General features: G+C 71.1%; 45 protein-coding genes and 1 pseudogene (2 of these 46 only partly in view). 24 read left to right on the top strand and 22 right to left on the bottom strand.

The window, feature by feature from the left end; all coding sequences use genetic code 11:
* Positions 1–651 carry the 5' portion of an alpha/beta fold hydrolase gene (locus tag WME89_RS35630; protein ID WP_438004100.1) on the bottom strand. The gene continues 81 nt to the left of window position 1, outside the view, so 651 of the gene's 732 nt are visible here — the first part of the coding sequence; the start codon lies at positions 649–651; the stop codon falls past the left edge of the window.
* An 86-nt stretch (positions 652–737) separates the two neighbouring features.
* Between WME89_RS35630 and pgm the strand changes: the two genes are divergently transcribed.
* Positions 738–2384: a phosphoglucomutase (alpha-D-glucose-1,6-bisphosphate-dependent) gene (gene pgm / locus WME89_RS35625; protein WP_438004099.1), complete on the top strand. Its 1647-nt coding sequence runs from the start codon at positions 738–740 to the stop codon at positions 2382–2384.
* A gap of 86 nt (positions 2385–2470) precedes the next feature.
* On the opposite strand, the gene WME89_RS35620 is transcribed toward pgm, so the two are convergent.
* From WME89_RS35620 to WME89_RS35600, 5 genes are all read right to left on the bottom strand, one after another.
* Positions 2471–4075, bottom strand: a complete 1605-nt coding sequence (locus WME89_RS35620) for a caspase family protein (RefSeq protein WP_438004098.1) — start codon at positions 4073–4075, stop codon at positions 2471–2473.
* Positions 4072–4887 carry an anti-sigma factor family protein gene (locus WME89_RS35615; protein WP_438004097.1) on the bottom strand — a complete coding sequence of 272 codons (816 nt, stop codon included), beginning with the start codon at positions 4885–4887 and terminating at the stop codon, positions 4072–4074. The genes WME89_RS35620 and WME89_RS35615 overlap by 4 nt, the downstream gene beginning before the upstream one ends.
* Complete coding sequence (locus WME89_RS35610; RefSeq protein ID WP_436622233.1) at positions 4884–5384, bottom strand: RNA polymerase sigma factor; 501 nt, start codon at positions 5382–5384, stop codon at positions 4884–4886. The genes WME89_RS35615 and WME89_RS35610 overlap by 4 nt, the downstream gene beginning before the upstream one ends.
* A 39-nt stretch (positions 5385–5423) precedes the next feature.
* Positions 5424–6125 (bottom strand): hypothetical protein, encoded by a 702-nt coding sequence (locus WME89_RS35605; protein ID WP_438004096.1) that lies wholly within the window; start codon positions 6123–6125, stop codon positions 5424–5426.
* A 154-nt stretch (positions 6126–6279) separates the two neighbouring features.
* The gene (locus WME89_RS35600; RefSeq protein ID WP_438004095.1) at positions 6280–8616 is read right to left on the bottom strand and encodes a DNA polymerase II; all 2337 of its coding nucleotides are present in this window, start codon (positions 8614–8616) and stop codon (positions 6280–6282) included.
* A 383-nt stretch (positions 8617–8999) separates the two neighbouring features.
* Between WME89_RS35600 and WME89_RS35595 the strand changes: the two genes are divergently transcribed.
* On the top strand, positions 9000–9779 hold the full coding sequence (locus WME89_RS35595; protein ID WP_438012013.1) for a DUF4142 domain-containing protein: 780 nt from the start codon (positions 9000–9002) through the stop codon (positions 9777–9779).
* Between the two features lie 142 nt (positions 9780–9921).
* On the opposite strand, the gene WME89_RS35590 is transcribed toward WME89_RS35595, so the two are convergent.
* Positions 9922–11091, bottom strand: coding sequence for a zinc-dependent alcohol dehydrogenase (locus WME89_RS35590; RefSeq protein ID WP_438004094.1), 1170 nt, complete (start codon positions 11089–11091; stop codon positions 9922–9924).
* A 2-nt stretch (positions 11092–11093) separates the two neighbouring features.
* Positions 11094–11831, bottom strand: a complete 738-nt coding sequence (locus WME89_RS35585; protein WP_438004093.1) for a hypothetical protein — start codon at positions 11829–11831, stop codon at positions 11094–11096.
* Positions 11832–12152: 321 nt separating this feature from the next.
* Here WME89_RS35585 and WME89_RS35580 point away from each other — a divergent pair, with 321 nt between their 5' ends.
* The 3 genes from WME89_RS35580 to WME89_RS35570 all read left to right on the top strand — a co-directional run bounded on the left by WME89_RS35580 (position 12153) and on the right by WME89_RS35570 (position 15827).
* Entirely contained in the window at positions 12153–13019 is an 867-nt protein-coding gene (locus WME89_RS35580) for a hypothetical protein (protein WP_438004092.1), read from the top strand.
* 187 nt (positions 13020–13206) lie between these two features.
* On the top strand, positions 13207–14730 hold the full coding sequence (locus WME89_RS35575; RefSeq protein WP_438004091.1) for a sugar ABC transporter ATP-binding protein: 1524 nt from the start codon (positions 13207–13209) through the stop codon (positions 14728–14730).
* The gene (locus WME89_RS35570; protein WP_438004090.1) at positions 14727–15827 is read left to right on the top strand and encodes a sugar ABC transporter permease; all 1101 of its coding nucleotides are present in this window, start codon (positions 14727–14729) and stop codon (positions 15825–15827) included. Before WME89_RS35575 ends, WME89_RS35570 begins: the two co-directional genes overlap by 4 nt.
* Before the next feature lie 265 nt (positions 15828–16092).
* On the opposite strand, the gene WME89_RS35565 is transcribed toward WME89_RS35570, so the two are convergent.
* Positions 16093–16707 carry an NAD(P)H-dependent oxidoreductase gene (locus tag WME89_RS35565; protein WP_438004089.1) on the bottom strand — a complete coding sequence of 205 codons (615 nt, stop codon included), beginning with the start codon at positions 16705–16707 and terminating at the stop codon, positions 16093–16095.
* A 285-nt stretch (positions 16708–16992) separates the two neighbouring features.
* On the opposite strand from WME89_RS35565, the gene WME89_RS35560 reads away from it, so the two are divergent.
* Together WME89_RS35560 and gap are read left to right on the top strand one after the other, a co-directional pair.
* On the top strand, positions 16993–17508 hold the full coding sequence (locus WME89_RS35560; RefSeq protein WP_438004088.1) for a MarR family winged helix-turn-helix transcriptional regulator: 516 nt from the start codon (positions 16993–16995) through the stop codon (positions 17506–17508).
* The gene (gap, locus tag WME89_RS35555; RefSeq protein ID WP_438004087.1) at positions 17505–18521 is read left to right on the top strand and encodes a type I glyceraldehyde-3-phosphate dehydrogenase; all 1017 of its coding nucleotides are present in this window, start codon (positions 17505–17507) and stop codon (positions 18519–18521) included. The genes WME89_RS35560 and gap overlap by 4 nt, the downstream gene beginning before the upstream one ends.
* Positions 18522–18678: 157 nt before the next feature.
* Here the strand turns inward: gap and WME89_RS35550 are convergent, their stop codons facing one another.
* Positions 18679–20274, bottom strand: coding sequence for a PAS domain-containing protein (locus tag WME89_RS35550; protein ID WP_438004086.1), 1596 nt, complete (start codon positions 20272–20274; stop codon positions 18679–18681).
* Between the two features lie 374 nt (positions 20275–20648).
* Here WME89_RS35550 and WME89_RS35545 point away from each other — a divergent pair, with 374 nt between their 5' ends.
* Together WME89_RS35545 and WME89_RS35540 are read left to right on the top strand one after the other, a co-directional pair.
* Positions 20649–21638, top strand: coding sequence for an AraC family transcriptional regulator ligand-binding domain-containing protein (locus WME89_RS35545; protein ID WP_438004085.1), 990 nt, complete (start codon positions 20649–20651; stop codon positions 21636–21638).
* 31 nt (positions 21639–21669) lie between these two features.
* Entirely contained in the window at positions 21670–22572 is a 903-nt protein-coding gene (locus tag WME89_RS35540) for an oxidoreductase (protein ID WP_438004084.1), read from the top strand.
* A gap of 103 nt (positions 22573–22675) precedes the next feature.
* Here WME89_RS35540 and WME89_RS35535 read toward each other — a convergent pair whose 3' ends face one another.
* Positions 22676–23098: a DUF1810 domain-containing protein gene (locus WME89_RS35535; protein WP_438004083.1), complete on the bottom strand. Its 423-nt coding sequence runs from the start codon at positions 23096–23098 to the stop codon at positions 22676–22678.
* Between the two features lie 221 nt (positions 23099–23319).
* Here WME89_RS35535 and WME89_RS35530 point away from each other — a divergent pair, with 221 nt between their 5' ends.
* Positions 23320–25491: a catalase gene (locus WME89_RS35530; RefSeq protein ID WP_438004082.1), complete on the top strand. Its 2172-nt coding sequence runs from the start codon at positions 23320–23322 to the stop codon at positions 25489–25491.
* 235 nt (positions 25492–25726) lie between these two features.
* On the opposite strand, the pseudogene WME89_RS35525 reads toward WME89_RS35530, so the two are convergent.
* The 3 genes and pseudogenes from WME89_RS35525 to WME89_RS35515 form a co-directional block, all read right to left on the bottom strand.
* Positions 25727–25804: pseudogene (locus tag WME89_RS35525) on the bottom strand (hypothetical protein); the annotation flags it as partial.
* Between the two features lie 31 nt (positions 25805–25835).
* Positions 25836–27764 (bottom strand): ABC-F family ATP-binding cassette domain-containing protein, encoded by a 1929-nt coding sequence (locus WME89_RS35520; protein WP_438004081.1) that lies wholly within the window; start codon positions 27762–27764, stop codon positions 25836–25838.
* A 131-nt stretch (positions 27765–27895) separates the two neighbouring features.
* A complete protein-coding gene (locus WME89_RS35515) occupies positions 27896–31102 on the bottom strand; it encodes a CARDB domain-containing protein (RefSeq protein ID WP_438004080.1) in 3207 nt (1068 codons plus the stop codon).
* A 427-nt stretch (positions 31103–31529) separates the two neighbouring features.
* On the opposite strand from WME89_RS35515, the gene WME89_RS35510 reads away from it, so the two are divergent.
* Complete coding sequence (locus tag WME89_RS35510; RefSeq protein WP_438004079.1) at positions 31530–31862, top strand: DUF433 domain-containing protein; 333 nt, start codon at positions 31530–31532, stop codon at positions 31860–31862.
* Between the two features lie 3 nt (positions 31863–31865).
* The gene (locus WME89_RS35505) at positions 31866–32210 is read left to right on the top strand and encodes a DUF5615 family PIN-like protein (protein ID WP_437500003.1); all 345 of its coding nucleotides are present in this window, start codon (positions 31866–31868) and stop codon (positions 32208–32210) included.
* 69 nt (positions 32211–32279) lie between these two features.
* Here WME89_RS35505 and WME89_RS35500 read toward each other — a convergent pair whose 3' ends face one another.
* A complete protein-coding gene (locus WME89_RS35500; protein ID WP_437619033.1) occupies positions 32280–33107 on the bottom strand; it encodes an ABC transporter ATP-binding protein in 828 nt (275 codons plus the stop codon).
* Positions 33108–33170: 63 nt separating this feature from the next.
* Positions 33171–34949: an SUMF1/EgtB/PvdO family nonheme iron enzyme gene (locus tag WME89_RS35495; RefSeq protein ID WP_438004078.1), complete on the bottom strand. Its 1779-nt coding sequence runs from the start codon at positions 34947–34949 to the stop codon at positions 33171–33173.
* 175 nt (positions 34950–35124) lie between these two features.
* On the opposite strand from WME89_RS35495, the gene WME89_RS35490 reads away from it, so the two are divergent.
* From WME89_RS35490 to WME89_RS35480, 3 genes are read left to right on the top strand one after another with little or no spacing between them, the layout of a single operon-like run.
* Entirely contained in the window at positions 35125–36048 is a 924-nt protein-coding gene (locus tag WME89_RS35490) for a GNAT family N-acetyltransferase (protein ID WP_438004077.1), read from the top strand.
* Between the two features lie 20 nt (positions 36049–36068).
* On the top strand, positions 36069–36854 hold the full coding sequence (locus WME89_RS35485) for an aldo/keto reductase (RefSeq protein ID WP_438004076.1): 786 nt from the start codon (positions 36069–36071) through the stop codon (positions 36852–36854).
* An 11-nt stretch (positions 36855–36865) separates the two neighbouring features.
* On the top strand, positions 36866–37837 hold the full coding sequence (locus WME89_RS35480; RefSeq protein WP_438004075.1) for a D-2-hydroxyacid dehydrogenase: 972 nt from the start codon (positions 36866–36868) through the stop codon (positions 37835–37837).
* Positions 37838–37999: 162 nt separating this feature from the next.
* Here the strand turns inward: WME89_RS35480 and WME89_RS35475 are convergent, their stop codons facing one another.
* On the bottom strand, positions 38000–38545 hold the full coding sequence (locus tag WME89_RS35475; protein ID WP_438004074.1) for a hypothetical protein: 546 nt from the start codon (positions 38543–38545) through the stop codon (positions 38000–38002).
* A 772-nt stretch (positions 38546–39317) separates the two neighbouring features.
* Here WME89_RS35475 and WME89_RS35470 point away from each other — a divergent pair.
* On the top strand, positions 39318–41744 hold the full coding sequence (locus WME89_RS35470; protein WP_438004073.1) for an FG-GAP-like repeat-containing protein: 2427 nt from the start codon (positions 39318–39320) through the stop codon (positions 41742–41744).
* A 193-nt stretch (positions 41745–41937) separates the two neighbouring features.
* Here WME89_RS35470 and WME89_RS35465 read toward each other — a convergent pair whose 3' ends face one another.
* Together WME89_RS35465 and WME89_RS35460 are read right to left on the bottom strand one after the other, a co-directional pair.
* Positions 41938–42423: a hypothetical protein gene (locus WME89_RS35465; protein ID WP_438004072.1), complete on the bottom strand. Its 486-nt coding sequence runs from the start codon at positions 42421–42423 to the stop codon at positions 41938–41940.
* 150 nt (positions 42424–42573) lie between these two features.
* On the bottom strand, positions 42574–43080 hold the full coding sequence (locus WME89_RS35460; protein ID WP_438004071.1) for a hypothetical protein: 507 nt from the start codon (positions 43078–43080) through the stop codon (positions 42574–42576).
* A 1016-nt stretch (positions 43081–44096) separates the two neighbouring features.
* Here WME89_RS35460 and WME89_RS35455 point away from each other — a divergent pair.
* Positions 44097–45620 (top strand): choice-of-anchor L domain-containing protein, encoded by a 1524-nt coding sequence (locus WME89_RS35455; RefSeq protein WP_438004070.1) that lies wholly within the window; start codon positions 44097–44099, stop codon positions 45618–45620.
* 397 nt (positions 45621–46017) lie between these two features.
* Positions 46018–47679, top strand: coding sequence for a hypothetical protein (locus WME89_RS35450; RefSeq protein ID WP_438004069.1), 1662 nt, complete (start codon positions 46018–46020; stop codon positions 47677–47679).
* 376 nt (positions 47680–48055) lie between these two features.
* On the opposite strand, the gene WME89_RS35445 is transcribed toward WME89_RS35450, so the two are convergent.
* Both WME89_RS35445 and WME89_RS35440 read right to left on the bottom strand, forming a co-directional pair.
* A complete protein-coding gene (locus tag WME89_RS35445; protein ID WP_438004068.1) occupies positions 48056–48799 on the bottom strand; it encodes a hypothetical protein in 744 nt (247 codons plus the stop codon).
* A 114-nt stretch (positions 48800–48913) separates the two neighbouring features.
* Positions 48914–50131 (bottom strand): RNA polymerase sigma factor, encoded by a 1218-nt coding sequence (locus WME89_RS35440; protein ID WP_438004067.1) that lies wholly within the window; start codon positions 50129–50131, stop codon positions 48914–48916.
* A 300-nt stretch (positions 50132–50431) separates the two neighbouring features.
* Between WME89_RS35440 and WME89_RS35435 the strand changes: the two genes are divergently transcribed.
* The 5 genes from WME89_RS35435 to WME89_RS35415 all read left to right on the top strand — a co-directional run bounded on the left by WME89_RS35435 (position 50432) and on the right by WME89_RS35415 (position 56844).
* Positions 50432–51475: a hypothetical protein gene (locus tag WME89_RS35435; protein ID WP_438004066.1), complete on the top strand. Its 1044-nt coding sequence runs from the start codon at positions 50432–50434 to the stop codon at positions 51473–51475.
* Positions 51476–51540: 65 nt separating this feature from the next.
* Positions 51541–52635, top strand: coding sequence for a hypothetical protein (locus WME89_RS35430; protein ID WP_438004065.1), 1095 nt, complete (start codon positions 51541–51543; stop codon positions 52633–52635).
* Positions 52636–52735: 100 nt separating this feature from the next.
* Positions 52736–53839, top strand: a complete 1104-nt coding sequence (locus WME89_RS35425) for a hypothetical protein (RefSeq protein WP_438004064.1) — start codon at positions 52736–52738, stop codon at positions 53837–53839.
* A gap of 93 nt (positions 53840–53932) precedes the next feature.
* A complete protein-coding gene (locus WME89_RS35420; protein ID WP_438004063.1) occupies positions 53933–54724 on the top strand; it encodes an RNA polymerase sigma factor in 792 nt (263 codons plus the stop codon).
* A 71-nt stretch (positions 54725–54795) separates the two neighbouring features.
* Entirely contained in the window at positions 54796–56844 is a 2049-nt protein-coding gene (locus tag WME89_RS35415; RefSeq protein WP_438004062.1) for a serine/threonine protein kinase, read from the top strand.
* Positions 56845–56875: 31 nt separating this feature from the next.
* On the opposite strand, the gene WME89_RS35410 is transcribed toward WME89_RS35415, so the two are convergent.
* Positions 56876–57307: a hypothetical protein gene (locus tag WME89_RS35410; protein WP_438004061.1), complete on the bottom strand. Its 432-nt coding sequence runs from the start codon at positions 57305–57307 to the stop codon at positions 56876–56878.
* A gap of 196 nt (positions 57308–57503) precedes the next feature.
* Between WME89_RS35410 and WME89_RS35405 the strand changes: the two genes are divergently transcribed.
* A protein-coding gene (locus WME89_RS35405; protein WP_438004060.1) for a TIGR04222 domain-containing membrane protein crosses the window boundary here: on the top strand, positions 57504–57671 show its start. It continues 1368 nt past the right edge of the window; only the first 168 of its 1536 coding nucleotides appear in the window; its start codon is at positions 57504–57506; its stop codon lies beyond the right edge, outside the window.

Raw genomic sequence — 57671 nt, 5'->3', positions numbered from 1 at the left:
GAGGTGCGGGGCGTCCACCGTGACGCACTCGAGATCGGGCCGCAGGCGCCGCAGCTCGCGGAGCACGCGCGGCGGCACCAGCGCGTCGCCCGCGGCGCCGAGGTAGAGCAGGGGCGCGGCGCAGCGCTGGAGCAGCGCGCGCGCGTCCACCGTGAGCACCTCGCGCACGCGCGCCGCCATCACCGCGGGGTCGACGGTCTCCACGTTCGCGGCCACGCGCTCGAGCCACTCGGCGGACGCGCGCGCGCCGACCAGGTAGCGGCGCGAGACGAGCTCCGGCGCGCGGCGGCGGAAGAGCCACGGGCCGACGAGGTGCCGCGCGAGCGACGGGACGAGCCACACCGGGTTCGTGACGAAGGTGGCCACGAGGACGACGCCGACGAGCCCGCCGGGGCGCCGGCAGGCCAGGCGCAGCGCGAGCGGCCCCGAGAACGACTCGCCGAGCAGCGCGTAGGGCCCGGCCGCGGGGATGCGCTCCGCGACGAGCGCCTCGAGCGCGTCGTAGTCGAGCGCCCGGTCCGCGGGGTAGGAGATCACCTCCGGCGCGATGTCGCCGGACAGCGCCTCGAGGAACGGCGCGAAGAGCGCGCCGGTGCCGTCGAGGCCCGGGAGGAGCAGCAGCCGGAGCGGCGCGGTCACGGGCGCGAGCATCCCCGAGCGCCACCCGCGCGGCAATCCGGCCGCGGCGCCGCGCGGAGGGCTTTGCTCGTCTCGCGCGCTCGGCTATGCGGAGGCTCATGCCGCTCCACCCCCTCGCAGGCCGTAAAGCCCCGCCCGACGTGCTGATCGATCCGGACAAGCTGCGCGCGCAGTACTACAGCGAGAGCCCCGACCCGGGCGACCCGCAGCAGCGCGTCGCCTTCGGAACCTCCGGCCACCGCGGGTCGGCGGCGCGGCGCAGCTTCAACGAGGCGCACGTCCTCGCCGTCGCCCAGGCCATCTGCGAGTACCGCGCGAAGCAGGGCACGACCGGCTCCCTCTACCTCGGCATGGACACGCACGCGCTCTCCGAGCCGGCGCAGCGCACCGTCATCGAGGTCTTCGCCGCCAACGGCGTCGACGTGATCTTCGCCGAGCACAACGGCGTCACGCCGACGCCGGTCATCTCGCACGCGATCCTCACCCAGAACCGCGGGCGCACCCAGCGGCTCGCGGACGGCGTCGTGATCACGCCCTCGCACAACCCCCCCGACGACGGCGGCATCAAGTACAACCCGCCGAACGGCGGCCCCGCGGACACCGCCGTCACCGGCTGGATCGAGGACCGCGCCAACGAGCTGCTCCGCGGCGGCAACGCGGGCGTGAAGCGCACCCCGTACGAGGCCGCGCTGCACGCGCAGACGACGCACCCGTACGATTTCATCGGCTCCTACGTCGCCGACCTCGGCAACGTCGTGGATCTGGAGGCCGTGCGCGGCGCCAAGCTGCGCCTCGGCGTCGACCCGCTCGGCGGCTCGAACATCGCGTACTGGGGGCCGATCGCCGAGAAATTCGGGCTGGATCTGACGGTCGTGAACAAGGCCGTCGACCCCACCTTCAGCTTCATGCCCCTCGATCACGACGGCAAGATCCGCATGGACTGCTCGTCGCCGTACGCGATGGCGAACCTCATCGCGCTCAAGGACGACTACGACCTCGCGTTCGGCAACGACGCCGACTCGGACCGCCACGGCATCGTCACGCGCAGCGCCGGGCTGATGAACCCGAACCACTACCTTGCGGTCGCGATCTCCTATCTGTACCAGAACCGTCCGCACTGGCGGCCTGACGCCGCGGTGGGCAAGACGCTCGTCTCGAGCAGCATGATCGACCGGGTGGCGAAGGACCTCGGCCGGCCGCTCCGCGAGGTGCCGGTCGGCTTCAAGTGGTTCGTGGACGGGCTGCTCGACGGCTCGCTCGGCTTCGGCGGCGAGGAGAGCGCGGGGGCCTCGTTCCTGCGGCGCAACGGGCAGGTGTGGTCGACGGACAAGGACGGCATCATCCTCGATCTGCTCGCCGCCGAGATCCTCGCCCGCACGGGCCGCGACCCCGCCGAGCACTACCGCGACCTGACCGCGCGCTTCGGCGCGCCGCTCTACACGCGCATCGACGCGCCGGCGACGCCGCAGGAGAAGAGCGTGCTCAAGAAGCTCTCCCCCGAGGCGGTGCGCGCCACGAGCCTCGCGGGCGAGCCCATCACCGCGAAGCTCACGCGCGCGCCCGGCAACGGCGGCGAGATCGGCGGGCTCAAGGTCGTCGCGGAGAACGGCTGGTTCGCCGCGCGGCCCTCGGGCACCGAGGACGTCTACAAGATCTACGCGGAGAGCTTCAAGGACCAGGCGCACCTCGATCGCGTGCTCGACGAGGCGCGCGCGATGGTCGCCGACGCCCTGTCGGCGAAGTGAGCCCGGCGCGGCGGCGCGGCGCCACGCCGCGCCCGCCGCGCTCGGAAGCGCTCGCCGAGCCCGGCGAGCGGCAGCGCCCGCCCTGCTCAGAAGCGCTTGCCGAGCCCGGCGAGCGGCCGCACCGCGAACTCGGCGCTGATCGGCGCGCTCCCCTCGGCCCCGCGCTTCGCCTGCTGGAAGAAGTAGGTCTGCGCGTCGACCTGGCCGAGCAGGTAGAACCCCGAGGGCAGGTCGACCATCAGGCCGACCCCGGTGCCGAGGAAGCCGACGAAGCTCGTCCGCGGCGCCGCCACGCCCCGCGTCTCGAACGCCTGTTGAAGCACCCCTGCGCCCGCGCTCACGCCCAGGTCCAGCGTCACCCGGGGGAAGTCCCACGCGTGCGCGACCCGCACCTCGAGGTCGAGCTGGTCGACGCTCGCCCGCAGCGTGTCGTTCTCGAACCCGCCGCGGCAGGCGCCCAGGCGCGGCATGACGCTGAGCTGGCGGAGCTCCAGCGTGTAGCCCGCAAACGCGCCCTGGCAGGGCGACTCGCCCGCGTGGAACGCCGTGCGCAGCCGGTAGCCTGCCTGCGCGCCGTGCGACGCTTCCACGCCCTCGTGGCCCTTGCGCACGAGGCGCGCGTACTCCGCCCTGGAGAGCATCCCGTCCGCCACCGCGAGCGTCCTCCCTGCCTCGACCGTGATCTCGCCCTCGAGCAGGAAGTCCTTGCCGCGGCCTCGCACGAAGTAGCGCCCCGGCTTCACGCTGAGCCGGCGCGAGGCGTCCGTCGCCGCGACCTCGGCGACGATCGGCCCCTGGCTGCCGCCCTCCAGGAGCAGGTACGTCCTGCCCGCGGGCAGCTCGACCGTGCCGCGGTGCGCGGCGCGCGCGGGCAGCACCGTGAGGGCGAGCTTGCCCTGGCCGCGCAGCTCGTACCGGAACGTCGGGTGCTGCGTCCCGGCCAGCGTCTGGCTCGTCGCACGGATGGTGGCCTCGGAGACGTGCCGATAGGCCTCGTCCAGCGTGACGACATCGTTCCTGTCGTCGTCGGCCGCGCCCATGAGCCCCGACGTGAGATAGTGGGTGAAGAACGAGCCTCCCAGCGCGTCGGACTCCTGCGCATCCTCGTTGGCCGAGCTCGCCGTCAAGAACACGACCCCTTCGCCCGCGAGGCGCGCCTCCGTCCTGATCGTCAGGGGCGGCGCGGCCGTGCCGCCCTTGACGCGCGTCAGGGCGCCCGAGCGGCAGGCGTCGACGATGAGGAGCCGGAAGTGCGCCGCCGAGCCGCGCGCGAGCTGCTCTATCTCGGGCAGCTCCATGAGCGTGTTGCCCAGGTGGAGGGCGCGGGCGTCCCCGTGGCCCGAGTAGTAGATGACCAGCACCGCCTCGACCCCGCCGCCGGTGATGTCCTGGCGGATGCGGCTGTTCATGGAGATCAGCGCGCGGCGCATCGCCTCGGCGCCGCCGCCGCGCAGGAGCGTCACGTTCGACGGCGGGAAGCCGCCGATCCCCACGAGGACGTCATGCACCTTGAGGGCGTCGGCCTCGGCATACCGCAGCTCGACCTCGCCCCTGAGCCCCGCGTTGTTGCCGGCGATGACCGCATAGCGCTCGACCCGGGCGAGCGCGGGAGAGGCGACGAGCAGCGCCGCGACGGCCAGGGTGAGGGCGAAGGCAAAGGCGGCGATCCTCGACCGGAGGACGCCGGTCACGGGGCCGCCCGCTTGTCGATCAGGACGCGATCGACGCGGCAGCCCGCGGGCGCGGGAGGGCGATCGGGCGCGGACTCGAGGGCGGCGCGGAGGGGCTCGAGGTCGACCGGAGCGCGGCAGAAAAGGCCATAGAGGGTCTCCGCGCCGAGCGCCTCGTCGAGCACGACGCTGCTCGGCAGCGGGACCTCCTCGCCTGCCTGGATCGGCGCCGCGGCGGCCCCCGCCGGGAAGTAGATGCTCGCCTTGTGGGCGCCATCGACGCTGAGCAGGGCGAAATACCCAGCCTCCGCGGCGGAGTATGTGAACTGGAGCCGGTCGCCCGGGTGGACCACCTCACCCGGCCCGCCCGGCACGGCGCCCTCTCCCCGCGCGACATAGAAACCGATCCGGCCGTCCCCGCCCTTGGTGCGCGTGCCCTGCTCCGCCTGCACGACGCGCGCGCCGCGGTCGCCGCCGGTCGGCCCCGCGTCGCCAGTCGGCCCCGCGGGCGGCCGGGTGCGGAGGACGAGCGCCAGGACGGCCGCGGCGCCGAGCGCCGCCGTGACGGTGGGGACCAGCGCCCACGCGCGGGGCCGCCGGACGGCGGGCGCCGGGGCGCGCGGCGGCGCAGGGAGGCGCAGCGGGGGAGGATCGGCGAGGAACGCGGCGCGCCCCGCGTCGAGCGCGGCGAAGCGCGCCGCGCACCGCCCGCAGCCGTCGAGGTGCGCGCGGGTGGCCTGCTCCTCGGCCGGAGCGAGCTCGCCGGCGAGCAGGCGGTCGAGGCGCAGGTCCGACGGACAGCCCTCGGGGCGAGATCTCTCGAACGGGATCATGCAGGCCTCCTCTCCAGGGCTTCCGCCCACCGCTTCACGCGGGCGAGGAGGTCGCCCACGTGCCGCCGCGAACAGCCCATGATCGTCGCGATCTCCTCATGAGTGCTCTCATCGATGTAGTGGTAGATGGCCGCCTGAGCCAGCTCGTCGGGGAGCTCGGCGAGGAGCCGCGCGGCCTGCACCGTCTGCTCCGCGCGCGGGGCGTCGACGTCGCTCGGCGGCACGCCCGACCCGAGCAGGCGCGCGCGGTTCTTGCGGTCGCGGATGCGGTTGAGGCAGCGGTGCGTCGTGGCGCTGTAAAGCCACGTCGCGGGCGAGCTCCGCTGCTCGAACTGCCCGGGGGACTGGACGAGCGACAGGAACACCTCCTGCAGCACGTCGCGCGACTCCTCCTCCGAGCCGAGCAGCGCGCGGGCCCGGCGGAGCACGTGGTGCCCGTGGGCCCGGTAAAGCCGCTCGACGTCCAGCTCGCCCTGCACCGGGCCCGACGCTACCATCGAAACCACATCCGCGACATGACCTGACCCGCTGGGCGCTCACCAGAGGTTCGCGCCGGTGAGCTGATCGGCCGGCACGATCCTGATGGTCACCTCGGAGTCGAACTCCTCCGGGTTGGGCACGAGGCGGTCGTCTGCGTCTCCGCCTTCTGCGATTCCGCAGCTCCTCGCGTCCGGCGTCACCTTGCAGTCTTCGTAGGCCTGCAGCTCGGCCTCGGTCATGGGACGCCACTTCATCAGGTGGTATCCGGCCGTGAGCGCGCCGCCCAGGAACCGCTCCGATTCGGTCCCCGGCTGGACGTCGGTCTCGACATAGACCAGCATGTACTCCTCGGCGAGGCCGGCGATGGCGGCGGCGGCTTCGACGTTCGGGTCCATGCCTTCGTGGAGGACGCCGATGTACCCGGTGCTGAACCGGCTCTCCGACGGCCGCGCGCCGCCGAGCGTGAAGTCGTTCAGAGCCTCGGCGGGGGGCGGCACGCTGAGGTCGATCGTGAACTCCGCTGGAAAGCTGCCGACCACGGGCGCGCTGTCGATGTGCGAGAAGTCGTTGATCAGGAAGTTGTAGTTGAGGATGGCCGTGTACAGGTCGCTGGTGTCCACACCGCCGTCATCGACGATGGCGCCCTGGATCGTGGCGAGCGGCTCGCCGCGGTACTCGGGATCGACCTGCGCGTCGCACGCGAGGAGAAGGAACGACGAGGCGACGACGGCGGAGACGAGCGGAAACCTGTTCATCATGGGACTCCCTGGTTGAAGGACCCCCGTTGGGACCGCGAGGACCCCATTTCGGGCAAGCGGCGCGCGTCGAGATCCTGCTCCCCGACGCGGGAGATGCCGGTCCCGTGTCTCTGCAAAATTCCGTTCCTGCGCACCGTGAGGGCGCGATAGCAGCTCAGAAAAGCGACAGCTGCCGCTTCGCGCCGCTCATCGCGTCGAAGTCGGGCCCGCCCAGCCACCGGAGCACCGAGTCGGCGATCGGCTTGAGCTGCTGCGACACGTAATGGTCGTAGTCCGGCGGCGCGGTCGTCTGGCCGGCCGGCTCGGGGCCCGCGCGCGTGATCACATAGGCCACGATCCGCCCCGCGTCCCCGCCCAGCTTGCGGGCCGCCTTGACGTGCGGCGGCGTCGTCTTCGTGTAGGCGCCGAGCGGCTTCCGCAGCGCCTTCTTGTAGACGAGCTCCGCGTCGAAGCGGCCCGCGCGCAGATCCGCCACGAAGGCCCGCACGAAGGCCTCCACCGGGCGGTCGTGAAAGACGAGGTCGAGCAGCTCCCGCTGGAAGCGCCGCGCCACCGCGCTCGCGTCCCGCCGGACCGCCTCGAGCCCGACGATCTCGAGCCGGCCGCCCTCCTCGCCGGCGACGAGGCCCGCGTAGCGCTTCTTGCTGCCCTGCGCGGCGCCGCGCAGCTCGGGCAGGAGGAAGCGGGCATAGACCTTCTCGAACTCGAGCTCCAGCCGGCTCTCGCAGCCGAAGGTCCGCTCGATCTCGGCGGCGACGGACTCGGACACGATGGCGCGGAGCTCCTCGGCGCGGGCGAGCGCGCGGGCGGGGTCGGGCTCGCCGCTCTCGACGAAGAGCGAGTCGGTGTCGCCGTAGAGCACCCGGTGCCCGGCCCGCCGCACCGCCTCGGCCGCGAGCCGGATGACGTGCTGGCCGGCGCTCGTGATCGCGTTCGCGACGGCCGGGGAGAACAGGCGCGACGCGGGCGAGCCGAGCACGCCGAAGAGCGAGTTCATGAGGATCTTGATCGCCGTCGCGCCGCGCTCGTCGCCCGCCCGCCGCGCGTGGGCCCGCTCGTCCCAGAGGCGCGCGACGAGCTCGGGGAGGATGCCCGGCTCGCCCCGCCGGAAGGCCGCGCCCCCCGGCGTCACGATCAGCGACTCGGGCGGCGCGCCGTCCCCTGCCACGTACGTCAGCGGGTCGATGTTGAACGTGCGGATCAGGCTCGGATAGAGGCTCTTGTAATCGTAGACGAGGATGTTGCGGTAAAGCCCCGGGACCGGCTCGAGCACGAGGCCGCCGGCGATCTCGACCTCACCGTCCGGCGCCTCGCCCGACACCGAGGGCGCGACCTTGCCCCGGGCGCGGAGCGCGGGCAGGTAGAGCGAGTCGATCGCGGCGATCTGCGCGCCCACCCGGTCGAGCTGCATGCCGGTGAGCAGGCTCCTGCGCACCGAGAGCTCGACCAGCCCCGTCTTCTCCAGCAGATCGCGGACGAGGCGGGCGTCCTCGAGGTTGTACTCCGCGAGCCGCGCCGGGTCGTCGTGGTACGACGCCTCGATCTGCGTGCCCCTGTCGTCGGGCCCGAACAGCTTGCCGCGCCCGAGGATGGTGCGCGCGGCCGTCTCGAGCCGGTAGTCGTCGAGGCGCATGAAGGCGCTGCGGAGGAGCGCGAGCCCGTCGAGCACCACGCGCCCCTGGAGGATGGCGCGCCCCTCGCGCGTGAAGCCCGGGTCGCGCAGGATCGAGATCTCGTCGGCTCCTCTCCCGAGCGCGCACGAGAGCCCGGCGCGGCGGCAGTAGCGCTGGAGCGCGGGCAGGTCGAAGTCCGGGATGTTCCAGCCGGTGAGGACGTCGGGGTCTGCCTCGGCCACGTGCGCGAGGAGCCGCTCGAGGCACGACCGCTCGTCGGGAAAGCGCTCGACGTACGCGGGGAGCCCGCCGGGCACGGGCTCGTCCCGGACGAGGAAGCAGCGCTCGCCGCCGGCGCCCGCGACACCCACGGCATAGAGCTGCTCGCCGTCGAGGCTCGTCTCGATGTCGAGCGACAGGACGCGCAGCGCTGGCACGAAGGTCGCGGGGGCGAGCTCGGGGTTGCGGTACACGCGCCCGACGCCGGGGCGCAGCTCGAACGGCCCGGAGAGCGCGAACGCCCCGCGGATGCCGCGGTCGATGAGGAAGCGGTAGGCGAAGCGCACGTCCGCCTCGAGGCAGTCGGCGCCCGCCTCGCCGAGCCTGTCGCGCAGCGCCGCGGCGTCCCGGGGGAGGGCGGCCTCGATGCGCAGCACCGGCTCTCCGTCGAGCGTCTCGAGCGCCGCGGGGGAGACGCGGTTTCCCGCGAGCCGACGCGCGATGTCCTCGTCGCGGGCGCGCACGAAGAAGTAGGGCCTGAACCTGTCCTCGATGATGAGCGCCGGCGCGCCGTCCTCCATCACCGCGTGGAGATGGATTTCCGGGCATCCGGCGACGACCCGGTAGGTGGGCGTGAGGATGAAGCCGCGGTCAGGCATGTGCGGGCGCGCGAGGGCCTCCGGTCGAGCTCATCGCCTGCGCGGGGCGGCCAGGACCGCTCCGCGCCACGCCGCACTTGACCACCGGGGCCCGCCCCCCGCAAGCCCTGTCGCCCGCGGCGCCGGGGATTTCCCGGAGGGCGCGAGGGTCCAGGGAAACGGGCGTCCGCCGGAGAGGGCGCCTCATCGCGGAGGAGGCCTCGATTGCGCGGGTCCTGGCGAGGCGCCAGCCCTTGACGCGAGGCCTCAGACGTCGCGCCGGTGATCCGCCCGGGTGCGCGGTGATTGCCCTCCTTGCGCGCCGCCGGGCGGCGAGATGGGCAGTGCGGTCCCGTCGATTCCGTCGAGAGCGGGTCCGCCGATTGCTTAACAGTCCAGACGTGATGACCCGCGGGCGTCCATGGATTCTCCGTGAAGCGCGCCGCGGAAAGCAGGGAAGGGAACCAACCATGATGCGCCATCATTTCAAGCATCGCGTCGCGGTGATCGCCGCGCTTGCCGCGAGCGTCCTTGGCAGCGCCGCGCACGCGTCCGGGCGGGGGGGTTATGCGCAGTTCTCTCCGCAGCAGCAGGTGAATCTGCAGCAGCAGGTGAATCTGCAGCAGCAGGTGTCGCAGCAGCAGCAGGTGAATCTGCAGCAGCAGGTGTCGCAGCAGCAGGCGAGCCCGAAGGGCGTTCAGACCCAGGTGCTGGACGGCGCCATCGCGGGGGTGATCTCGGCGTCCAACCAGTTCGAGATCACGCAAGCGACGATCGCCCGCCGGCAGGCGCGGTCGCGCGAGGTCAAGGACTTCGCCCGGGAGATGCTGGAATCCCACAGCCAGTCGGCGCGTCGCCTGAGCGCGCTGCTCCAGCGTCTCCGGATCAAGGTGCAGCCGACGCGGGTGAGCTCGATGCTCATCGGGCACTCGTCCGTGGTCGCGGCCTACCTGCGCAGGCAGCCGGCCCGGAGGTTCGATCAGGCGTTCATGGCCGCCCAGGTCACGACGCACCGTTACACGCTGCGGATGCTGGACGAGCAGTTCATCCCGAAGGTGAAGGATCAGGCCCTGAAGGAGGAGCTCCAGAGCATCCGCGGTGAGGTGGCGAGCCACCTGGAGCGCGCGCAGGCGATCCAGGCGGTGCTGGCCAAGCAGCAGACGGCCTCCCATCGGGGTCGCTAGCCCCGCCGCGGTTCGTCGCTCTACCCACGACGTCCTGTGCCCCTCGTGCTGCGCACGCCGGACACAGGACGTCGATTGCGCTCAGCCATCTGCCCGTCCCCACCCCGCGCGACGAGCGCCCCCTCCGGGGGCCGGGCTCCCGTCAGGGCGCGAACACCGCGCGCATGCACCCGTCCGTGCGCTCCTCGAACAGCCTGTATCCGCGCGGCCCGTCGTCCAGGCACAGCCGGTGTGTCACGAGGTACGACGGATCGATGTCGCCGCGCTGCATGAGGTCGAGCATCCTCGGGATGTACCGCGGTCCGTGCTGCTGGCCGGTCCTGAGGATCAGCGCCTTGTTCATGAGCGCGCCGAGCGGGATCTTGTCGGCGAACCCGGAATAGACGCCCACGACCGACACCGTGCCTCCCTTGCGGCACGCCAGGATCGCCTCGCGCAGCACGAGCGGGCGGTCGTTCTGCAGCCGGAGCGCCTGCTTCACCCGGTCGACCGCGTACTGCAGGCCCGAGCCGTCGGCCTCCATGCCCACCGCGTCGATGCACGCGTCGGGCCCGCGCCCGCCCGTCATCTCGCTGAGCGCCTCCTGGACATCGACCTCCTCGTAGTTCAGCACGTCGGCCCCGCCGTGCGCCTTCGCCATCGCCAGCCGATCCGGGACCCTGTCGATGGCGATGACGCGCTCGGCGCCGAGCAGATACGCGCTCTTGATCGCCATCTGGCCGACGCCGCCGCACCCCCAGACCGCCACGACCTGGCCCGGGCGGATATCGCAGAGCTCGGCCCCCATGAAGCCCGTCGTGAGCGCGTCGGAGGCGAACAGGGCGCTCTCGTCCCGCACCCCGTCGGGCACCTTGAACGCGCCGTGATCCGCGAACGGCACGCGCACGTACTCGGCGTGGCTCCCCGCGTACCCCCCGAACGCGTGCGAGTAGCCGAAGATCGCGCCCGTCGTGTCGCCGAGGATCCGGTCCGCCACCGCGTGGTGCGGGTTCGAGTTGTCGCAGAGCGACCACAGATCGCTCTGGCAATACGCGCATTGCCCGCACCCGATGATCGACGACACCACCACCCGATCGCCCCGCTGGACCCGCCTCACCTCCGCGCCGGTCTCCACGACCTCGCCGAGGAACTCGTGCCCGAGGATGTCGCCCTCCTTCATCGTCGGGATGTACCCGTGGAGCAGGTGCAGGTCCGAGCCGCAGACCGACGAGAGCGAGACGCGGACGATGGCGTCATGCGGGCTGAGGACCCGCGGCTCGGGCACCGACTCCACGACGATGTCATTCACCCCGTTCCAGCAGATGGCTCGCATGGTCACTTCCTTTCACCGCCCGCCCGGCCGGAAGGCTGTCCCACCGTCGTCGGGATCTCGCCGATCTCGATCCATTGCCTCAGCCGTCGCAGGTCGCCCCGCAGCCGCCTCCTGGGCAGCTCCGCGAGCAGCCTGCCGGCCGCGCGCGCGACAGGCCCTCTCGGCCGCGCGCCGGGCAGGACCGCCTTGACCTCCGTGCCCCGCTCGCCCGGCGCGCTCGAGAGCGACACGACGCCTGTCCTCCCTCGCTCCAGGCCGACCATCCCGATGGCCCAGATCGACGCGGTCCCCTCGCTCGCGCCCATCTCCGCGCGCCCGACGCTCTGCAGGAAGCGCCGGACTCCCTCGGCGTCGTGCAGCGCGCGCAGCACCCCCGCGCGCGGCCTGCTCACCGTCACGCTGCTCGCGATCCGCGGCGGCGGGACGCCGAGCGCCCGCAGCACCGGCGCCGCGAGCTCGACCCCGAGCCCCGGCCGCTCCTCGGACAGCCCGGTGAGCCGCTCGTAGGCGCGGTAGGCCGCCGTCTCGACGCGGCTCCACAGCCGCCGCGCGACTCCCCTCTTGCCCGGCAGCGGCGCGCACTGCCCGCCCTGCCTCATCGCGCCGAGCTGCTCTCCCAGCGAAGCTCTCTCCTGCTTCGCCGGCGGCGCGCCCGCGTCCCCGCCCGGCGCCTGGCCCGCGGCCTGCTCCCCCCGCTGCGCCGCGGCGCGCGCGCGCAGGACAGCCTTCGCTCTTCCCATCTTTCCTCCTTCGAGCCTCGTCCCGAGAGCCCGCGAGGGCGTGTTGCAAGCAGGCGGCCACTCACGATGATCCAGCCGCTCACGGCTCACCGCTGCTCCGCTTCCGCCATCGACCCTGCGAGCGGCCCCAACCAGGACTTCATCTCAAGCGCGCGCTCTGCGGCGCTCGAGAGGAAGATGGATTGCAGCGTGGAAAGAAGAAGGTTGCGGGAACCGAACTTCCGGGCGATACTCCGCGCGCCAGGACGTTCTTTAGATCACATGATGTCCGGCGTAAGGTCACTCCCGATTAGCCTAAGGTAGATACGGAGATATTAACCTATGAAGAATAGAATTTTCCTGCATGGCTTGAATCTGGCCCTTTGCGGTCTGGCGGTGGCGGCGTTCGCTGCGTGCGGCGACGACGGCGGCGAGGGGAGCGGGGGCGCGGGCGGCGGCTCGGGCAGCACCACGTCGGGCACCGTGAGCTCGACGACGACGACCACGGGCACGACGGACCCCACGACGACGACAACGACGTCCTCGTCGTCGGCCGCGACCACCTCCGCGACGACGGGCACGGGCGGCGGCCCCCAGAGCATCGAGCTGATCGATGACATGGAGGACAACGACAACGCCATCCTCGCCGAGGGGGGCAGGGTCGGGTACTGGTACACCTTCAATGACGAGACCGCGGGCGCCACGCAGAACCCGCCGCCCGATCCGGAGGGCACCGGCGAGACGCCCTTCACGATGACGGAGCTCGCTCCGGCGCGCGGGCAGAGCACCACCGCGGCGCGCTCGTGGGGTTCGGGCTTCGAGACGTGGGGCGCCGGGTTCGGCTTCGATCTGAACAGCCCCGAGGGGGCCAAGGCCGCCTATGACGCCTCGACGTACACGGGCATCACGTTCTGGGCCAAGGTCGGCGCGGGCTCGGTCAAGAGCGCGACCGTCATGATCTCGGACCCGGGCACGGATACGGCGGGCACTGTCTGCACGACCGAGTGCGACAAGTGGCAAAAGACGCTCGCCCTCACCGAGGAGTGGCAGCAGTTCACCATTCCCTTCACGGAGCTGAAGCAGGGCGGCTGGGGAACTCCGGCGGGCACGGAGCAGATCGACGCGACCCAGCTCTACTCGATCCAGTTCCAGGTCGGCGTCGCGCCCGAGTTCGACCTCTACATCGACGATCTCGGCTTCTACAACTGAGCGCCCGCGCGCTGGCCTTCCGGGGGCCCTCGACCTGAGGGCTCTCATCCACTCTGCGCCTGCCGCGACTCCGGGTAGCCCGAGCGGCGACCCGGGCGCGGCTTCTCCCCACCCGCCGAAATAATTGCTTGCATCGCGGGCGCGCCCCGGGCAAACGTGGCCGCGCGTAGCACCTGCTCCCAGGACAATGTCCCTCCTCGAGCTCGCATCGATAACGAAGCAGTTCCCGGGCGTGAAGGCCCTCGACGGCGTGTCGTTCGACCTCCAGCAGGGCGAGATTCACGCCCTCTGCGGCGAGAACGGCGCGGGCAAGAGCACGCTCATCAAGATCCTCTGCGGGTATTACCCGGCCGGCACCTACGGCGGCGAGATCCGGCTCTCCGGCCGCACCGTGGAGTTCAGCGGCATGCGCAGCGCCGAGGAGCACCGGATCGCCCTCATCGCGCAGGAGCTCGCGCTCGTCCCCGAGCTCACCATCGCCGAGAACCTGGTGCTCGGGCGCGAGCCCGTCCGCGGGGGGCTCATCGACTGGGACGCCGTGCGGGCCGTGGCGCGGGAGGCGCTCGCCCGCGTGGGCCTCGACGTCGACCCCGAGCGCCCGATCAAGGACCTTGGCATCGGCCAGCAGCAGATGGTCGAGATCGCGAAGGCGCTGCTCAAGGACGCGAAGATCCTCGTCCTCGACGAGCCCACCGCGGCGCTCACCGACTCCGGCGTGAGGACGCTGCTCCGCCTGCTCGACGACCTTCGCTCCCGCGGCGTCTCGTGCATCTACATCAGCCACCGCCTGGAGGAGGTCTTCGAGATCGCCGACCGCGTCACGGTGCTCCGGGACGGGAAGTCGATCACGACGCAGCCGCGGGCCGCGCTCTCGCCCGACAAGGTCATCTCGCTCATGGTCGGCCGCGAGGTGACGAACCTCTATCCGTGCCCGCCGCCGCCGGAGGGCCAGGTCGCGATCTCGGTCGAGCGCTGGTCGGTCGAGGACGCCGGGCACCCCGGCCGGTTCGTCCTGCGCGACGTGAGCTTCGAGGTGCGCGCGGGCGAGGTGCTGGGCATCGGCGGCCTCATGGGCGCCGGGCGCACCGCGCTCGTCTCGACGCTCTTCGGCGCGGCGACGAGCCGCGTCACGGGCACGGTCTCGGTCCGCGGCGGGCCCGCCTCGCCGCCGTTCAGGTCGCCCTCCGAGGCGATCGCCGCGGGCATCGCGCTCGTCAGCGAGGATCGCAAGCGCTTCGGCCTCGTGCTCGAGTCGACGCTCCTCGACAACATCACGCTCGCGACCCTGCGGCGGTTCGTGAAGGGGCTCTTCCTCGATCACGCCCAGCGCGAGGTCACCGCGGTCGAGCAGATGAAGGCGCTCCGGACCAAGGCGTCGGGGCCGCTCGCGCTCGCCAACCAGCTCTCGGGCGGCAATCAGCAGAAGATCGTGATCGGCAAGTGGCTGATGACGGGGCCGCGCGTGCTCCTGCTCGACGAGCCGACCCGGGGCATCGACGTCGGGGCCAAGGCCGAGATCTACCAGCTCATCCACAAGCTCGCTTCGGACGGGCTCGCGGTGGTGCTCGTCTCCTCCGATCTGCCGGAGCTGCTCGGCATGAGCCACCGCGTGCTGGTCCTCTCCCAGGGCAGGATGACCGCCTGCCTCGATCGTCAGGACGCCACGGCCGAGCGCGTGATGGCCGCAGCAACGAGGAAGGTGACGGAATGAGCGAGGCGAAGCTTCGCGTGCGTATCCCCTGGCGCGCCCTGTCGATGGTGGGCTCGCTCATCGCGATCTGGGTCGCCTTTTCGATCACGACCGACGGGACGTTCGTGACGCCGCGCAACCTGACGCTGCTCGCGCGGCAGATGTCGGTGACCTCGATCCTGGCCGTCGGCATGGTGATGGTCATCGTCGCGGGGCAGATCGACCTCTCGGTCGGCGCGCTGGCCGGCCTGCTCGGCGCCACGTCGGCGATGATCTACGTGAACCTCGGCTTGCCGCTGCCGGCCGCGTTCATCGCGCCGCTCGCGCTCGGCGCGCTGCTCGGCTTCGTGCAGGGCACCCTCGTGGCGCGGCTGCGCATTCCGCCCTTCATCGTCACGCTCGGCGGGATGCTCATCTTCCAGGGCGCGATACTCGGCTTGACGGGCGGCGTGTCCCTCTCGCCGGCGCGCCCGTACCTGTTCGTCGGCCAGGCGTACGTGCCGCACGCGCTCGGCTGGGCGGGCGCCGGCCTGCTCTGCCTCGCGCTGCTGTACAAGGCGGCGCGCGCGACCGGCCCGGCGCGCTTCCCGTGGATCGGGCTCGCCGCGTTCACCGTCGCGTTCGCCGCCCTGATGAACTCGTACCAGGGTGTCCCGTTCCCCGTGCTCCTCGTCCTCGTGCTCGCGACGGCGTTCACGGTGCTGGCGAAGCACACCGCGTTCGGCCGGCACCTCTACGCGATCGGCGGCAACCGCGAGGCGGCCTTCTACTCCGGCATCAACATCGATCGTCACCTCATCGCCGTGTTCACGCTGATGGGCGTGATGTCGGGCATCGCGGGCGTCGTGCTCACCGCCCGGGTCGGCTCGGCGACCTCGGACGCTGGCCGCATGATGGAGCTCGACGCCATCGCGGCCGCCGTCATCGGCGGCACGTCGCTGCTCGGCGGGCAGGGCACGATCTGGGGCGCGCTGCTCGGCGCGCTCGTGATGGCCTCGCTCGACAACGGCATGAGCCTGATGAACACCGAGAGCTTCTGGCAGCCGATCATCAAGGGCGTCATCCTCATCCTCGCCGTCGGCATCGACATGGCCAGCCGCAAAGGCCGCGGCCACTAGAGCGGGGCACACCCGCTTCGGATACGGGCCCACCTCGAGCGGGGCACACCCGCTTCGGATACGGGCCCACCTCGGCGTTTTCGGTGCTCGGCGTACCGGAGTACGCCTGCGCGCCGAAAACGCCGATCTGGGCCCGTCTCCTGTGCGGGTGAGCCCCGCTCTGGTCAACGCTCGAGGGCCAAAGACCTAGCTGGAAGGCGGTTGGTCGGGGGCGCGTCGGGGCACTCCGGAAGGGGACCCGACCCAGGGGCAACCGGAACCGCTTTCATGGTGCGTCGGTCGGCTCGGCGCGCGCGGATGCACTGAAGAGGTTGCGGCCGATGGCGCGCGCGGCGGCCAGATGAGAGGCTGGAGCCTGCGTTTCAGAGTCGTGCAGGAGCTCGGACGTCACGACGGATGCGCCGCAGTAATCGAAGATCCCATGGTCGATCTGCGTCTTCATGGCGCCGGTATAGCCGTGGCGCTCGTAGGTTCGCGCGTCGCTGCCCGCGAGGGCGACGAGATGAACGCGGAGGTCGCGAAGCTTCTTCACCAGCCCAGCGTCCGGGCTGAAGTCGAAAGCCCAGCCATTGGCGAACACGCGATCGATCCACCCCTTGAGAAGCCCCGGCATCGACCACCAGTAGACGGGATAGACCAGCACAAGGGCATCGGCACGATCGATCCTCGCCTGATAGGCGGCGACATCGGCGGGGGGCGGCGCCTTGCTCCGATGGACGGCGAGATCGGCCGCGGTGAACCTCGGATCGAAGGCCTCCGCCGCGAGATCCGCGATCTCGAAAGAATTGCCGGACAGGGACACCCCCTCGGCAACCTGCGCGGCGACGCCATGGGTGAGCGACCCGGGCTCGGGATGCGAGACAACGAGGAGCGCGTGCATCTTGAAACTCCTGCTCGCTGATCACAGCGGCATAGTCTGTTACCTTTGGTAAGTTACGTTTGGTAGGTTGATCTGTCAAGCGCCGATGCCAGAGAACCTCATCTCCGAGCGCGACGGCGCGGGTAAGCGTCTCGGAGCGCGAGGCGACCACGGCGGCACGAGGCGACGGAGCGACCCTCGCGCTCGGCCGCGTCGGGGCAGGCGCGCACCGGCGCGCCCAGAAGATACACCAGGTGTACGAATTTCAGTGCACCTGGTGTATCGATATGATATACCAGGTGCATCATGTCGCCTCGGGATCCCATCGAATTCATCGAGAAATTCGGGGCACTGTGGAAGTGCCTGATGGCCGTCTCCGACGAGACTTACGCGGACGAGAAGCTGTTCAGCGTTCAGGCGAGGTTCCTGCGCTACATCGGCGAGCACCCCGGCATCTCGCAGGCCGAGCTGGCGCGCGCCACGGACATGGCGGCGACGCTCACGGGGCGGCTGCTGCAGACCTTGCTGGAGCGGGGCTTCGTCGAGCGCGAGCCGAGCCGCGAAGACCGGCGCGAGTACGTGCTCACGCTCAGCCCGGCAGGGGAGCGCATGCGCCGGCGCGTCGTGGACGCGCGCGACCGCTTCGCGGCGCGGGTGGTCTCCGTGCTCGACGAGCGGGATCTCGATGACTTCGACCGCATCGCCTCCAAGCTCTTCGCGGCGTTCAGCGCCGCTCCCGCCCCGGACGCGGCGGCGCGCGGCGCCGAGCCTGGTCCTGGACGGCCCTCCCGCTCCCAACCACGAAGGAAGGCCCGCAAATGAGCAAAAAGATCGCGATCAACGGCTTCGGGCGCATCGGGCGCTGCATCGTGCGCGCCCTGTCGCAGCGCGGCGTTTCGGACATCGAGCTGGTAGCGCTCAACGACCTGACGAGCCCAGAAACGCTGGCTCACCTCTACAACTACGACACGGTGCACGGCCGCGCCGAGCGCCGTGCGGTCGCCGCCGAGGGGCGCTTGCTGATCGACGAGCGCTCCGTTCGCGTGCTCGCCGAGAAGGACCCGGCCAGGCTCCCGTGGGGCGAGCTCGGCGTGGACATCGTGCTCGAGTGCACCGGTCTCTTCAGCGATCGCGACAAGGCGGCCGCGCACCTCGCGGCCGGCGCGCGCAAGGTGATCATCGGCGCCCCCGCCAAGGGCCACGACGCCACGATCGTGCTCGGGGTCAACACCGAGGACTACGACGGCTCGGCGCACACCATCCTGTCGTGCGGCTCCTGCACCACCAACTGCCTCGCCCCCGTGGCCAAGGTGCTCCTGGAGGCCTTTGGCCTCGAGCGCGGGCTGATGACGACCACGCACGCCTACACCAACGATCAGGTGCTGCTGGACGTGCCGCACCGCAAGGGCGACCTGCGGCGCGCCCGCGCGGCCGCGCAGAACATCGTGCCCACCTCGTCCGGCGCCGCCAAGGCGCTCAGCGAGTGCCTGCCGGCGCTCGCCGGCAGGTTCGACGGGCAGTCGATGCGGGTGCCCACGATGGACGTCTCGCTCGTCGATCTCACGTTCGAGAGCACCCGGCCGCTCTCGAAGGACGCAATCCATGCGGCCATGAAGCGCGCCAGCGAGGGTCCGCTGCTCGGCATCCTCGGCTACACCGAAGAGCCGCTCGTCTCCAGTGACTACCTGGGCGATCCCCGCTCGGCCATCTTCGACGCGACGCTGACGCAGGTGATCGGGGAGCGCTTCGCGAAGGTGTTCGCCTGGTACGACAACGAGTGGGGCTTCTCCAATCGGATGGTGGAGCTCGCCCAGCTCGTGGCGGCGAAGCCCTGAGGAGCGCCGCGGCGGCAGCGACGCTCGTCCTCCGCGCTCAGGGAACAAGGCCCGTCGCGGCGCCCATCCTCTGCGCCTGTCACGGGGAGAGACCTCGAGCTCCCTCCACACTCCTTGCCTCGTCGCCCCCGCGGAGGAGGGGAAGCGCCGGCGGCGCTCAGCGCCGCGCGGGCAGCGCGCGGCGGCAGACCTCGATCCCGGCGCGGAGGTTGCCGTGCGTGGTGACGCCGGAGAGGTCGACCTCGAGGCCGCACAAGGACTGAGCGACGGCGGGCCCGATGCCGGTGAGGACGCCGCTCGCGCCGAGCAGGCGGATCGCGCGGACGATGCGGACGAGGTGGTCGGCCGTCGCGGCGTCGACGCTCTCGATGCCGGTGACGTCGATGATCGCGAAGCGAGCGCCCGTGCGCACGACCTCGTCGAGGAGCTTGCTGGTGATCTCGCCCGCGCGCGCGTCGTCGAGCGCGCCGATGAGGGGCACGGCGAGCATGCCCTCGGCGACCTGGAGGATGGGCGTGGACAGGGCGCGGATGAGCGCCTGCTGGCGCTGGATGACCGCGAGCTGATCGGCGATGGCCTGCCGCTGCCGCTCGAGCTCGGCGATCGTGGCGGCCATTTGCGCTTCGTGCTCCCGCTGCGCCGTGATGTCGTGGCCGATGGCGAGGATGTGCGTCGTGCCGTCCTGCTCGACGAGGGGCACCTTGATGATGGACATCCACCGCACCTCGCCGTTCGGGCGCGTGACGGGTTGAACCCTCGTGACCCGCTGCATGCGCGCGAGCACCTCCCGGTCCATCTCGTGGATAACGGCGAGCTCGGGCCGGGAGGAAGGCAGATCGGCCACGGTCTTGCCCACCGCCCCGTCCGCCGTGAGGTCGTACATCTCGGCGTAGCCCTTGCTGACGAGCTTCATCTTGCCTTCCCGATCCTTGACCGTGACGATGATCGGGATGGTGTCGAGCACGAGGCGGATGAACTGCCGCTCGCGCTCGATGGTGAGCTCTGCCCCCTTGAGCTCGGTCGTATCCATCCGCAGGCCGACGAAGCTGCCGTCGGCGAGGCGGGTGCTCTTGAGGGTGAGCCAGCGGTCCCCGAACCGCCGCATGTAGACCTCCCCGGGGCGGCGATGGTCCGCGAGGCGACCGGCGACCCACTCGTCTTCGCTGACGCCGCTGTGGAGGTGGATCCCGTTCCGGCAGCCCTCGCGGACGACGTCCTCGAACGTATTGCCTATCTGGATGGCGGCGGCGCACTCGGGGTAGAGCGATTTGTACGCCGTGTTGAAGAAGCAGAGCCGCTCGTCGGCGTCGTAGATGACGAAGCCGACGTCGAGCGCCTCGGCGGCCGCGAGCAGGCGCGCGCCTTGCTCGCGCGCCGCCTGCTCGGCCCGGCGTTGCTCGGTCACGTCGCGCAGCGCGAGGAGCACGGCGGCGCACCCGCCCGAGGGGTCGACGAGCGGGCTGAGGCTCCCCTCGGCGAGGACGACGCGCTCGCCCGCGAGGCGGAGGGTGAAGTCGGGCGGCAGGGCGCGCGGGGCGCGCTCGCGGAGCACCTGCTCGAGCAGCGCGCCGAGGGGCGGATCGGACCTCAGGGCCTCATCGACGGGCTCTCCGCGCGCCGCGGCCGCGGCGGAGAGGCGCTCGGCGGCGGGGTTCAGCGCCAGGATCCGGCCGCTTCCATCGAGCAAGAGCAGCGGGTCGACGCTGCAGGTGAAGGCGAGCGAGTAGAGATCGACAGGAGCGTCGCTAGGCATCGGGAGGAGCGTAGAACAAGATCTCCGCAGGGTGTCAGCCTCGGTGACCCCATGGCGCATCCCCACGCAGCGGAGCTGCTCGCCGAGCCCGGCGTGCGCTCGAACGCTCGAACCGCCGGACGATGGCGGTCGCCGACACGGCGCCACCTTGACCACCACGCGCCGTGGCACACCGGAAGGCGGTACCGGCATTGCCCGCCCATACACCCACAGACGCTGTGAGCAAGTCCTGGGACCGTGGCGCGCGCCGAGCTTGGCCCGCAGCGGCAGCCTGTCTTGATCCGCTTCGCCTGTCGTTCGCCCGGCTTTGCTCTCATGCACGGCTGGCGCGATCGGATTGGTCGCGGCGGATCGATCTCGGTATGTTCTCCGCGATGAACGGTGACCTCGTCCGCCTCTCGTCAGCGGTGCGCGCTCGGCTCGCGCGTCTCGGCGCGAACGTGGCCCATGCGAGCGCCGCCGCGCGGGCGCCGTCCAGCGGCGAGCTGAGCACCGAGCAGTTCTTCACCTTCTGGGAAGCGCTCGGCGCGTCGTCGCCGCACGACGTCGGGCTTCGTCTGGCGACGGAGACGCAGGTGCACGAGTACGACATCTCGTCGCTCGCGGCGCTGCACTCTCCCGACCTCGGCACCGCCTTGACCAAGCTCGCCCGGTACAAGCGGCTCTGCGGGCCGAAGGATATGGCCATCGACACGAAGGACAGAGAGGTGGCGATTCACACGACCTACCTGCACGCGCCCGGCCCCATGCCCCCGCGCCTGGTCGATGCGTCGCTCGCCTCGCTCCTCGTGCTCTTGCAGCGAGGCAGCGGGCTCGCGCTTGCGCCGAGGCGCGTCGAGCTCTCTCGCGCGCGCAGCGACGAGCCGATGCTGCTGCGCTTCTTCGGCTGTCCGCTGCGGTTCCGCGCGAAGCGCGACGCGCTCGTCCTCGAGGAGCGCCTCCTGACGGCGCCGTTCATCACGCACAACGCCGACCTGTTGCAGGTGCTCGTCCCCAGTCTGGACCAGAGGCTCGCGCCCCTCGAACATGGCTCGCTCGTCGAGCAGGTCCGCGCGGCGGTCGCTCGCCGCATGTCGGGCGAGCGACCGAGCGTCGCGAAGGTGGCGCGCGAGCTGTCGCTCAGCACGCGCACGTTACAGCGGCGCCTCGGCGAGCTGGGGGTCAGCTATCAGCACGTGCTCGACGAGGTCCGGCACCACACCGCGCTGCGCCTCCTGCGCACCGACGACGTCGACGTCAACGAGATCGCCTTCCTGCTCGGCTTCGACGAGGTCAACTCCTTCACGCGGGCGTTCCGAGCCTGGGAGGGGACGACCCCGAACCGCTGGCGTGATTCGATTGCTTCTTGGCGCGATCGGATTTGATGGCTGGCGCCTCGAGCACGATGCTTCGTGCATGACAGAGAACAGCTCGCAGGTATGGTTCATCACCGGAAGCTCGCGGGGGCTCGGCCGCGCCCTCGCCCTCGCCGCGCTCGCCGCGGGGCGTCGCGTCGTCGCCTCGGCGCGCAAGCCCGCCGATCTCGATGACCTCGTGAGACAGCACGGCGACCGCGTGAAGGCGGTGGCGCTCGACGTCACCCAGCCCGAGCAGGCCGCGCGCGCGGTCAAGGAAGCGGTCGACGCCTTCGGCCGCATCGACGTGCTCGTCAACAACGCGGGATATGCGAACATCGACTCGGCCGAGGACATCCCGCTCGACGATTTCCGCGCGCAGATCGACGCCAATTTCTACGGCGTCGTACATGTCACGCGCGCGGTGCTGCCCGTGATGCGCGAGCAACGCAGCGGGCGCATCCTGCAGATCAGCTCCATCGGCGGACGGCGTGGTGGCACGCCGGGCCTGAGCGCGTACCAGGCGGCGAAGTTCGCCGTCGCGGGGTTCAGCGAGGTCGTCCTCAACGAGGTCGCGCCGCTCGGCATCCAGGTCACCATCGTCGAGCCGGGCGGCTTCGGCACCGACTGGGCTGGCAGCTCGATGAAGATCCACGCGTCGCGGCCCGACTACGAGGCCACCGTGGGCGCGACCAACAAGCGGCTCCGGGGCAACCCCGGCGCGGCGCGCGGCGCGCCCGAGAGGGCCGCGAAGGCGCTGCTCGAGCTTGCGTCGATGGACAGGCAGCCGCGACGCCTCTTGCTGGGGAGCGACGCGTACGCGCTCGCCAAGCTGACGCTGCGAGAGCTTGGCGCCAGCGACGACGCCCACCGGGCCCTCAGCGCGAGCACCGACGCCGACGGCTTGCCCGACTTCGCCGACACCGACGTGGGCCGAGAGATGCTGAAGCTGCACCGCGACTGAAGAGATCGTGAAGGGAACATGAGGCAGATTCCGCTCGAGGCCGCCATCGAGCGTCACGGCGCCCGCCGTTCGGCGCGAAGCGGCAGACCGGCGGCGCCCAGCGCTACTCGAGCAGCGCGAGCGTCCGCGGATCGGGCTCGGCACCGCAATACTTGTCGAGCGCCGCGCGGAACGTCTCCTCGTCGGGAGCCGCGCGGGCGAAGAGGGTCATCGACGAGCAGAACTTCATGTCATCGGGGCTGTCGAAGATATCGTACAGCGAACACCCCTCGATCTGGTTCACGAGGCGAGTGCACTCGAGCAGTCTCGGGCCGAGCGTCGGGTGCTGCAGATAGGCTTCGGCCTCGGCCTTCGAGGCGATGCCATACCTTCGAGCCATCGCGCTGTAGCCCAGGCCTTGCAGCTGCGGGAAGATGAACCACATCCAGTGGCTGGTCTTGTGTCCTCGGCGCAGCTCGGCCAGGACGCGGTCATAGACCGGAGCCTGCGCGTCCACGAATCGTTGTAGGTCGTACGGATCCGGCATGGGCGCTCCTCGGCCGCCAGACTAGCATCTCGTCGTCGGTGGGGCGATTGGCGCAGCGACGAGCGCCAGCGCACGGTCGAACCCGCGACCAACCCATACCCGGGGCCGGGCAGGCTCGAGATCCGCAAAGCGATCTGCTCCCACCTGCGACGCGCGGCTCCCTCCTGCATCCAATCGCCACCTGCGCAGCGGCATCCGCCAGGCGAGGATGAGGAGGACGCATGGCCGAACAAGGCAAGAAGGGCGCGAGCCCGGAGATCAGCGCGCACAGCAAGGTCGATAGCCTGGAGCCTCACCGCGAGGACCTGACTGGCACGGTCCTCTCGACCGACCAGGGCATCCGGATCGACAGCACCGACGACTCGCTCAGGGCAGGGGCCAGGGGGCCGACGCTCCTCGAGGACTTCCATCTGCGCGAGAAGATTACGCATTTCGATCACGAGCGCATCCCAGAGCGCGTCGTCCATGCGCGCGGATCGGGGGCCCACGGCTACTTCCAGGTCTACGAGTCGATGGCCGAGTACACGAGGGCGGCGTTCCTGCAGGACCCGAGCGTCAAGACGCCTGTCTTCGTGCGGTTCTCCACCGTGGTCGGCTCGCGCGGGTCGGCGGACACGGTCCGCGACGTGCGCGGCTTCGCGACGAAGTTCTACACCGAGGAGGGGAATTTCGACCTCGTCGGCAACAACATCCCGGTCTTCTTCATTCAGGACGGCATCAAGTTCCCGGACGTGATCCACGCGATCAAGCCGGAGCCGGACCGGGAGATCCCACAGGCCTCGTCCGCACACGACACCTTCTGGGACTTCATCTCGCTCATGCCGGAGTCGACCCACATGATCATGTGGGTGCTCTCGGATCGCGCCATCCCGCGGAGCTTCCGCATGATGGAGGGCTTTGGCGTCCACACCTTCCGCTTCGTCAACGCGCAGGGCAAATCGCGCTTCGTCAAGCTGCACTGGAAGCCGCTCCTCGGCGTGCACTCCCACGTCTGGGACGAGGCGCAGGAGCTCGCCGGCAGGGATCCGGACTACCATCGCCGCGATCTCTGGGACGCCATCGAGCGGGGGGATCACCCCGAGTACGAGCTCGGCGTGCAGATCATCGAGGAAGAGGACGAGTTCGCCTTCGACTTCGATCTGCTCGACGCGACGAAGATCGTGCCCGAGGAGCTCGTGCCGGTCCGCCGCATCGGCAAGCTGACGCTGAACCGCAACCCGGACAATTTCTTCGCCGAGACCGAGCAGGTCGCGTTCCACACGGCCAACATCGTGCCCGGGATCGACTTCACCGACGATCCTCTGCTCCACGTCCGGAACTTCTCGTACCTCGACACGCAGCTCCTGCGGCTCGGCGGCCCGAACTTCCCGCAGATCCCCATCAACCGCCCGCTGGCCCCGGTCCACAACCAGAACCAGGACGGCTTCATGCAGCAGCGGATCAAGCAGGGCCGGGCGCACTACGTCCCGAACTCGCTCGCCGGCGGCTGTCCGATGACGGCGTCGTGGGAGACGGGCGCCTTCGTGCACCACGCCGAGCGGGTCCTCGGGCTCAAGCTGCGCGCGCGGAGCGAGAGCTTCAAGGACCACATCACCCAGGCGAGGCTCTTCTGGAACAGCCTCTCGTTGCCCGAGAAGAAGCACCTGGTCCGCGCGGCGCGCTTCGAGCTCGGCAAGGTCGCGACGAGGGCCATCCGCGAGCGCATGGTCGCGCGGCTCGGCGAGGTCGACGCGCAGCTCGGCAGGCTGGTCGCCGAGGGGGTCGGCGTCGCGCCGCCTGCGGGCCAGCCCCAGGTGCCCTCGAAGGGCGGGGCCACGGGCAAGCGCTCCGTGGACGCCTCGCCGGCGCTCAGCATGGAGAACACGGTGAAGGACACGGTGAAGAGCCGGCTCGTCGCCGTGCTCGCGGCCGACGGGTTCAGCGGCGCCGAGCTGGGGGCGGTGAAGGCGGCGCTCGCGGCGGCCGGGGCGCACGCGCGGGTCGTGTCGACGCGCCTCGGGCCGATCCCGGGCGACGATGGCAGCGCGGTGGAGGCGGACATGACGCTGCTCACGGCGAAGTCCGTCATGTTCGACGCGGTCTACGTCCCCGGCGGGCGCGCCAGCGTCGAGGCGCTCTCGGCGATGGGCGAGGCGCTCCATTTCGTCAACGAGGCCTTCAAGCACTGCAAGGCGATCGGGGCGACGGGCGAGGGCGTCGCGCTCCTCTCGTCGTCGCTCATCCAGGGCGTGGCGCTGGCCGGCGCGTCGAGCGCAGGACCTCTCCTGTCCGACAAGGGCGTGGTCACGCTGCGCGACCCCGCGGGCCTCGCGCCGTTCAGCCAGGAGCTCCTCCGCGCGATCGCGCAGCACCGCCACTGGGATCGCGAGGACATCGCGCAGATCCCCGCCTGACGGGGCTCCACCCCGCGCGACGAACACCCTCGCCGAGAGCGGTTTCAAGCCGGAATTGGTAAACCGTCTCCCGTCTCCCGTCTCCCGTCTCCCGTCTCCCGTCTCCCGTCTCCCGTCTCCCGTCTCCCGTCTCCCGTGCTCGTCCTTCGTGCGCGTGCGCGTGCGCGTGCGCGCTGACGCCGGGGAATCGCGCACGCGCACGCGCACGCGCACGCGCACGCGCACGGGGAAGACAGACGGAAGACGGAAGACGGAAGAGGGAAGACGGAAGACGGAAGACGACAGATGGAAGACGAAGGACGAAGGACGAAAGAGGTCGGCATCCAACCCGAGCGAATGCCGCCCTAGGAAGCCGCCCCGAGCTCCCCGATCTCCTGCTCGAGCTGCTCCCACTCGGCCATGAGCGCGTCGATGCGCGGCCCGAGCGCCTCGTCCTCGGCGTTCAGCGCGGCGATCTCCGCCTGGCCCGTGCGCTCGAAGAACCCGTCGCTGCAGTAGAGGTCGTGGATCGCCTTCTTCCTCGCCTCGGCCGCCTCGATGGCCGCGAGCACCTTGTCGCGCCGCGCGGGCAGCTCCTTCTGCCGGTTGCGCCGCCGCTTCTGCTCCTCCCACGAGCCGCCCGCCTCGGGCGCCGCGGCGGCCTTCTGGTGCTCGCGCTTCGCCTTGAGCACCACGGTGTCCGCGTCGAGGTGATCGTCGCCGCAGCCGGCCAGGTACTCCTCGTAGGTGCCGGGGAAATCGCGCGGCCCCGTCGGCGTCACCTCGAGGATGCGCGTCGCCAGCTCGGACACGAAGAAGCGATCGTGCGAGACGAAGAGCACCGTCCCTTCGAAGGCCTTGAGCCCCTCGACGAGCGCGTGGATCGCCTCGAGGTCGAGGTGGTTGGTCGGCTCGTCCAGCACGAGCACGTTGGGCCGCTCGACGATGATCTTGCAGAAGATGAGCCGCGCGGCCTCGCCGCCGGACAGCGAGCCGACGCTCTTCTCGACGTCGTCGCCGGAGAAGAGCGCCTTGCCGAGCTGGCCGCGGACATAGCTCGGCGACTCGTCGGGGCACGCCGCCCACAGGAAGGAGAGGGGCGTCATCGACCCGTCGACGAGCAGCTCGCGGTGGTCCTGGGCGAAGTAGCCGACGCGGGCCTCGTGGCCCCACGACGCGCCGCCGGCGTCGGCCTGGAGCCGGCCCACGAGGATCTTGAGCAGGGTCGACTTGCCGAGCCCGTTCGACCCGATCACCGCGAGCCGCTCGCCCCGCCGCACCGACAGCGACACGTCGCGCAGCACCTGCTTCGCGCCGTACGCCTTGGAGATCCCCCGCGCCTCGAGCACGTCCCGCCCGCTCGGCCTCTGGATCGCGAACCGGAACGCCGGCGTGCGCCGCGAGGTGTCGGCGAGCTCCTCGACCTCGATCTTCTCGATCTGCTTGAGCCGGCTCTGCGCCTGGCGCGCCTTGGTCGCCTTGGCGCCGAACCGCTCCACGAACGCGCGCTTGTCGGCGATGATCTTCTCCGCGCGCGCGATCTCGGCCTGCTTGCGCTCGCGGATCGCCTGCTTCTCGACGACGAAGGCGGCGTAGTTGCCCGTGTAGAGCGTGATGGTCTCGTAGTCGACGTCGAGGATGTGCGTCGCGATGTTGTCGAGGAAGCGCTGGTCGTGGGAGATGACGACGGCGCAGCCCTTGTAGCCGGCGAGGAACTTCTCGAGCCAGCGGATCGAGAGGATGTCGAGGTGGTTCGTGGGCTCGTCGAGCAGGAGCACGTCCGAGCCGCCGAGGAGGACCTGCGCGAGGAGCACGCGCAGCTTGAAGCCGCCCGACAGCGTGGAGAGCGGCCTCCGGTGGGCCCCCACGGGGATGCCGAGCCCCTCGAGGACGGCGCTCGCGCGCGCCTCCAGCGTGTAGCCGTCGTGGGCGCGGATGCGGTCCTCGAGGTCGGCCACCCGGCTCGGGTCGCCGCCGCCGCCCTCGGCCAGGAGGCGCGACTCGACGAGCGCGTCCCACACGACGCGATCGCCCATCATCGCGAGATCCAGGATGACCTCGTCGTCGCTGAGGAACCGGTCCTGCCGGAGCACGCCCACGCGGGCGTCCTTCGGCATGCTGACGTTCCCGTCGCTCGCGGGCTCGTCGCCCGCCACGATCTTGAGGAAGGTGGTCTTCCCCGAGCCGTTGGCGCCCACGAGCCCGTAGCGGGAGCCCGAGTTCAGCTTGAGCGAGACGCCCTCGAAGAGGGTCCGATCTCCGAATGATTTCGCGAGGTTCGATGTTCCGAGCATGGCGCTGTGGGGGGCTCTGGCCGCGCGGCGGGAGGAGCGTCGCGGCGGCGCGGCGCACAGACATAGCACCGCGGCCCCGCGCGGGAGCCGGCTGTCGCGGCGGGCGTCTCAGCCGCGCGCCGGCCGGCGTGTCAGTCGACGTGCTGGCACTCGACCTTGTCCGAGGCGGCGTCCTTGTTGTTCCCGTCGTTGCACTCGTCGATCGCGCTGTCGGGGTCGACCTGGCCGTAGATGAGGATCGACAGGTTCCACGGGAACTCGCCGATGGTGGCGACGAGGTCCACGCTCTCTCCCGGCGCGATCGGCCCCGGGATCACCTCGTCGTGGAGCGCCGTCCCGCCCTGGCCGGGGTCGCCGGCGTAGTAGCGGACGCGCACGTCGCTCGCCGGCGCGGAGCCCGCGTTGGTGATGGTGGTCGGGACGTCGACCTGCTGCAACGTGCACTTCGCGTCGGTCACGCGGCCGATCGAGATCTGGAGGTCCGGGAGCGCGCTGCCGGCGTTGAGGGGCGAGAGGAGCTCGTTGTTGCCCTCGTCGCACTCGCGCTCGCTGCCGGCCTCGTCGACGACGGCGCGAATGCGGGCGGGCAGCGTCCCCTGCGGGTTGTTCCCGGCGCTGTAGCCGACCGTCAGGAGCAGCGAGCTGTGCGGCTCGATGCTGGTCTGGAGGACCGCCTGGAGCGGGTCGAGGGCCGCGTCGAAGAGCGGCTCCGCGACGGCCGGGTCGTCCCACTCGCCGTAGAAGCTGATGACGACGCCGGGGCCGACGCGGAGGTCGCCGAGGTTGTCGACGCGCACCGTGATGTTGATGTTGTCGGTGAGCTCGCCGCAGGCCGCGTCGGGCGACGAGACCTGGACGCCGCTCAGCGTGAGGTCCGGCGCGATGCCGTACGACCGCGGGTTCGAGCGGTAGGTGTTGTAGACGCGGCCGCCGTATGTCTTCCAGCTCTCGGGCTCCCGCACGGGGATGCCGCCGCTCTCGAGCACGTTCGTCACGTGGTAGCTGTGCTGGTTCCAGATGCGGCGGGCCGAGACCCAGAGATCGTTCTGCGCGCCCCAGACCTCGAGGCCGTTGTTGTAGTCGACGCCCTCGCCGCAGTTGCTGGACTCGTTCGAGGTGGCGAACACGATCTCCGCGTTGCCGTCGTTGTCGACGTCGGCGACGATCGGGTACTCGGAGCGGGTGCGGCTCGGCGAGTGCTCCTTGAACAGGACGCCGCCCGTCACACCATCGTAGATGCGGAAGTAGCACTCGTCGTTGTAGATGACCTCGGCGGCGCCGTCGCCGTTGAAGTCGAACACGCTCGACCCGGTCGAGCGGCTGGAGTTGTCCTCCGTGACGCGCTGCCAGCCGTTGTGGTAGCAGACGCAGGCGCCCGTCTGCTGGTTGCACGTCGCCGCGCCCGGGGCGCCGCAGTCCTCGTCGGTGCTGCACGCCCGCCCGTTCAGCGTCCGCGGGGGGTTGGCCACCCCCGTGCCGGCGTCGTTGAGCGGGTTGGTCCACGCGGGGCACTCCGCGGTCGGCGCCTGGAGGTCGAGCATCATGTAGCGGAGGCCGAACGCCGTGCCGACCTCGGGGAAGCCGTCGCCGTCGAAGTCGTCCACGTTCGGCGCCCCGCCGTCGCGCGTGGCGCCCGTGCCCATCGCCATGTTGCGCGCGATCATGCCGGTCTGCCCGTTGAGCACGAAGAACTGCCCGTTGTTGAACAGGACCACCTCCGGGACCTGGTCGAGCGGGTTGCTCGGGCCTGGCGCGGCGGCCTGGTCCGCCCCGAGGACGTCGGCCACGGCGCAGAACCCGTCGCGGTGGATCTCCGGGATCACCTTCGCGCCGGTGTCGTCCTCGCCGTTGACGGCCTGCCCGTCCCAGACCACGAGGAGCTCCCCGTTGCAGAACGCCGTCGCCTCCGCGTCGTCGTAGGGGGGCGCGCACCCGGCCCTGCTCGTCACGCCGGTCGGCGGGCGGGGCAGCGCGTAAACGGTGCTCCCCGCGACGATCTCCAGCCGGTGATCGTCCTTGAGGTTCGCGATGCACGTGATGGGTCCGAGCCGGTTGAGCGGGTTCGACGCTTCCCCCTGGATCCCCTGCGCCAGGATGCCCTTGAACTGGTCGACGATCGAGAGCACGCGGGTCTCCGGGTCGACGTGGAGCGTGAACACGTTCGCCCCGACGACGATCTCCGGGAGCCCCTCGCCGTCGATGTTGGCGATCGACGGCGCCGGCTCGTTGTAACCTGTCCAGCGGTTGTTCGCGAGGAGCCGGGTCTCGCCCGTATTGCTGAAGATCTGGAGCCCGGACAGCTCGGTGATCGCGACGATCTCCGGCACGCCGTCGCCGTCGAGATCGCCGACGGCCAGCGCGGCGGTCGGCAGCAGCGTCGCGTCGCTGCAGCGGTAGGCCACGTCGGTCGGATTGCCTTCGTGCCACACCTGCGCGCCGAGCACCGCGAAGTAGTCGCGCCCCTTGTTGGGGCCGCCGCCGTGGATGGCGCGGAGGACGCCGCTGTTGCTGTACGTCGAGCCGCAGAACGTCGAGAAGATGATCTCGGCGAAGTCGAGCTCGTTGATGAGCCCGTCGCCGTTGTCGTCGTCGAGGTTGGCGACGAGCGGCGTCATGACGTTCTGCGCCGAGGTCGGGAACGGGCTGCCGGTGGCGCTCGAGTTGGCGCGGTTCTGCCCTCCCCACTGGATCTCGATCTGCGGCAGGACGCTCTCGAACGGCTCCGGGGGCAGGAGGCACGTGGGCGCGGCGCCGGTGCCGGAGCAGGAGCCGACCTCGCAGGCGGCGTAGGTGGGGCAGTCCCAGTCGTCCTCGCAGGGGCAGTTGGCGTTGCCCATGCCGTCGTCGGTGCACGTGCTCTCGAAGTAGGCCTCTCCGCCGCACGTGAAGAGCTCGCGCGTGTCGCTGCCGTTCGAGACGCAGAGCCTGAGGCTGTCGCCGTCGCACGTGCGCTCGCCGGCGGTGCAGGCGTCGGCGACGCAGAGGGGTCCGTTGCAATACCGATCGAGGGGACACTGGAGGTCGCTGCGGCAGCCGATATCGACGCAGATGGCGCCCCCTTCGGCGGTCGTCTGGCACTCCTCGGTGGGGCCGCAGGCGAGGTCGTCGCAGGTGTTGTTGACGCAGGTGGGCTGTTCGTCCTCCAGCTCACAGTGCTGGTCCGGCCGGCACGCCACGCCCTCACAGCCGGGCTCGACGCCGCCCGTCCCGCCCGAGCCGACCGTCGATCCGACGAACACGCCGGTGCTCTCGATCGTGCTGCCGCCGGCCCCGCCCCCGCCGCCCTCGCCCGGGTGCGTCACGATCTCCGGGTTGCTGCAGGCCGCTGCAGCGAGCAAAAACCATGGTAGCGCGAGGGGAAGCAATCGCCGGGGGCACGTGGGCATGAGGCGATTGTACGGGCGCGCAGTCCGCATGGAAGCGCGTTCGCGCGCGCCTTCGTGCGCCGAGTGGGAGCTCTGCCCACGATGGGCGTCGCTCGCGGCGGAGGTCAGGGGCGCGGGAGAGGAGAGGCCGCGGGCCGTGCGGGACGAGCGCCGCCGGGAGGGGCCGGGCTCAGCGGGAGCCACGCTGGTGTGCGGTCCCGTGCAGGTCCGGGCGCCGCGCTCGGCTCCGCGGCTCGCGACGCGGCGCTCGCCGCCCAGGGGACGTGGCGTGCTCCGGGGAGCTGCTCGACGCCGGCAGGAGCGGCCACGAGGCGCGGCACGGGCGATGTGCGCTGCGTCAGGCTTCCTTCGCGAAGGTGTTGCTCCTACGCTCCAGCGCATGGCCGTGACCCTGCAGGATCTCGAGCACGAGCTCGCGCGGCTCAGCGATGCCGAGAAGGCGCAGCTCGCGCGCACGCTGTTTCCCGCCATCACACGTGCGTTCGCCGGCGTGGAGAAGCGACCGGGCGTCTGCGGCGGGGATGCCTGCATCGTGCGCACGCGCATTCCTGTGTGGACACTCGAACGATATCGCCGCCTGGGCTGGAGCGAGGCCCGCATCCTCGACAACTTTCCGACCCTCCGCGCCGCAGATCTCGTGAATGCCTGGTCCTACGTCGACGCGCACGCCGAGGAGGTCGAGAGGTCCATCCAGGAGAATGAGGACGCCTGATTCATGGCATCGTTCTACGCAAACGAGAACTTCCCGCGTCAGGTCGTGGAGGGGCTCCGGGCGCTGGGGCACGACGTGCTCACGACGCAGGAGGCGGGGAATGCGGGACAGGCGATACCTGATGAGATGGTCCTCGAGTTCGCGGCGCGCTCGGGTCGCGCCGTCATCACGCTGAACCGACGGGACTTCATCCGTCTGCACCGGCAGCGCGCGGATCACGCGGGTATCGTCGTGTGCGCCGAGGATCCGGACACCGAGGGCCAAGCTGCCCGTGTCCACCAAGCGATAGCGTCGCTCCCGTCGCTGGCCGGGCAGCTCGTCCGCGTCAACCGGCCCTGGAGCCCGTGACGGCAGGGTGACGGCCGCGCCGTGAGAAGCGCGCGATGGCTCTGCGCCCGTCGCCTCCCGGCCGCCGCCTCACGCCCCGCCCCGCTCGAGCGCCTCCTGCAGCGCGCGCACCTCGCGCGCGAAGGCCGGCTCGGTGCGCAGCGCGGCGGTCCGCTCCTCCGGCAGCTCCAGCGCGCGGTCGGCGACGACGCGCGCCGGCCGCGGGGACAGCACGACGGCGCGCTCGGCGAGGTAGGCGGCCTCGGTGATCGAGTGGGTCACGAAGAGCACGGTCATGCCGAGCTCGGCCCACAGCGCGCGCAGCTGATCGTCGAGCCGGCCCCTGGTGAGCTCGTCGAGCGCGGCGAACGGCTCGTCGAGCAGGAGCAGCCGCGGGCGCGTGACCATCGCGCGGGCGAGCGACACGCGCATGCGCATGCCGCCGGAGAGCTCGGCCGGGTACCGCGCGCCCGCGTCGTCGAGCCCGACCTGGAGGAGCGCGGCCCGCGCCGCGGCGTGGCGCTCCTCGAGCGGCGCCCCGGCGAGCTCGAGCGGCAGCGCGGCGTTCTCGAGGACGCTCCGCCAGGGCAGGAGGTGCGCGTCCTGGAAGACGTACGCGATGGGCGCGCGCGCGCGCCGAGCGTCGCCCGCCCCCTCCTCGGCCTCGACGACCGCGGCGCCGGCGTCGGCGCGGTCCAGCCCCGCGACGAGGCGCAGCAAGGTGGATTTGCCGCACCCGGACGGCCCGAGCAGCGCGACGAACGCGCCCGGCGCGATGTCGAGGTCGATGCCGTCGATCGCGACGACGCCGGAGGCGCCGCCCCCGAGCGCGCGGCCCGCGTCGTCCAGCACCGGGAAGACGCGCCGGATGCCGGTCAGCCGCACGCGGACGCCGCCGCTCGCCGTGGCCTTCTTCATCTGCCCGGCGGTTCTAACCGCGCCGCCGCCGGTTGACCAGGCGCTCGTGAGCCGCCGCGCCGATCAGCTCGACGACGCCGTGCGCACGCAGCGGAAGCCGCCGCCGGCGAAGCGGTAGTGCGCCTCGAAGCTCGTGCGCGCCCAGGTGCGGAGCGACTGCGCGCCGTACATCCACGAGCCGCCGCGCATCACGAGCAGCGGCCGGTCCGGAGGCCGGGTGTTGCGCGGGTTGTGGGAGGGGCCGTCTGCATAGAACAGCGCATCGTCGTAGTCCTCGCACCACTCCCAGACGTTCCCGGCGAGGTCCAGGATGCCGTAGGGCGAGGCGCCCGCGGGCAGCGAGCCGACGGGCACCGTCCCGCCCTCGCGGTTGTCGTGGTTCGCGCGCGACGGCCCCGGATCGGCGCGCCCCCAGGGGTACTTGCGGCCGTCGGTGCCGCGCGCGGCCTTCTCCCACTCGGCCTCGGTGGGCAGGCGCTTGCCGGCCCAGTTCGCGTAGGCCCGCGCGTCGTCCCACGACACGTACACCACCGGGTGGTCCTCGAGGCCCGCGGGGATCTCGCCCCGCCTGAAATGGGAGAGGAACCGGCTCGCGTCGGGGTCGTCGGGGCGATACCCGGTCACGTCGACGAACGCCTTGAACTGCCGGTTCGTGACCGGCGTCCGGTCCATGTAGAAGGCGTCGACATGGACCCTCCGGCGCTGCTGCCCGCTGAGGAAGGGCCCGCCGGGCACGAGGATCATCTGCTCGCCTGTCTTCTCGCGGACCGTCGGCGCGAGCTCGCGCCCGTCGGACGAGGGCCGCGCCGGGGAGGGCGAGAACTCCGCGAGCGCCTCGTCGAGCCGCGCCTTGAACTCCGCGCACGACGCCGGCCTCCCGGCCGGATCCTTCGCGAGCGCGTCGAGGATGAGCCGGTCGAGGGCCGGCGGGATGTCGGGGCGGAGCGACGAGGGCGGCGCCGGGGGATCGGCCACGTGGGCCATCATGACGGCGAAGTGGTTGGGGCTGTCGAACGGCACCTGCCCGGTCGCGAGCTTGTAGAGCGTCACGCCGAGAGAGTAGATGTCCGAGCGCGGGTCCGCCGCGTGAGGGCTCTTCACCTGCTCGGGCGACATGTAACAGCACGTCCCGAGGAACGCGCCGCTCAGCGTGTAGGTCGTCCCCTCGAGGATCTTGGCGATGCCGAAGTCGACGATCTTGGGCGTCAGCCCCTCCTTGCCGGCCGTGACGAGGATGTTGTCGGGCTTCAGGTCGCGGTGGATGATGCCCAGCCGGTGCCCCTCGTCCATGGCGTCGAGGACCCCGCCGAACAGCGCGCGGATCTCCTGGAACGGGATGCGCCCGCGCCACCGCTCGAGGTGCCGCACCAGCGTCGACCCCTCGACGTACTCCATGACGATCGCGAGCAGGTGATCGCGCTCGACGAAGTCGTAGACGGCGACGACGTTCTCGTGGCTCCAGGAGCGGAGCACCCGCGCCTCGCGCGCGAACCGCCGCCGGATCTCGGCGTTGCCGCACAGGTTCGAGTGCAGGCATTTGACGGCCACGACGCGCTCGCGCGCCCGATCGTGGGCCCGGTAGACGACGCCCATGCCGCCCTCGCCGAGCGTCGTCTCGATGCGATAGACGCTGATCTCCGTCCCGGGCAGGAGTCGCACCGGCGGCAGCGGGAGAGAGGGTGGCGGCAGCCCGACGGCGCCGGGCTGCGTCGCGGGGAACGCCGTCGGGGCGTAGCCGGGGCCGGGCTCGGTGACGAGGTGGCCGCACGACGGGCAGAAGCGGGCGTTCTCCGGCAGCGGAGAGCTGCAGCCGGCGCACCGGGGAGAGGTGTCCTGGCCCATCGGTCGGCAGGAGTCTCGCACAGGTCGGGGCGGCCGTGGGCGGCGAATGTGTGGCGGGCCGGTCGCCCGGTGGCGCGCTGGCGTCGCGATCCTGCGCTGTGGGCGCGGGCGATCCGGCTCGCCTGTGATACCGTCGCTCGCACGAGCGGTGGGGGACGACGGCGCAGAGCGGCGCATGCTCGCGGTTCATGCCGTGCTCGTCGCGGGGGGCGCGATCGAGCGGCTGGCCATGGACGACGCGGAGACGCGCCTGTGGATGGACTGCGAGCTCGCGTCGCTCGTCGAGAACCGCTTCTTCGAGCGCGTCGATCCGGCGTCGCGCGGCGCCGAGCTGCGGGACGTGTGGGAGCCCAGGGCGACGCGCGACGGGGCGCAGCTCGGGACCCCTCACGCGGGCGCGCGCTACGTGGTCCCGTACTGGCTCACGCAGGATGGCTGTCGGGTCGGGACGATCGCGCTGTCCACGGGCGGCCTCAACGGGACGCTGCTGGAGGTGTCGAGTCTCTACGTTCTGTCCGCCCACCGCGGCCGCGGCGTCGCGAGCGCGGCGCTGCGCCGCGCGGACGAGGTCGCGCGGGCGCACGGCGCGCAGGGCCTCGGCGTGAGGACCCCCTGGGCGTGGCAGGCGGCGGTGAGGTTCTATCTCGGCCTGCGCATGTGGGTCGCCGGGTGGGCGGACGCGCTCGCCTTCACGTGGCGCCGCGGGCTGCCCGCGTACGACATCGAGATCGACGGCGGCGAGGCCACGTTCGGCGTCGTCGTCGACGGCCGCAAGGAGCACCTCATCCGCGCCTCGCGCGAGGGCGACCGGCTCGGATGGGTGGAGTCGCCGTCGATGGAGGCCAGTCGCGCCGAGCGCTCCGACGTGGCGAGTCTCGCCCCGGGCACGTTCGCGGTCGCCCTGGCCACGCGCGGCTTCCCGCTCATCCGCTCCGAGGGCCGCTGGCGAGAGCGCCACGGCCCCTCCTGCGTCGGCGAGCCCGAGGCGCTCGCGCAGCGGATCGAGCTCTTCGAGGCGGTCGATCGCAGCTTCGGCTTCGACGTCCGCACCCCGCGCGTCCCGGGGCTCCTCTACCGCGAGTACGACGACATCGACTGAGGTGGTGTAGAATCCGCCGCATGGATGACTGGCTCCACCGCGCGCCGACGGCGCTTCGCGGCAAGCGCATCTTCCGGCTCGGCCTCGCCGCGAACTACGGCATCGACGAGGACGGCGTGCGCGCGGCGATGGATCGCGGCGTCAACCTCTTCTTCTGGACCCTGCGCGCCGGCGGCCTCCGCAATCCGCTGCGCGAGGCGCTAGAGCGGCGCCGCGACAGCGTGGCGGTGGTCGGCGTCGCGCAGGTCGGCTGGTTCGGCTGGGGCGTGCGCAGGGGGGCCGAGAAGCTCCTGCGGGAGCTCGGGACCGATCACCTCGACGTCTACCTGCTCGGCTGGCTCGGCGTCGGCTCCGCGTGGACGAGCGCGACGGAGCGCGAGCTCTTGCACCTGCGCGAGAGCGGCAAGGTGCGCGCGTTCGGCGTGAGCATCCACGACCGCCCGCGGGCAGGCGAGCTCGCGGGCTCCTCGCCGCTCGATCTGCTCATGATCCGCTACAACGCCGCGCACCCCGGGGCGGAGCGGGACATCTTCCCGCACGTGCGCGACGCGCGGCCGAGCGTCCTCGCCTACACGGCGACGGCGTGGCGGCGCCTCCTGAAGAAGCCGAAGGGCTGGGAGCGCCCGGCGATGACGGCGGGCGACTGCTATCGCTTCCAGCTCTCCAGCCCGCACGTGGATCTCGCGCTGACGGGGCCGAAGAGCCGCGCCGAGATCGAGGAGAACCTCGACGCGCTCGCGAAGGGGCCGCTCACGTCGGACGAGGAGGCGTGGATGAGGGAGTTCGGGCGCGCGGTGCACGGATGAGCGGGGCGTCGATGCGAATGGTCGTCGCCTGCACCATGACGTTCCCTGCGGAGGTGGAGCGCTTGCTGGCGGAGGGCGTCGGGCCGCACGAGCTCGCGATGCCGGCCGCGCGCTCCGCGGAGAACCTCGCCGTCGTCGGGCGGGATCCGGTGGTGCTGGGCGCGGACGTCGTCTTCGGCCAGCCGCACCCGGACGACGTGTGCGCGGCCCCGCGCCTGCGCTGGGTGCACCTCAGCACCGCGGGCTACACGCGCTATGATGTGGCGGCCGTGCGCGCGGCGCTCGCCGCGCGCGGCGCCGTCCTCACGACGAGCAGCGGCGTCTACGCCGACCCGTGCGCGGAGCACGCGCTCGCGTTCCTGCTCGCGGCCTCGCGGCGTCTGCCCGAGTGCATCGAGAACCAGCTCGGCCCGCGCGGCTGGCCCGACGCGTCGGTGCGCTCGAGGAGCGCGCTGCTGCGCGGCCGGCGGGTGCTGCTCCTCGGCTTCGGCGCCATCGGCCGTCGGCTCGCCGCGCTGCTCGCCCCGTTCGAGGTGGAGCTGTGCATCCTGCGCGCCCGCCCCCACGGCGACGAGCCTGGCCGCGTCGTCGCGCCCGAGGCGCTCGGCGACGCCTTTGCCTGGGCGGACCATGTCGTCTCGAGCCTGCCCGCGGCCGAGGGCACGCGCGGCCTCGTCTCGCGCGCGCTGCTCGCGCGGATGCGCCCGGACGCGTGGTTCTTCAACGTCGGCCGGGGCGCCACCGTGGACCAGGCGGCGCTGCTCGAGGCGCTCGAGGCGCGCCGCCTGGCCGGCGCGTACCTCGACGTGACGGACCCCGAGCCGCTGCCGCCCGATCACCCGCTGTGGCGCGCGCCGGGCTGCACCATCACCCCGCACGCCGCCGGCGGGCGGCGCGAGGAGCCGGTGGCGCAGGTGGAGCATTTCCTGGCCAACCTGCGGCGGTTCGAGCGCGGGGAGCCGCTCGAGGACCGGGTGATCTGAGGCGAAGGCGCGGGCGCGGGCCTTTTCAGCGGCAAAATTGAACAGGGAGGCGGGGAGACAGGGAGTATTTGGAGATTTTCCTCCCCGTCTCCCCGCCTCCCTGTGAATTTTCCGAAGAATTCGAGGGGATGTCTCAGATCTGGAGTCCCTTCCCCCGTGCAATCATTGGGTGAGCACGATGCTGTCGACCAGGCCTGTGGTGTTGCTGACGGGAGTGCCGAGCAGGCATCCGACGACGCTGCCGAGATAGCTGATCCCGGAGGTGATCTTGGTGGCAGAGTCTCCGGCGTAGCGCCCGGCGGTGACGGTCCCGGTAAAGAGGACGGTCTGGCCGACGATGGTGGGGGCTGACCAGGCGATGGTGCTGGTGCCGCCGGTGGCGTCGTTCCAGGTGACAGTCTCGGTCACCGGCGGTCCCGCGGTGACGTTGACGCAGCTGAGGGATAGCGAGGCGGAGGCGGCGCCGGTGGCGCTGGGGCCGATCAGGCAGGTGTCATAGTCGAAGGCTTCGGTCGCCGTGACAGTCTGCGGGGCGACGGTGATGGCCGGGCTGAAGGAGCGGTTGAAGGATCCCACGCATTGAACGTCGATGACCGCTGCACGCGCGGGTGCAGCGAGGGTCATGCACACCGCGGCTGCGGCGGTCATGATGGTGGCCACGGTGAGCTGGGCGATTCGCAGCGTCTTGATCTTCGCGTTGCGGAGCATCGGTCATCCTTCCTGTGAGAATGGGGCCCCCGAGCGTCGCGGCGGCCGCCTCGTGCACGGTAAACGTCGGCTCAGCGGCCCGTCACGTTCTTTCACTGTGAATTCACTGTGAATCACATCTCCGCCCGCGCATCGCGTCGCTCCTCGCGTATTCCGCGGCGGAACGGTCGGGCGTGGTGCGAGGCGCGACGTGCCGGCAGCTCACCGTCGATCTCGCTCGGGGGATCGAGCGGGTCGCTGCCCAGGACGTGCCAAGAGCGACATCGCCCGTGCACAAACGGCAGCGTCTGTCCATCAACGGCCATGAAGTGGGTGAACGCGTTATTTGATTTACATGGCTCGCCTGGCGATTAGTATACGAACCGCCGCCCCTTCGTCGGTTGCGGCCAAGTGTCAGCGGTCGTTCAGGAGGGTGAGGGGTGCGCTCCGCAGCTGAGGCCTTCAGGCAGCAGCGGCGGCGGCGCACGACTCGGCTCGAGGGCTTGCTCGTGCCTGGCAGCGCGGTGTGCGCGATGCCGGGGAAACGGGCCCGATGAGGCGGTGTGCGCTGATTTTAGCGCGATTTCAGCGCGGGAGCCGGTGGCTCGTGCGGCGGCGCGCGCGAAACGCGAAAGACGCGCAGGGGCCTGCCTCGACATCACCGCCGCAAACGACGTGTTCACGCTGGCATCGATCTTGAATTGTCAAATTAGATGACCTGAAGTTTCTCCAGCCAGCGCAGGCTCGGCATCGCGCGGCACCCCATCGCTTGAACCAAAACAGAGGACAACCCATGCGCTCTCTCAAGAGCTCTCTTCTCGCCTATCTAGCGATCCCGGCTTTCTCCACCCTGCTGCTCGCGAGCTGCACCAGCGCCGGCCCCTCCGCGGCCGACGGCGATGACGACGAGGCCGTGGGCGAAGCCCACGGCGCGCTCACCCCCGAGCAGTGCAACTACTTCGACGTCAACGGTACGGTCCAGATCTGTCATAAGACCAGCTCCGGGACGAAGCCGTACACGATCGTTCGCATCAGCGATCAGGCGTGCATCAACGGGCACAGCGCCCATGCCGGCGATTACGTCACCAGCCTCGACCCGAGCTCGCCGCTCTACGACCCGACCTGCGGCGGCCTTGGCTGTCTGGCGGTGAACGCGCCGTGCGACGCCACGGTGCCTTGCTGCGACGGCCTCACCTGCCAGAGCGGCACGTGCACGGACGTCGACGAGTGCGCCCTGGGCACCGACAACTGCGACGCGAACGCGGCGTGCACCAACACGACGGGCTCCTTCACCTGCGCCTGCAATGCGGGCTACTCCGGCGACGGCGTGACGTGCACGGACGTCGACGAGTGCGCCCTGGGCACCGACAACTGCGGCGCGAACGCTGCGTGCACCAACACGCCGGGCTCCTTCACCTGCGCTTGCGATGCGGGCTACTCCGGCGACGGCATCACGTGTACGGACGTCGACGAGTGCGCCCTGGGCGCCGACAACTGCGGCGCGAACGCTGCGTGCACCAACACGCCGGGCTCCTTCACCTGCGCCTGCGACGCGGGCTACTCCGGCGACGGCATCACGTGCACGGACGTCGACGAGTGCGCCCTGGGCACCGACAACTGCGGCGCGAACGCTGCGTGCACCAACACGCCGGGCTCCTTCACCTGCGCTTGCGACGAGGGCTACTCCGGCGACGGCGTCACGTGCACGGACGTCGACGAGTGCGCCGCCGCTACGGCCAACTGCGACGCGAACGCGACGTGCACCAACACGTCGGGCTCGTTCACCTGCGCTTGCGACGCGGGGTACGAAGGCGACGGCGTGACGTGCACGGGCATCGACCCGTGCGCGCCCAACCCGTGCCAGAACGGCGGGACCTGCACCGGCGGCATCAACAGCTACACCTGCGAGTGCGCGCTCACCTACGAGGGGGCCAACTGCGAGGCTTGCGAAGGCGGCCTCGCGGACTGCAACGGGCTCACGTCCGACGGCTGCGAGGTGAACCTCGAGAGCGACGCCTCCCACTGCAACGCCTGCAACCTCGCGTGCGCCACGGGTGAAATCTGCTCGAACGGTGGCTGCCAGACCCCGCCCACCGGTCAGGTCCCCGGCACGCCGATCAACGTCTCCGACCCCCACAACCCGCTGGCTCCGGCGGTCGCCGATGTGAATGGCGACGGCAAGCTCGACATCCTGGTGGCCAACGGCGAATCCGGATCGTTGCTGACCCCCTCCGGGTCGCTCTCCGTATTCCACGGCAACGGCGACGCGACCGTCCAGCCGGAGCTCTACTCCACGGGCGCCCCGCTCTCCAGCAACGCGGTCGTGGCGGTGGACGTGGACGGCGACGGGTGGCTCGACGCCGTCACCGTCGACGGCCAGGCCAACCTGCCCCTCATCAACGGGAGCATCAGCGTCTACCGGAACCTGGGCCCGAGCGCGCCCGGTACCTTCGGCGCGCCGACGAGCTTCACCACCGGCAGCCCGGGCTCCGTCCACCTCTGCACCGGGGACTTCGATCACGATGGGGCGGCCGACATCGCCACCACCAGCGTGACCCTGAGCCGGGTGAGCGTGATCTTCGGCACCGGCGCGGGCAGCTTCGGCGCGCCCGTGCTCATCCCCATCGTGGGGACCGGCGGCGTGCAGTCGACCATCGCCTGCCGTGATCTGAACGGCGACGGCTTCTCGGATATCGTGGTGACGAGCCCCGCCTCCGCACGCCTGTCGATCCTCATCAACCAGGGCAACGGCTCGTTCGCCGCGCCGGTCGCCTACGCCAACTCGGCCAACGGCCAGACGGCGGGCATCGCCTTCGGCGACGCCGACGGCGACGGCAAGCTCGACATTCTCTCGAACGGCGCGGCCGGCCGGTTCCTCTTCTTCTTCAAAGGGAACGGCAGCGGCACTTTCGCGAGCGGCGTTCAGTCCGCCGCCGCGCCCAGCCCGATCGCCAACTCGGCGCTGGGGGTCGTGGCCAGTGATTTCAACGGCGATGGCAAGCTCGACGCCTACATCCTGGTCACCACCTCCTCGGGCGGCGTCCGCCCGATGACCGGCAACGGCAGCGGGGCCTTCACCTCGGGCCCCGTCGTCCCGACCGGCGCCTCGCCCGGCCTCAATGCCATCGCCGCCGCGGACCTGGATGGCGATGGTTACGACGATCTCGTCCTGACCAACAGGGCATCCGGCACCGTCACCGTGATCCCCAACGGACTCTGACCCGCCTTTTCGCCCTCACGCTGCGTATCGTCTGGGTCGTCTACTGACGAGACCGGCCGTACCGACACGTAGCGGTCCCTGAAGCTCGGCGGCGCGACTCACGGTCTCCCCCCTCCCGCAGGCACGTTGTAGGATGTCTGTGAGGTGGGGGGAGAAAGCGGATCGCTTCCTGGACACCGCCGCGCGGAGGCCGTCAGGGGCTCGGCTTCGCGCGCCGGCCGGTGAAGGTGTCGGACGCGATGGGATCGCCGGTGTCGCTCGAAGGATCGAGCGGATCTTCCCCCTCCTCGAAGGTTCGCACGACGAGGGAGCCGGCGATCTCGTCGCAGCCCTGACCGACCGTGTCGACGACGAGTTCGATCCGCGCCGTCGTCATCAGGGTGTTGTCCTCGTCGTACACGAACGCGAACAGGGCGCCCCGAGCGCCTTCGTTACCGACCTTCTCCCAGCTCCCCTGCTGGTTCGAGAAATTGTAGAGGGGCTGGGTCGAGGTGGTCCCGAAGAAGGACCCGTCGGCCGCGAACGTCCAGAAATCCCTGGCCCCGCCGGCTTCGGAGATCAGGTAGGTCCCGGCGCAGCTGGCGGGGAAGCCGCTGGCCAGGGTGGGCGCCGGCCAGAGGGCGAGCCCGAAGGCCGCGAGCGGGAGCAGCGAGAGAGCGAACAGGAGCCTCTTGTGCATACGGTTTCGATCCTTTCCATGGACCAGGGCGCGCGGTCCCGGCGCGTCCTCGCGCCAGGGCGCCGCGACAGGTCCGTTCAAACGGGCATGGAGAAACTATCTCTTATCTCACGGCGGTGGCGCCGCCGGAGGCGTTTTTGGTGCGGAGAGCTACGGCGCGGACGACCGATGGTAGAGATATCCATCCAGGTACGCGCAATCGAACTCCGTGATCGGAGTGGCGCCTGGATCGACCGGGTCGACGCCCGTGGCGAAGATCTTGCCCTGGCAGCTCGCCGTGAACGTGTCCTTGTCCGGCGCGAACACCAGGACGTAGTCGACGACGGCGATCCCGGAGAACGCGGGCGCTGCGCCGGTCAGATCGAAGTTGAGGTTGAGCATGCGCATGGAGATCGTGTGGCTCCCCGCGCGCCTCCAGGAGCCCAGGCTGTCGCTGAACGTGAACCCGCCGGCGCCGAACGTGACCTGATCCGAGAGGGTCATCCCGGCCGTGCCGTCCCGGTGAAGGTGCAGGATTTCCGCTCGATCCGGGAGGCTCGCCACGTAGGTTCCGGCGAAGTCCGTGCCCTCCGCGGAAGCGCCCCCGGCGCCAGCGAAAAGCCCCCCGATCGCTGCGGCGAGCGCCGCGGCTGCAAGCTGAACTCGAGAGATAGGCATCGTTGAAAGCTCCTTTGTGACGAAATAGTCATGCAATCATACGCGTGGGCCGCCTGTCGACGGGAAGTGAAGGAGCACGGATCCAGCGATCTCGGGATCGGGGCTTGGCCGAGCAGCGACGGCGAGAGCGCGGGCTGCACCTCGCGGGGCGCGGCGTCGAAGAGCGCGACCGGATCGACGCCCCAGACGGCCAGACCCGTGCCGATGCCCCCGAGCGTCGCGACGGCCCCCTCGCGCACGGTAAATGTCGGCTCAGCGGCCCGTCACGTTGTTTCACTGTGAATTCACTGTGAATCACATCGCCGTCCGCGCATCGCGCCGCTTCTCGCGTATTTCGCGACGGAACGGCCGGTGTGGTGCGAGGCGCGACGTGCGGGTAGCTCACCGTCGATCGCGCTCGGCGGAGTGAGCGGATCGCGGCCCAGGACGTGCCAAGCCAGGAGTGCCAACAGCGACATCGCCCGTGCACAAACGGCAGCGTCTGTCCATGAACGGTCATGAAGTGGGTGAACGTGTTATTTGATTTACATGGCTCGCCTGGTGAGTAGTATACGAATCGCCGCCCCTTCGTCGGTTGCGACGAAGTGTCAGCGGTCGTTCAGGAGGGTGAGGGGCGCGCTCCGCAGCTGAGGCATCCAGGCCGCAGCGGCGGCGGCGCACGACTGGGCTCGATGGCTTGCTCGCGCCCGGTACCGCGGTGTTCGCGATACCGGGCAAACGGGCCCGATGAGGCGGTGTGCCCTGATTTTAGCGGGGTGCAGATTCGCGTGATACGGGCTCAGCCGCTAGGCAGGCGAGTGAGGCGTACGAAAGTACGCCGCAGCGAGCCGAACGACGCGGATGAGCCCGTAGCGCACGAAGATGCGCCCCGCCATGGCGCGATTTCAGCACGGGAGCCGGTGGCTCGTGCGGCGGCGCGCGCGAAACGCGAAAGACGCGCAGGGGCCTGCCTCGACATCACCTCCGAAAACGGCGTATTTGCACCAGCATCGATCTTGAGTCCACATAAGGAGAACATGATGAGAAAGCTTGCAGCTACCGGCGCAGCGTTATTGTGCCTCGGTTACGGGGGCAGCGCGTTCAGCCTCACCATCGGGACGACCACTGACGCCGGCGCGCTGACCTCCGCCCTGGTGGCGTCCGGGGGCGCGATCAACGTGACGTCCACGAGCTACAGCGGCGCGGCGACCGCTTCGGGCACGTACTCCGACGGTCCGCTCGGCATCGCGGACGGCGCGATCTTGACGTCCGGGGGTGCGTCGCTCGCCCTGCCCCCGGACGACGGATTCGCCAACCAGAACAATGGCCTGCCCGGCGATCCGCTCTGCAACGCGCTGATCCCGGGCATCGTGAGCCAGGACGCCGCCAAGCTGACCATCAACTTCGATCTCGCGCCGGGCTTCAGCGGGATCTCGTTCCAGTCCATCTTCGGCTCGGACGAGTACCCGGTCTTCGTGGGCAGCCCGGCGTTCAATGACGTCTACGGCGTCTACCTGGACGGGGTGCAGATCGTCTTCGACGAGAACAACGCCCCCATCACCATCAACGGCCCGTTCTTCAGCGGCGGGAGCGTGGTCGTGGCGCCGGCGACCGAGACCGAGTACGGCGGATCGACGGGCCTCCTCACCACGCAGGCGCTCGCGGCGCCCGGCGCGCACGTGCTGCAGATCGTGATCTGCGACGGCGGCGATCACGCCCTCGACAGCGGGGTGTTCCTCGGCGGGCTGGGCGGCTGCATCGGCGCTTGCACCGGCACGGTCGCCTGCGGAGACATCGACGGTGACGCCGACGGCTACAGCTCGTGCGTCGACTGCAATGACGCGGACCCGTCCACGAACCCCGGGGAGCAGGAGGCCTGCGACGGCGTGGACAACGACTGCGACAGCGCGATCGACGAGGACAACGTCTGCTGCGTCGACGCCGATGCCGACGACGTCTGCGACCCGGTCGACAACTGCGTCGGCGTCGCCAACCCGGATCAGGCCGAGGACGACGGCGACGGGCTGGGCAACGCCTGCGACAACTGCCCGACCACCTCCAACGCGAGCCAACTGGACGCCGACAGCGACGGCGTGGGCGACGTCTGCGACAACTGCCAGACCACCTCCAACGCGAGCCAGCTGGACGCGGACAGCGACGGCGTGGGCGACGTCTGCGACAGCTGCCAGGGCGTGCCCGGCGCCCAGACCGACTCCGACGGCGACGGCCTCGGCGACATCTGCGACAGCTGCCCAGCAGACGTGGACAACGACGCGGACGGCGACGCTGTCTGCGGTGACGTGGACCTCTGCGCCGGCACCGTGCTCCCGGAGGGCGTCCCCACCGTGAAGCTCGGCGTGAACAGGTTCGCCGATATCGACGGCGACGGCGTGTTCGACACGGTGTCGTCGAACGGAACCGGCCCCGGCAGGAGCTACACGATCGAGGACACCGGCGGCTGCAGCTGCGAGCAGATCATCGATGAGCTCGGCCTCGGCCAAGGGCACGTGAAGCACGGCTGCAGCATCAGCGCCATGGACGACTGGCTCAACACGCACTGAACGAGCCCCTACCCGGGCGCGCGACCATCCCCCCTCGCGCGCCCCTTGCCCCAGCGCCCGCGCGCTCACGCTCGCCGCCTTCGGCGGCGGGTCCCTCCTTGGCCCCGTCTCCTCCAGCATCCTCGCCACCCGGGTGGATCACGGCTCGCTCGCGAAGAACGCGCGTACCGCCTCCACCTTGAGTTCGGGCGTGAACGCCCTCCTCTTTCTTCGTCCCATCCCTGCCTCGTTCTGCCGTCGGAGGGTGTCCACGAAGCTGCGGAAGGGGATGAGCGCCATTCCGCGGCGGAACAGTCGGGCGTGGTGCGAGGCGCCCCCCGCTGTCCGCCGGGGTGTTGAATCGGGCCGATTCACGCCGTTGCGTCCAGAAGCGCCACGGGTGACGATGCACCCACGAATGAAGCGTTCTCCGCGAAGCGCCCAGCACGCGGCCGTCGTGGCCGAGCTGGAGCGGGTGGTGGCGAGTCCGGTGTTCGGTGGGTCGGCGCGGCAGATCCGGCTGCTCCGTTTCGTGGTCGGCGAGGCCCTCGCGGGGCGCGGCGCCGATCTGCGCGCGCCTCTCCTCGCCACCCGCGTCTTCGATCGGCCCGACGGCTTCGACTCCGTCGAGGACTCGATCGTGCGCGTCGAGATGAGCAAGCTCCGGCGCGCCCTCGAGCGCTACTACGCCGCGAGCCCCACCGCCACGGTGCGCATCGAGCTGCCGCGCGGCCGCTGTGCCCCCGTCTTCGCGATCGGGCCGGCCGCGACCGACCCCGCCCAGCCCTCGGTCTCCCCGCGCCCCCCGATGGATTCGCAGCCTGCCGACTGGCCTGCGCCATCGTCCCCCCGATCGGGGAGCATCCCGACCAGCGTCGACGGGCCCGTTGTGGCGATCCTCCCCTTTACCTCGATCGCCGCCGTCTCCGCCTCCTTGAACGCGGACGCGTCGGAGAGCGAGCCGCCGGTGCCGGGCACGACCGGCACGCGGAGCCGCGCCATCGCCCACGGCCTGACCGACCGGCTCGGCGACCTCTTCGTTCGCGCCCCGCGCGTGCGCGTGCTCTCGCGCGCTGCCACCCTGGATGAGGCCGAGGCGCGGGGGGCGCGCTACGTGGTCGAGGGGAGCGTGCGCCTCATCCCCGGCGCGGTCCGCGTGACGGTCAAGCTCCACGACACAACGCGCGGGATCCAGGTGTGGGGCAAAGCGTTCGATCGCTATGACGTCGACGGCCGCCTGTTCGCCGTCGAGGACGAGATCGCCCGCGAGATCACGGCCCTGCTCGTCACGCTGCCCCTCGGCGCGGTCCATGCCATCGAGTCCGAGGAGCGCTCCGTCCACCCGCCCCGCTCGGCGTACGAAGTGCTCCTGCGCTTTCCCCGGTGGCTCGCCACCTTCGATGGCGACCTGCAAGCCGAGCTCGCGGGCCACTGCGCGCGCTTTCTCGACCGCGATCCCGATGACGGCGTGCTGCTGGTGTATTCCGCGTTCTTTCAGGTGCTCTCGTCGTGGACGGCGGCGGGGAGGGAGCACGACCTTCGCCAGGCCGCCGATCATGCGCGCCGGGCCGTGGCGCTCGAGCCCAAGCTGGCCCATGCCCGCCAGGCGCTCGCGCTCGTACTGCTCGACGCCGGCGACGGTCCGGGGGCGCTGGCCGAGGCCGAGATCGCCCTGAAGCTCGACGGGTCGCTCATGTTCACGGGCTTCGTCCTCGCGCTCGCCGGTGACTGGGAGCGCGGCACGGTCATCCTCCGCAACCACCAGCGCCTGGCGAAGCGCTATCCCGCCGCCGTCCACCACGCCCTCGCGCTCGACGCCTATCGCCGCGGCGACCACGCGGCTGCCCTCATCGAGGCCGAGGCCATCGTCCCCCTCCACCTCGCCTGGAGCGCGCTCGACCGCGCCGTTGCCCTGGCCCGCCTCGGCCGCCTGGCCGAAGCCCGCGCCGCCGCCTGCGAGCTCACCGCCATCCTGCCCGACGCCGCGCGGGATCCCCGGGCCCTCGTCAGGCGACTGACAGCGGACCAGGCCCTGGTCGACGATCTCGTGGTGGCGCTCGCGTGCGCAGGGCTCGGTTGAGGGGGAGACGGCGGCGGCGGGGGAGACGGCGGCGGAGGAGCGCTGCGATCGCACGCGCGGGTGCGGCGCGCCCTTGCGAATGCCTCCTTCAGCCTTGAGATCGCCTTCCCGGGCGCGCAGTCACCCGCTTCAAGGCTTGAAACGCCCGACGCGGTCGCCGAGTCGGCGATTTCAGGCCTTGAAACGGCTTTCTCGGCCGCCGAGTTGGCCGTCTCAAGCCTTGAAACGCCCCGCTGGGCCACAGAGTCGGCCGTCTCAAGCCTTGAAACGGCCGACTCGGCGATCGAGTCGGCCGTTGCAACGCTTGCATCAAGCGTTGCAACGGCCGAGTCGCCCGCTGCAACGCTTGCATCAAGCGTTGCAGCGGGCCGCGGGCTCACGCGTCTGGCGAGGGCGCCGGCTGGGCGGGCGGCGCGGCCGCCGACTCCGGCGGCGTGGCCGGCTGGCCGGGCGGGAGCGCGTCGCTCACGCCGCTCGCGCGGTGGACCTCGGCGAGGTCGTCGAAGATGAGCGGCAGGAGCTCCGGCTTGCCGAGGTGGGCGAGCAGCCCGCGCACGAGGTTCTTGTTGGCGTTGTACACGCCGAGCCAGGCCTCGCGCGCTGTCGACACCTCCGGGCCCAGCTCGAGCCGCTCGACGCGCGTGGCGCGCTGCTGCCGCTCGATGATCCCGAGCTTCTCGTGCGCTTCCCTGAGCTCGGCCAGCCACACCTCCGCGCCCCGGACCTTCTCGCGCTGCCTCTCGAGCTCGTCGGCGATGTGCCCGACCGCGGCGGTGAGCTTCGTGATCCGCCGGCGCGCGAGGACGCTCGGCGTCTCGCCGCGAAAGAACAGCCTGGGATCGACCGGCCTGCCTTTCAGCGAGTCGAGGTACGAGGCGAACCGCACGATGACGTCCCGGGCCTCCTCGAGCACCTCGCTGCTGTCGAGCTCCGGCGCCGGCTTGGGCTGCCGGTCGAGGACGTTCGTGATCGCCTGATCGGCCATGAGCTGCTTGCCGATCGCGAACTCGACCATGCCGTCGAGGGCAGGGAGCTTGCCCATCAGGACCGCGGCCATCTGCTCGCGCGCGAACTTCCCGTAAATCTTCGTCTCGAAAGGATCGATGTAGGGGTCTGCCACAGGCGCCTCCTTGGGTTGAGCAAAACGGGCTGATGCTTGCCGAGCGCGGCTGCCCTTCGCAAGGTCGTGGCAGGGATCTGGCGCTGGCAAGGGTCGAGTCCGACCATCACCGCTTCATTCGGGGCCCCCCGAGGCCGGCAGGCGTTGCAGGAGCTCCTCGCGGTCGCCGGCATAAACGCCCCGGGGGAATGCGCGCCGGTGTTGCTCGAGCAGCAGGCGCGCCGCGTCGCCGCCGCCGGACGTGAGCGCCGCGATCGCCGCTCGCCACAGCCGGTCCTCGACCCTGGATGGGCCCTCGCCGTCCTGATGCGGACCACGCGCTTGCCATGGGCGCGATGGGCTGCGACCGGTCGCCCTGGGACCGCCGTCCGCGCCGCCGGCGTCCGGCTGGTCCGGCGGCAGCGCCGGAGCCCAGGGGAGGGCCGGGCCGCGCTGAAAGGCCGCCGGGAGCTGCGACGAGCTCAGCGCGATCGCGTCGGCTGGCGGTGTCGCAACATCGTCTATCCGATCCGTGGCGAACAGCACCAGCGCGCCCGCCACCGCGCCGGCCGCGCTGCGGGCCACCGATCTTCCGACAGCGCGTGTCGCCACCTGCGATGTGCGCCGCGAGCTCGCCGCCCGGCTGGCACCGCCGCAAGACGGCGCGCGCCCGAGAGCGCGGCGGGCCCAGCCGAGCAGCCGCCGCAGCTGGCCTCCGTGGAGCGGCCCCGACGAGGCGCGCGCTTCGCCCGCGTCGAGCACGACGGCGAGCGGCACGAGCAGCGCGCCGCGGCCGCGGTTCCGCGCCCGCCAGCGCCGCGCGGCGGCCTCGAGGCTCAGCCGCGCGAGCCGGAGGTGGTTCCACGCGGTGTTGCGCGGGATCGCGCGCTCCTCGGCGATGTCCTGGACCGCCTCCTCCTCGAGGTCGTGCGCGACAAGGATCTCACGGCGCGTCGGAGGGACCTCCAGGAGCAGCTCGTCGAGGATGTCGCTCCGTTGCGCCTCGATGAGCCGTGTCTCGGAGTCCGGCGCGTCGCTGGAGAGCCCGTCCAGCGCCTCCTCCGGCCAGAGCTCCTCGTGCCGCCGATGGGCGCGCTGGCGCTCCTTGGAGATCAGGTTGAACGCGATGCGCAGGAGCCAGGCGCGCATGGTGCCGAGGCAGGGATCGAACCGGGGCAGGGACCGCGCGGCGCCGTGGAAGATCTCCTGGACCATGTCGTCGCGATCCGCGCCCCGGAAGCCCCGCCGCTCCACGTAGCGGCGGATCGCCGCCTGGTGCTCGGCCATGATCGCGTTCAGCGAGAGCGGCGATCCCTCCGGAGCGGCGTCCGGTTTGCGAGAAGGTTTCCCCATACAAGCCCAGTTACCCGGGGAGCTCTTTCTACATTTGAAGAACGTCATGCGGGGCTGAGTCGCGCCGGGCTCACACGGTTACCTGGCGAGCTCGTTCGGCATTTCAAAAAACGTCACGGCGGGCTGATTCGAGCCACGCTCGTTGCGTTCACGTGGGGCGCTCCGCCCAGGGTGCGGGGACGAGGCGGCGCATTCCGGAAATGCATCCCAGATTGTCAGGCAGATGAGTCGATTTTGCTGTTTTCTCCGCGCCATGACGGCTTGACCGCAAAGAGACCCACCGCGTAGGGTGCCGAGGAGATGGCGTCCACAGGCCGGTTGCTCCTCGCGGTGGCCGCTGCATCTGTCGTGTGGAGTCGCGCGACGATCGCCGCCTGCGAGGGGCCGCCTGCCGCACCGTCCGGAGCGGCCGAGGCGCGCTCCAGGGCCGAGGAGGCGTTCGCGCGGGGCGAGCGTGCGCGGCGCGCGAGGCGGTGGGAGGAAGCCGAGGTGTCGTACCGCGCCGCGTGGGAGGCGGCGCCTCGGCCGGAGTTCGCGGGGGAGCTCGGCCTCTGCGAGCTCGAGCTGAGGCAATTCCGGGACGCGGCGGAGCACCTGCGGGAAGCGCTGCTGTATCCGGACACGCTCGCGGCGGCGACTCGGCGGCGCTTATCCGCGGGGCTCGAGCGGGCGGAGCGCGAGGTCTCGTCCGCGACCGTGGCGGTGAGCCGGCCCGAGGCCGAGGTGTTCATCGACGGCCAGCGGATCGGCCGCGGGCAGGCCACGTACTTCGTCTACCTCGATCCAGGGCGGCACGAGGCGCGCGGCAGGCTCGATGGATACATCGAGGACACCTATCCATTCGAGGCGCAGCGGGGCCGGGAGTCGATGATCGGCCTTCACCTGGAGGCCAAGCCCCCGCCGCCGGCCGCGGCGCCGGTCGCGCCTGTGCCGGCCGCTGCCGCGCCGGCGACGCCCAGCGGCCCGCCGGCGGGCACGGTGTTCCGCATCGGCTGGTTCGCGCTCGCCTCGGCGGGGGTCGCGATCGGGGCGAGCTTCTCCGTCGCAGCGGCGGTGCGCGGTGGAGAGGCGGAGGCGCAAGCAGATCGGATTCGCCGGCGCGGCGGGCCCTTTGCGTGCGCGGACAGGGACTACGTTGCTCCCTGCGCCGTGCTGCACGACATGAACGACAGCCGCGACACGCTCGAGGCTGCCGCGATGGCGGGCTTTCTTGGCGCGGGGGTCGTCGCCGCGATCGCGCTCTCCTCCTTCTGGTGGGCCCCGGCGCCGGGCAAGAACGCGGTGCGTGCGGTGCCGGTTGCGACGGTGCAGGATCGGGGCGTGCTCCTCGCCGGGACCTGGTAGGGCAGCCAAGGAGAAGGAGACCGAAAGGGACGGTGCTGGCAATGCGGAGCGTGCGAGGTTTGCTGGTGGGCGTTTCGCTCCTCGGAGCGGGCGGCGTAGCGGCGGCGGGCGGGGGCGGTTGCCGTGGCGAGGACGACTGCGTCGAGGACGTCCTGTGCGAGGTCGTGAACGAAGACGGCACGAGCAACCGGCATTGCTGGGGCCAATGCGTTCGCGCACCAATGGGCGCGTTCGGCGAACCGGTGCTCGTCTGGACAGGGCCCGAGACGCTCGCGCCGTCGTCGTGCGACGATCTCGTGCGGGTCATCCCCGAAACGGGCGAAAGTCTCCCTCTCGTCGGCGCTTCGCCGGTGTTCGTTGGACGGGCCCTGCCGATCGCCGACCACGACTGCCCAGCGTGCGACTGCATGGCCCCGGGATGCGCGCTGCCCTCGGGCGTGACGGCGAGATCGCGCGCGATGTGCGGCGAGCTCTCCGGGGACACGATGACACCGTTCCCCTCGCCGCCGGGCTGGGATGGGTCGTGCGTGTCCCCCGGTTTCCTGGCGCCGGAGCAGTTCGGCTCGCTCACCATAGCGCCTGTGCAGATGTGCGTGCCCTTCGCCGCCAGCGAGCCCTCGCGGCCGCTGGCGGCGGGCACGGGCAATATAGCGATCGCATGCAGCGGTCACGTGGAGCTGAAGCTGTGCCCGGACCCCTCGGATCTCTGCATGCTGTACCAGCAGCAGGCGCATCTGCCAGACGGCTGGCGCCACTGCGTCGTCGCGGACGATGATGGGACGATGGAGTGCCCGCATCCCGGGGAGACGGAGGACCCTCGAAGAGTGTTCTCCGAGAAGCTTTCGGTGTTCTACGACGACCTGGTGGCCGCACCCGCGTGCACCCCGTGCGGGTGCGACGCGCCGACGACGAACGGATGTGAAGCGCTCCTGTATGCGTACGAGGACCGCGCGTGCAGCGACATACTCTTCTTCATCGATGTGCACGCGATCGACGAAGAAGCCTGCGTGGTCCCTGAGCCGAGCTCGAGCCTGGGCAGCCTGAGCGCCACGTGGCTCGCGAACGACCCGGAGCGCTGCACGCCGAGGGGAGGGGAGCCGTTCACCGAGGTAAAGCACGGCCAGCCCAAGATCCTGTGCTGTCTGCCGAGGCAGTCGTGAGGCCGCAGGCGGGCGGGACGCGCGCCGTTGATCGGCGGAGCCACCAAGGCGCAGGGGGCGGTCTCATCGGCTGCGCACGGGATACAGCGGTGAGGTCGACATGAGTTGGAACAGAAAGCGGTGGTTTCTGCGCTCGCTGAGCGCGCTCTCCCTGGCCGGTATGAGCGGCGTGCTGGCCGCGGGGGCCTGCAAGACGGGCGAGCAAACGTGTGGCGAGCCGTGGAGCCTGTGCCCGGTCGTCAACGACGATGGCACGAGCAACGGGGTCTGTTCGGGCAAATGCGTGATACAAGAGCTGGCCTTCTTCACCGAGCCATTGCTCCTCTGGATGGGGCCCGAGGAGTCCGAGCCGTCGTGCGAGGAACTCGTGTGGCTCAACCCCGATACGGGCGATACAGAGCAGATCGCCCCGACGACGTCGTTCTTGCTCCAGTCGATGCCGCCCGGCGAGGAGCTCTGCCCTGAGTGCGCGTGCACGGGGCCGGATTGCGTTCTGCCGCGGATGGTTGAGGCGAACTCCCTCTCGTCGTGCGAGCGGACGACGACGGCGACCTACACGCCGTTCGATCCGCCTGCGGATTGGCGAGGTGCCTGCGTATCCCCGGGTACCGTGCCCTCGGAGCAGGTCCGGTCGATCTGGACCGGGTCGGCCACCGAGGCGCCGTGTACACCCACCACCGTCGATCGGCCGCCTCCCGAGGGGCCTTTGCGGCTGGCGGTGGCATGTCGAGGCATCGTGGCCGAGAGCCGGTGCCCAGGGTTCACGGAGCTGTGCATGGTCCACCAGCAGGAGGCCCATGTGCCCCCAGGCTGGCGCTACTGCATCGCCGGGAACGGCGGTGACCAGAGCTGCTACCCGCCTGCGGAGCCCGGCGGGGCTCCTACGTTCTCGGACAAGCTGACCTTCTACCGTCGAGACGCGGACAGGGCGGACTGCCAGCCCTGCGCCTGCCTCCCCAGCACGCCAAGTCGGTGCGAGGCGCGGGTGAGCGCCTACGCGGACCGCGCCTGCAGCGAGAGCGCGCTCATCGGCGCCGACGAGGTGGTCGCCGGTGAGGGGGATGGTTGTCTGCAATTCGATGCCGGGCCGTCGCTCGGCAGCATGCGCGCAGAATGGGTAGTGAATGAGCCGGGAAGCTGCATCCCGGTCGGCGGCGGGCCACGACCCATCACCGTCTGCTGCTTGCCCGATCCCGCCGGATAACCCGGCCGGCCCTGAACGGCCACGGCGCCAGCAGCGTCGACGGCGCGGTCCCCGACAAAAGTACTTTACGCCGCTCCGGTGGCTGCCGTTACCATGGCCATCTCTATGCCTGCGCCCGCCGACCCACCTCACCGCTTTCCCGAGACCTCCTGGGGTCTGGTCGGCAGGGCCGGCCAGCCGCTCACCCCCGAGGGGCAGCAGGCGCTGGCCACGCTCTGCGAGCTGTACTGGTATCCCGTCTACGCCTTCGTGCGCCGCCGCGGCGCGCCGGCCGACGAGGCGCGGGACCTGACCCAGGGCTTTTTCGCGCGCCTCCTCGAGAGGAACGATCTCGCGGTGGCCGACCAGGATCGCGGGCGATTTCGGTCGTGGCTCATCGCGTGCGTCAAGCACTACGTCGCGAACGAGCGCGAGCGCGCCCGCGCCCGGAAGCGCGGCGGCGACGCCGCGCTCCGCAGCTTCGACGCGGACGGCGCGGAGCGACGCTACCAGGCGGAGCCTGCGCACGCGCTCACACCCGAGGCGCTCTACGAGCGGCGCTTCGCCCTGGTATTGCTCGAGCGCACGCTCACCGCGCTGCAAGACCAGTATGCGCAGGCCGGACAGGCGCGGCTCTTCGAGGCGCTCAAGGGGCGGCTCTCCGGGGAAGAAGAGGAGCGCCCGCACAAGGAGGTCGCGGCGGCGCTCGGCATGAGCGTGGAGGCGGTGAAGACCGCGACCTCCCGCCTGTACGACCGCTACGAGCGGAACCTTCGCGAGGAGGTGGCGCGCACGGTTGCGCGCGTGGAGGACGTGCACGAGGAGCTGCGATCCCTGCTCTCGTCGCTCGGGGAGGTCCCGTCGGTGGACGGTAACCTTCACGGCCGGATCCGGAACGACGGGTGATGGCTCATCGAATCAAAACCGCTGTCGCCCTGGCCCCGACGGTCCGCGTCTGCCCGACATGCCGGTCGGAGATGCCGCAAGATGCGCCGCACGGCCTCTGCCCATCCTGCCTGATCGCCCGCGTGATCGACCGCGGCGCACCGCCGTCCGATCCCGACCCGCCTGGCCAGGAGGACAGACCCCTCCCGTCGTTGCGCCTTGGCGCGTACGAGATCCTCGACCGCCTCGGCGAAGGCGGCATGGGCGTCGTCTACCGGGCCCGACAGGTCCTCGCCGATCACCGCATCGTCGCCCTCAAGATGCTCCGGAGCGGCCCCTTCGCGAGCGACGCCGCGGTGCGACTGTTCCAGCGCGAGATCGCGGTCGTCTCCGGGCTGGATCACCCCAACATCGTGCCGATCTACGATGTCGGCGAGCACGAGGGGCGCGCCTACTTCACGATGAAGTTCATGGCCGGCGGCACGCTCACCGACCGCCTCGAGCACTTCCGCGACCCGCGCCGCGCCGCCGGGCTCGTCGTGAAGCTCGCCCGCACCGTTCACGAGGCCCACCGCCGCCACATCCTGCACCGCGATCTGAAGCCCGCGAACATCCTCTTCGACAAGGACGGGGAGCCTTGCGTGGCGGACTTCGGGGTGGCCAAGCAGCTCGGTCACGAGGGCGGCACCATGACGGGCGACCGCGTGGGAACGCCCGGCTACATGGCGCCGGAGCAGGCGAAGGGTCTCGCGAAGCGGGTCACCGCGGCGGCCGACATCTTCAGCCTCGGCGTCATCCTCTACGAGCTGCTCACCGGGCAACGCCCCTTCGACGCCCCGACACCCATGCAGTCGTTGCGCCGCACCATCGAGGAGGAGCCGGCCGCGCCGCGCTCCCTCCGCCGCGACCTGTCCCGCGATCTGGAGGCCATCTGCCTCACCTGCCTCCGCAAGAAGCCCGAGCTCCGCTATGGCTCCGCCGAGGCGCTCGCCGACGACCTGGAGCGCTGGCTGCGCGGCGAGCCCGTCGTGGCCCGCTCCCCCGGCCCGGTCAGGCGCGCGCTCCTCTGGTGCGCCCGCCATCCGGCCGCCGTGGCGCTGATCCTGGCCGCGACGCTCGCGTTCGCGGGCGCGGTTGCCACGGCGCGCGCCCAGCAGGAGGCGCGCCGGCAGGAGGTGCTCGAGGGCAACGTCTACGCGGCGCGGTCCGTCGCCGGCGCGGTGCTCGCGCAGCTCTCGCACTATGGCGTGCTCGTGTCCCGCGCCGCCGCCGATCCAAGGGCCGCTGCGCTCCTGGAGCAGCCGCATCTCGCGACGCTCGATGAGCTCCGCAAGGCGTACGTCGGCCGGGACGGAGGCCCCTCGCTGGGGGCCTGGTTCGTCGTCAATCGGGAGGGCGTGCTCCTCCTGCACTGGCCGCGGGCGTCGGCGCCGCGGGGGAACTACGACTTCCGCGATTACTTCCAGGGCGCCCGGCGCCTCGCCGAGGGGACGGATCCCGGCGTGGCGTATGTCTCCCGTGCCTTCGAGTCGGAGACCGACCACAACTACAAGTTCGCCCTCGCGGCCCCCATCCGCGGCGCCTCCGGTGAGTTCGCCGGGGCTCTCATCGCCACCATCGCGACGGACTCCCGGCTCGGCGCGCTCCAGCTCAGCGACAGCCGTCGAACCGCCGCGCTCGCTGCGCGCCGCGACCGCGAGCGCGGCGGTCCGGCTCCGGCGAGCGATGAGTTCACGGTGCTGGTCCACGACGGCCTCGGTCATGGCGAGAGCGCCCCGCTCCGCAGCGCGACGCTGAGCGGGCTCCTGCCTGGGGCGCCGGCCCCCGGCGCGCCGGCGCTGGATCAACTCCGGCTCCCGCCGCCCGATCTGGTGGCCTCGGTGGCCGACTGGCGCGATCCGCTCGCCGAGCGCGATCCCGCGCAGTACGGCGGCGCCTTTCTCGCCGGGATCGCCCCGGTCGGCCACACCGACCTCGTGGTCATCGTCCAGAGCCGCGCCGACGAGGCCATCGCGCTCGACGCCGACCCGCGCCTGCGGCTTGTCGCCTGGAGCGGCGTCGCCCTGGCCCTGCTCGGCCTCGCCTTCGCGGCCGCGTCGGCGGCCCGTCGCCGTCGCCGCCGTCTTGCCTACGAGCGGTAGGTCTCGACAGTACGCATGGTCCCGCTCCTCGCTAGAGCGGGCGACCGATCCGGGCGCGGATCTTCGCCTGCACGTCCAGCGGGAGCGAGCGCACGTAGTCCTCGGGGAGCAGCCGCAGCACCTCGTCGGGAGCCAGGAGGAGCCGCTCCTCGGGGGTGAGCCCGGCGAGCCGCTGCTCGGGCGGCAGGCCGGCGAGCCGCTGCTCGGGCGGCAGGCCGGCGAGCCGCTGCTCGGGCGGCAGACCGGCGAGCAACTCGTCCACCGGCAGCGCTGGCAGCAACGCCTCGATCGGCAGCTTCTTCAGCAGCGTCCGCAGCACCTCGTCGAAGCCTTCCAGCTCGCGCATCGCCATCGCGATCTCCTCTGCACCGACCTGCTCGGCCAGCCACTGGCGGGCCTCGACCGTTCGCGCCTCGCCGTGACCGGGCAAGTGTAGCAGATCGTCGTCCTCGGCATCGGCCACCGTGGCGAGCTCGATCAGCTTTCAAGGCCTCTGCTCCATCGCATTACGACGATGGGTAACCTTTCGTCTCGCATCCTTCAGGAGCAGGTGAGTCGTGTCGACTCCGGGGCTGCGCGGACGCGCTGCGCCCGAACGCCGCCAACGCTCGGGCGTGCACGCGGATACCGCCGCGCGCACGCCCGAGACCGGAGGTCCCATGAACCAGCAGCAGGCCGAGATCTACGCGCGCCTGGAGGCCCTCCCGCTGGACGCGGAGAGCGCCTCCTTCCCGTTCACCGCCCGCCTCGCCGCCGACAACGGCTGGTCCGTCCCCTTCGCGCGGCGCGCGGTCGCCGAGTACCGCCGCTTCTTGCTCCTCGCCGCG

Origin of the sequence: Sorangium sp. So ce321 (assembly GCF_051530195.1) — a bacterium.
Taxonomy (GTDB): Bacteria; Myxococcota_A; Polyangia; order Polyangiales; family Polyangiaceae; genus Sorangium.
The sequence above is the reverse complement of the archived record's forward strand: the minus strand, read 5'-3'. Positions and strand labels throughout refer to the sequence as shown.

Coding starts and splice junctions, on each gene's coding strand:
- WME89_RS35505 (WP_437500003.1), top strand. CDS start 31,866: ATGGCATCGTTCTACGCAAACGAGAACTTCCCGCGTCAGGTCGTGGAG.
- WME89_RS35510 (WP_438004079.1), top strand. CDS start 31,530: ATGGCCGTGACCCTGCAGGATCTCGAGCACGAGCTCGCGCGGCTCAGC.
- WME89_RS35420 (WP_438004063.1), top strand. CDS start 53,933: ATGGCCATCTCTATGCCTGCGCCCGCCGACCCACCTCACCGCTTTCCC.
- WME89_RS35460 (WP_438004071.1), bottom strand. CDS start 43,080: ATGCCTATCTCTCGAGTTCAGCTTGCAGCCGCGGCGCTCGCCGCAGCG.
- WME89_RS35565 (WP_438004089.1), bottom strand. CDS start 16,707: ATGCACGCGCTCCTCGTTGTCTCGCATCCCGAGCCCGGGTCGCTCACC.
- WME89_RS35475 (WP_438004074.1), bottom strand. CDS start 38,545: ATGCTCCGCAACGCGAAGATCAAGACGCTGCGAATCGCCCAGCTCACC.
- WME89_RS35585 (WP_438004093.1), bottom strand. CDS start 11,831: ATGGGAAGAGCGAAGGCTGTCCTGCGCGCGCGCGCCGCGGCGCAGCGG.
- gap (WP_438004087.1), top strand. CDS start 17,505: ATGAGCAAAAAGATCGCGATCAACGGCTTCGGGCGCATCGGGCGCTGC.
- WME89_RS35595 (WP_438012013.1), top strand. CDS start 9,000: ATGACCCGCGGGCGTCCATGGATTCTCCGTGAAGCGCGCCGCGGAAAG.
- WME89_RS35550 (WP_438004086.1), bottom strand. CDS start 20,274: ATGCCTAGCGACGCTCCTGTCGATCTCTACTCGCTCGCCTTCACCTGC.
- WME89_RS35535 (WP_438004083.1), bottom strand. CDS start 23,098: ATGCCGGATCCGTACGACCTACAACGATTCGTGGACGCGCAGGCTCCG.
- WME89_RS35530 (WP_438004082.1), top strand. CDS start 23,320: ATGGCCGAACAAGGCAAGAAGGGCGCGAGCCCGGAGATCAGCGCGCAC.
- WME89_RS35425 (WP_438004064.1), top strand. CDS start 52,736: ATGAGTTGGAACAGAAAGCGGTGGTTTCTGCGCTCGCTGAGCGCGCTC.
- WME89_RS35435 (WP_438004066.1), top strand. CDS start 50,432: ATGGCGTCCACAGGCCGGTTGCTCCTCGCGGTGGCCGCTGCATCTGTC.
- WME89_RS35495 (WP_438004078.1), bottom strand. CDS start 34,949: ATGGGCCAGGACACCTCTCCCCGGTGCGCCGGCTGCAGCTCTCCGCTG.
- WME89_RS35560 (WP_438004088.1), top strand. CDS start 16,993: ATGTCGCCTCGGGATCCCATCGAATTCATCGAGAAATTCGGGGCACTG.
- WME89_RS35520 (WP_438004081.1), bottom strand. CDS start 27,764: ATGCTCGGAACATCGAACCTCGCGAAATCATTCGGAGATCGGACCCTC.
- WME89_RS35470 (WP_438004073.1), top strand. CDS start 39,318: ATGCGCTCTCTCAAGAGCTCTCTTCTCGCCTATCTAGCGATCCCGGCT.
- WME89_RS35540 (WP_438004084.1), top strand. CDS start 21,670: ATGACAGAGAACAGCTCGCAGGTATGGTTCATCACCGGAAGCTCGCGG.
- WME89_RS35500 (WP_437619033.1), bottom strand. CDS start 33,107: ATGAAGAAGGCCACGGCGAGCGGCGGCGTCCGCGTGCGGCTGACCGGC.
- WME89_RS35545 (WP_438004085.1), top strand. CDS start 20,649: ATGAACGGTGACCTCGTCCGCCTCTCGTCAGCGGTGCGCGCTCGGCTC.
- WME89_RS35570 (WP_438004090.1), top strand. CDS start 14,727: ATGAGCGAGGCGAAGCTTCGCGTGCGTATCCCCTGGCGCGCCCTGTCG.
- WME89_RS35480 (WP_438004075.1), top strand. CDS start 36,866: ATGCGAATGGTCGTCGCCTGCACCATGACGTTCCCTGCGGAGGTGGAG.
- WME89_RS35415 (WP_438004062.1), top strand. CDS start 54,796: ATGCCGCAAGATGCGCCGCACGGCCTCTGCCCATCCTGCCTGATCGCC.
- WME89_RS35485 (WP_438004076.1), top strand. CDS start 36,069: ATGGATGACTGGCTCCACCGCGCGCCGACGGCGCTTCGCGGCAAGCGC.
- WME89_RS35600 (WP_438004095.1), bottom strand. CDS start 8,616: ATGCCTGACCGCGGCTTCATCCTCACGCCCACCTACCGGGTCGTCGCC.
- WME89_RS35615 (WP_438004097.1), bottom strand. CDS start 4,887: ATGATCCCGTTCGAGAGATCTCGCCCCGAGGGCTGTCCGTCGGACCTG.
- WME89_RS35465 (WP_438004072.1), bottom strand. CDS start 42,423: ATGCACAAGAGGCTCCTGTTCGCTCTCTCGCTGCTCCCGCTCGCGGCC.
- WME89_RS35440 (WP_438004067.1), bottom strand. CDS start 50,131: ATGGGGAAACCTTCTCGCAAACCGGACGCCGCTCCGGAGGGATCGCCG.
- WME89_RS35450 (WP_438004069.1), top strand. CDS start 46,018: ATGAAGCGTTCTCCGCGAAGCGCCCAGCACGCGGCCGTCGTGGCCGAG.
- pgm (WP_438004099.1), top strand. CDS start 738: ATGCCGCTCCACCCCCTCGCAGGCCGTAAAGCCCCGCCCGACGTGCTG.
- WME89_RS35490 (WP_438004077.1), top strand. CDS start 35,125: ATGCTCGCGGTTCATGCCGTGCTCGTCGCGGGGGGCGCGATCGAGCGG.
- WME89_RS35580 (WP_438004092.1), top strand. CDS start 12,153: ATGAAGAATAGAATTTTCCTGCATGGCTTGAATCTGGCCCTTTGCGGT.
- WME89_RS35575 (WP_438004091.1), top strand. CDS start 13,207: ATGTCCCTCCTCGAGCTCGCATCGATAACGAAGCAGTTCCCGGGCGTG.
- WME89_RS35590 (WP_438004094.1), bottom strand. CDS start 11,091: ATGCGAGCCATCTGCTGGAACGGGGTGAATGACATCGTCGTGGAGTCG.
- WME89_RS35455 (WP_438004070.1), top strand. CDS start 44,097: ATGATGAGAAAGCTTGCAGCTACCGGCGCAGCGTTATTGTGCCTCGGT.
- WME89_RS35605 (WP_438004096.1), bottom strand. CDS start 6,125: ATGATGAACAGGTTTCCGCTCGTCTCCGCCGTCGTCGCCTCGTCGTTC.
- WME89_RS35610 (WP_436622233.1), bottom strand. CDS start 5,384: ATGGTAGCGTCGGGCCCGGTGCAGGGCGAGCTGGACGTCGAGCGGCTT.